Source organism: Hungatella effluvii, from assembly GCF_003201875.1.
Lineage (GTDB): Bacteria > Bacillota > Clostridia > Lachnospirales > Lachnospiraceae > Hungatella > Hungatella effluvii.
Genome location: NZ_QJKD01000007.1, coordinates 250,335 through 308,005, shown reverse-complemented (window position 1 = coordinate 308,005; position 57,671 = coordinate 250,335). Strand labels below are relative to the sequence as shown.

Below are 57,671 nucleotides of genomic sequence, written 5' to 3'. Positions count from 1 at the left end.
TCGGATTCCCATCGTACCGTTAAGCCGTAGGGCTCCAACACCCGCACTAAATCCAAATCACCGCGAACCGCCTCCAGTGATTCGTTTCCGCCCAGAATCCGGTCGGTCAGTTCCGGGAGTACCGTATCATACAGTGTTTTGGCTTCCTCGTCTGAATACTGCCGGTCTCTCACCGGTATCGTAACCGGTATTTCCCGCCCTCCCTCCCCCAACTCCCGAACCATAACCTCATACAGGAGTTCCCCTTCTCCGTGGGACGCCCGCTCCAAGGAAGCTACGGGCACCCATTTGCCTCCCTGAAAAATCAGTAATACTGCATACAGTATGATTCCGGCCGCGGCACAGACCACAGAAAACTTTGGAACCGGAAATTTTACGGATTTCCCCATTGCTACACCTCGATTCTCAGAATTTTACCCGCTAAAGCATACGCTGCCGCGTAAAGCACCAGGCACCCCGTCATGATCCCTCTGCCTGCACCGGTCTGATACATCATATCGAAGAATCCAGGTGAGCTGACATCGACGTACAGCACCAGGAAAAAAGGAATCAGATTCATAATCTTCTGTTCAAATTGTTTGGCCGCCGTCATTGTTGCGATCTCTTCCTGAATCTGTATCTTGTCACGAATCACGCCCGAAGTGTGGTTAATAATCGAGACCAGTTCTCCCCCACTTCGTTTTGCCGCGGCAAATACCTCGGCGAAATTCCTTACATCGTCCAGTCCGCTTCTGTCGCCAAATTCCCTCAACACCTGCTCAACCGGGCGGTTCATGCGAATCTGTCCCTCCATATGGCTGAATTCCAAAGTCATCATACCGGAAGGTCCATACATGACCACCAGTTCCTTCACACTGGCTGAAAATGCATTCTCTACCGAGTATCCGGCGCTCAGAAAGGAAGATAGAATCAGAATCCCTTCTTTAAATTCCAGATTAAGCTTTTTCAAACGCTGTTCTTTTAGATCTCGCTTCTTGATCAGGGGATAACACAGTCCGAACGGACTCAATAGAATAAATACCGCCAGACTCCGGTAAAATACATAGGACACGGCCGCCGCAAAACCGGCTCCTGCCGCGGCATATTGGAACCACTCTCCGGCGGACAGCCGGTACCTGTCATAACACAACACCTGCTGCCCGCAGTTTTTCCGTGTGCTTAAGTGCTCCGGTTTTCTTAAGGCATCCGGAGACAACTGCGTCCGGACCTTTTCGTTCCTCCGTCTTTTCCTCAAACTCATACAGGGAATGAAGCCTGATTTCCCCTTCTTCATAGCAATCCACCTCCACAATTGAAAGCACCCGTCTGCTCCTGTCTCTCAGTCTTCCCAAATGCACAAGAATATCAAGAGCCGAGGCCAGCTGACTGCGGATCGCCGGCAGAGGCAGTTCGGCCCCCATTAACATCATCGTCTCCAGCCTGGACAGCATATCCTTCGGGCTGTTGCCGTGTCCAGTGCTCAAGCTGCCGTCATGCCCCGTATTCATAGCCATAACCATGTCCAGTGCCTCCTTTCCCCGGACCTCCCCCACAATGATTCTGTCCGGATTCATACGGAGCGCCGCGCGAATCAGATCTGCGATCGTGACGGCGCCCTCACCCTCTGCGTTTGGCCCTCTGGCCTCCAGTCTTACCAGATTCGGAACGGCACGGATCTGCAGTTCCGCGGAATCTTCAACCGTAACCAATCGTTCTTCTGCCGGAATGCAGGCGGTAAGCGCATTTAAAAACGTGCTTTTCCCGGAATTCGTTCCTCCACTGATAAAAATGTTATACCCCGCCGTCACCAGTTTCTTTAAAAATACAGCCGCCTCCTCGCTGACCGAGCCAAACCTGATTAATTTCTCCATCGTAATCGGCTCCGGAAACTTTCTGATCGTCACAGCAGGACCATCTAATGCAATGGGCGGCAGGACGATGTGCACACGGGATCCATCCGGCAGTCTGGCATCCGCTACCGGCCGTGAGACATTCACGGTCCGGTTAACCCGGCTGACAATCTGCTGAATCATATCCTCCAGCTGCTCCGTGCTCTCAAAGCCTTTGCTCCACACCTCCACACGCCCCTTCCGTTCGACGAAGATATGATCTGGTCCGTTCACCATAATCTCCGTCACCTCACGGTCATCCACCAGCTCCTGCAGCACTCCCAGCCTGCGGAAGGAATCAAACAGGCTGCTGCGCAGGTCCACCCGCTCTTTTAATGGCAGGTATCTGGCCTGCCCGTATTCCAGAATCCGTTCGTCGATCAGCTCATACAGTTCTTCGTCGCTGGTATGGTTCTGTCCCTCCAGAACCGTCATCAGTTCCTGCCGCAGTTCCTTTCATAATTCCTGATCCATCGCTTATGCCCCCTGTCACCTGACTGCCGTTTTCTCTCGTTCTTTTCCTGTTGTTCCGTTACTACGATTACCTCCCCTTCAACAGCTGCCTCGTATAATCCCCTAGCTCTCCCCACAGCAGCTGCTCCAGATAGCTTTCCTTTCTTCCAAAACTGCTGTGATAAGGAAGCTTAATCTTTTGAATCCGCTCTTTAAGCGCCTCATGCCCCGAACGTACTAAGTACTCTTCGAATTCCTCCACCTTTGCCACAGACATGCAGTCATCCTTCACCGGCATAAAGACCGTACTGCATACTTCCAGCACGGAAGCGGCCTTTTTCCCAAACTGTCCTAAATCCACCACCACGATATCGTAGGCGCTCTCCTTTGCAATCCGCGTCAGCAGATCTGCCATATCCTCGGCCGTAATCTGGCACAAATCCTCCGGATACCGCACCGGCGGTATGTAATCCAAATCCCCCCAGGAGTAGATAACCGAGCTCAGCCGTACCCAGCTGTAATTTCCCTGTCCGTAAAAATACAGCAGGTCGGACAAATCCGCCTTGTGCTCTTCCCCAAACAGCTTTTCCAGTCCGGAGCAGTCTTCTAAGTTTACATAAAGCACCCGTGATTTTCTGGACAGAAGCTGGCCCGCAGTCAGCGCAAAAGAGGTCTTTAAGCAGCGGTTGACAGGGGAGTACACACCGATGATATCACCAACATTCCCAATCGCGGTAAGCGCAGGCTGAATCGTCCCCACACAGTAACATGCCATTACCTCCCGCATGATATTGTCGGTGGCCTGATACTTATAGACGCTCGGATATTGCCCATCGACCGGCACCGTCTCCCCGTCAGCCAGCGTCACCACCCTGGCCGCTCCCAGGCGGTCAATCTCCTCCTTAGGCACAGTACTGTTAATCAGCAGCAATTCAATCTCATGCTCCATGGCATAATTTTTAAGCCTTTCCAGCGTCGTAAACGCCATGACGGTAAAAGGCACCTTCTCCTTCTGGTTTACAAAATCTGCAAACCGGTCGGCATAAAACGGGTCTACGTCGTAGACCGCCATAATCCTGTTTGTCACACCTTTGCTCCTATCCCGGTATCATGATGAAAGCCATGGTCCCAAAGAGCAGACAGACTCCCAGCGGGATTACCGCCTCCGCCCCGTCCCTGGCAAAATCATAATAAACCGTTATTTTTTTTGTATGGTAAATGCGCCTGATATAGGCTGTGAGATGGCTAAAGCGCTCATGAAAGCTGCCTTTCACCATCATCTTCAGAAAAGACCAGAAGGCCCCCATAAGAAATCCCAGGCCGATCGCCGCGGCTCCGGCGGCAAGGCCTGAGTAGCCGCAGATCAGCGCGGCCAGCTTGACATCTCCCGCTCCGATCATGCGGCAGAAAAACAGTGGAAAAAACAGTGCTGTCACCACCAGCATACGCGCCAGAAACAGCCCGCCCTCTTTTAAATAAACCGCCGTCTCCGGAGGCACTCCAGATTCCACCATGGCAAGAAGTATCCCACAGACCATGGAAATGGCTACCCACCAGTTGGGAATCCGGTGCTCCCGCACATCGTAATAGGCGCCAGCGGCCAGCACCAACAGCAAAATCAAATTTTGAGCGATAAAATCCCCCTCTTTCTCTCTTTATATTTTATCAAAACTGGGAATTGTGCCGGAATATCGGCGCTGCTGTCATAAAAAGAATTCTATGACCCTGTGAATCATATCTGCCCTCCGAATGGGGGTAAGAATGTTTCTTAATTATGCACAATCCGAAGCTAAAAGTCAACCTGTTTTCCACAAATATACTGTATACATTTATTTGCTTTACATAACTGCGAAGCCTTGATAGAATGGACTTTTTTTCCATCTCACCCCCCGGCTTTTTCCACTTCATTTTGTTGACGTTCTCTCCCTAAAATGGTAAAATACAATTAGTTTATTTTTTTAAACCAAAGGAGGAGTTTACATGTTGGAAGCCGGCGATTTTAACAAGCTTTTCCGCGACTGCATGCCGCTGTTTATTGCTCTTGGCGACGAGGTCCGACTTTCCATCATCGGGGTGCTTGCCAGCACCGGTCTCTATGATGACCATGAGACGAACATCGCCGCTTTGCTGGAGGGATACCGGCCTGACAGAGCCCACGGCATGAATGTAAAGGAGATTACGGAGCAGACTAATTTATCGCGCCCTGCCATTTCCCATCATTTAAAGATTTTAAAAGACGCCGGGCTGGTGAATGTTCGCCGGGAAGGCACTTCCAACTACTATTATCTGACGATCGCAGACAGTACAAAGGAACTCCGCAGACTGGGGACTTATCTTCAGGAACTGCTTTCTTCTGCCAAAGAGCAGCCTTCGCCAATGAATACAGGCAATTTATGAATATTTTGGTATTTTCCAGATATACTATTTTCTATAGTAGAACTGTTGACTTATTTTAATCTGGAGATGAAATACGATGAAAAGCATGATATTCAGAAAACGGCTGGTCCGTTCCGAGGAAGAAAAAAATTTACGCCGGGAGATCGAGCGTTCCAAAACAGCCATCGATTCGGCAAGAAACCATTTTGAACAGGTAGTCGATCCCACGTTGATCGACTGCTATATCTATGAACTAAACGCGGCACAGCTGCGTTATCAGTTCCTTCTGCGCCGCTTCAAGAGCCGGGAGGTATAAACTTTATCACTGGAGGATAAGTATATGAGCAAGTGGTATGAAAAAGGGGTATTTTATCATATGTATCCCTTAGGGTTAACGGGGGCGCCGAAAGAGAATTCCGGAGCCGACGTTACAGACCGTTTTGAGGAAATGGATCAATGGATTCCTCATATCCGGTCACTTGGCTGTAACGCCATTTACATCGGGCCACTGTTTGAGTCCTCCTCACACGGGTATGACACGCGGGACTACCGCACGGTAGACCGCCGTCTGGGAACCAATGAAAGCTTCAAAAACTTCGTTTCCCTGTGTCATGAATCGGACATCAAAGTGGTGGTTGACGGAGTTTTCAACCACACAGGCCGGGAGTTCTTCGCATTTCTGGACATTGCTGCAAACCGGGAGAGTTCTCCTTACCGTGACTGGTATAAGGGCGTGAACTTCGGCTGGAACAGTCCGCTGGGAGATTCCTTTGGCTATGAGGCCTGGCAGGGTCATTACGAACTGCCCTGTCTGAATCTGTGGAATCCCGATGTAAAACAGTATTTATTTGATACGATCCGGTTCTGGGTCGATACCTTCGATATCGACGGAATCCGCCTTGACTGTGCCAACGTGCTTGACTTTGGCTTCATGAAGGAGCTAAGGAGCCAGACCTCCGCCATGAAGGATGATTTCTGGCTGATGGGCGAGGTGATTCACGGCGATTACAGCAGATGGGTGAATGATGAGATGCTTCATTCCGTCACCAATTATGAGCTGCACAAAAGCATTTATTCCGGACACAACGACCACAATTACTTCGAAATAGCCCATAATGTCAGGCGTCTCGAGGCCATCGGCGGCAGGCTCTACACCTTTGTAGATAACCACGACGAGGACCGGATCGCCAGCAAACTAAACGATCCGGAGCATCTATATCCCGTCTACACACTCCTGTTCACACTTCCCGGAATTCCTTCCATCTATTATGGAGGAGAATGGGGGATTGAAGGCAGGCGGACAAAGACGAGCGATGATGCGCTCCGGCCTCGCATCACCATCGCAGACGAGGAAAAACTTCACTGCGGCCTGACAGATCTTATTGCCAGACTGGGAACCATTCATGATGAGAATCCTGAATTCCACGGGGGACGGTATCAGGAGCTCCTTCTCACCAACAGGCAGTACGCATTTGCACGGTTCCATCAGGGACATGCCGTCATTACTGCGGTAAACAACGACGGAGCCGATGTATCCGTCGCCATACCATGCCCGGTAAGCGGCACCACAGCGGTAAATCTTCTCGACGGGGAGGAATATCCCGTTACAGATCAGAAAATCACGGTAACTCTGCCGGCAAACCGGGGGGTTATTCTAAAGATTACGGAGGGCTAAACTTATGGCAGGAAGCAAAAAGGAAATTGGGACAGGATTTATCACGGAAGTGGACCGTTATCTCTTCAACAACGGCAGACATTATGAGATCTTCGAGAAAATGGGCGCGCATCCAAAAAAATATAAGGGCAAAAACGGCATGTATTTTGCCGTCTGGGCGCCTCACGCGGAGCAGATCGGTGTCGTCGGCGACTTTAACAGCTGGGACCCGGAGGCAAATGCGATGAAACCTCTGGCGGATTCAGGCATCTGGGAGGCATTTGTCCCCGGCATCGCTGCAGGAGAGCTATACAAATACGCCATCACAACAAAGAGCGGCAAAATTTTATTCAAGGCAGATCCCTATGCATTCAGCGCGGAATACCGCCCCGGCACCGCTTCCGTTACCGCCGATCTCTCGGACTTCCAGTGGGGAGACGACGCCTGGATGGATAAACGCGGAAGTACCGATCCTATGAATGCTCCGATGAGCATTTACGAGGTTCACCTCGGATCCTGGCGCAGGAAAAACAGACCGGAAAAAGACGGCTGCTATACATATGTGGAAGCTGCGAGGGAGTTGGCCGATTATGTGACCGACATGGGATACACCCACGTGGAGTTAATGGGAATCGCCGAGCATCCCTACGACGGCTCCTGGGGGTATCAGGTCACCGGCTATTTCGCACCGACCTCCCGCTACGGAACGCCTCAGGAATTCATGTACTTTATCAATTACCTGCACAAAAAAGGAATCGGTGTCATCCTGGACTGGGTTCCGGCCCATTTCCCGCGGGATGCGCACGGCCTCTCTGAATTTGACGGAGAGGCGCTCTATGAATACGCTGATCCCAGAAAAGGGGAGCACCCGGACTGGGGAACCAAGGTATTTGATTACAGCAAGTATGAGGTAGACAATTTCCTCATTGCCAACGCCATTTACTGGGTAGAAAAATACCACGTGGACGGACTTCGTGTGGATGCCGTCGCCTCCATGCTCTATCTGGATTACGGCCGGGAGAACGGCAACTGGATTCCCAACCGTTACGGCAGCAATGAAAACCTGGAAGCCATTGAATTTTTCAAGCATTTAAACAGTGTTATGGCAGACCGCGGAAACGGCGCCATCGTCATCGCGGAAGAGTCCACCGCATGGCCGAAGGTCACCGAAAAACCGGAGGATGAAGGCCTTGGCTTTACCTTTAAGTGGAATATGGGATGGATGCACGATTTCCTGGAGTACATGAAGCTGGACCCGTATTTCCGCAAATACAACCATCACAAGATGACGTTCGGACTCACCTATTTTACCAGTGAAAAATATATCCTGGTGCTGTCCCATGACGAGGTCGTCCATCTGAAGTGCTCCATGATCAACAAGATGCCGGGCCTTTTAGAGGATAAGTTTGCCAACTTAAAAGCGGGCTACACCTTTATGCTGGGACACCCGGGCAAGAAGCTGCTCTTTATGGGGCAGGATTTCGGTCAGTTTCACGAGTGGGATGAAAAGGTGGCGCTGGACTGGTACCTGGCCGACGAGCCGCAGAATGCCGGCTTACAGAGCTATGTGAAGGATTTACTGCAGCTCTACCGCAAATACCCGGCACTCTACGAACTGGATTACGACTGGGATGGTTTCCAGTGGATCAATGCCAACGACGGAGACCGCAGCATCTTCAGTTTCATCCGTTACAGCCGCGACCACAAACGGAGCCTCTTATTTGTCATCAATTTCACTCCGGTAGAACGGCCTGACTACCGTGTGGGCGTGCCGAAGCGCGGAACCTATACCCTGGTGCTGGATAACAGCCACGGCCTCTACAAACGGGGCGACAAGGCCCCTGCGTTCCGTTCCGTGAAAAAGGAGTGCGACGGCCAGGATTATTCCATCGCATATTCGCTTCCCGCATACGGAACCGCAGTTTTTCGTTTTTGATCATATTTTTAGTTTTATGTAAATTGTGTGCAAAATATTCAGAACTTTTTACCGGAATATCTGTACTTTTTATGGAATTTGTAGTAAAATAAAAGAACCAAAACTACTACATAGTTTAGACTCAAGGATGGAAGGAGAGGTTATATATGGCAGCAGAATTGATTGCAACAACAGCAACAAAAAAAGTATATCGTGACGGAGACAAGGCGATTAAGGTTTTCAACGCAGATTTCCCGAAGGCGGAAGTATTAAATGAAGCGCTGATTACCGCGCGTGTAGAAGAAACCGGCGGAATTGACGTACCAAAGGTATTGGAAGTCGGTGTATTTGAAGGTAAGTGGTCCATTACGTTTGACTTCATTGAAGGCAAAACCCTCCAGCAGCTTATGGACGAGAACCCTGACAAGCTTGCAGAGTACATGGAACAGATGGTTGATCTTCATCTGAATATTCTTTCCAAACACTGTCCTCTGTTAAACAAGCTGAAGGATAAGATGTCCAGACAGATTCTTGAGATCGATGAATTAAGTGATATCACACGCTATGACATGCGCACCAAGCTGGACAGCATGCCAAAGCATACCAAGTTATGCCACGGTGATTTTAACCCGACCAATATCGTCGTAAGAGAAGACGGCTCCATGTGTGTTCTCGACTGGGTACATGCGACTCAGGGTAACGCCAGTGCAGATGTTGCCAGAACCTACCTTCTGTTCTGCTTACAGGATCAGAAAAAAGCGGATATGTACATGGATATCTTCTGCAAAAAGACCGGTACTGCAAAGAAGTACGTACAGACATGGCTGCCGATCGTAGCTGCGGCCCAGCTGTCAAAGAAACGTCCCGAAGAGGTTGAATTACTTCAGAAATGGGCGAATGTCTGCGATTATCAGTAGAAAGGAACTCCTCCGGGAATACTACCGGAGGAGTTTTTTATTTCACAGATACGTATGCCCTGTTATGTTACTCAATTCTTTGTCAATCGAAGTTTCTGATAGCGGCTTCTTAAATTTTCTGAATCAATATATTCAATTTTATGTTCTCCTATCAATTCACGTATAGCCTTACCGACTGTTTCGGATATCTTCATCACTGATCGTCCTGTCCGGGCCCGGCAAACTGGTAATCTCCATTTTTTCAGGAGTAATCGTTACCGTAATGGGTCCGCCAATCTGATAGGATTTGTGATAGACCGCATTCGATAAAGCCTCCTCCACCGCCGCATAAGGGTAATTATAAATACGTTCTGCTTCGGCGCGGCCAGGAACCTTTGTAACTTTTTCTTTTATAATATAATTTTGGACATAGCTAAGGGCATCACGCAATTGACGGTCAAGCGGCCCGGAAAATACTTTTTCAGTCATACCGATCCCTGTCGGATCAGGCTTATCAACAACTTCAATACGTGCATAAGGAAAAAACTCATCCGGCCGCTCATAAAAAAACATAAGCCCAACGTTTAATGGCTTGCGCAATTCACTCGGACCACCAACCAAACGCATATCTAAGGCAAGTTCCGTAACAGGACGCTTAAGCGAAGTTTCGTACAAATCGCTTCCTACTGCATAAAGATACTCTGCAATCAGACTGGACTTTAAATCTGCTACATTCGCTTTAAAATTAGCGCGATCATCAAAAGGAACATTATTGGCCAAAAGAAACAGTTCTTTTTCTTCCAGATTATTTGCCTTAATTGTATTGGAAAGTTTACGAATATAATACGCTTTATCAGTCCTGACAACCTTTTCTGCCGGGAATGAGGTTGGGCACTTATATGGACGTGATTCTCCGCCCGGCACCCAAAGAACCAAAATATCCGCACCTTCATAAATAGTCTGCTCAACAATCGGAACATATCGCGGCTCAATCAGATTGCACTTTTGCAGTAATTCTTTGTTAATGCGGTCTATGGAATCCGGAGTAAGCCCGCTGACCGGAAGCTTCGGCATGCCATCTTCTTCCTCTACCCCAATAATAATATATCCGCCGCCCCAGTTATCAATGTCGTTAGCAAATGCTCAGATGGAATGTAGAATTGGTTCCGGATTCCAATTCCTTTTATACTCAACCCGTGCATTTTCAACAACTCTGCGGTTGATCAATTCCGTTATATTAATTGGCAAGGCCATGCTGATTCCCCCTTTAATATTCCTTTATGATACCCCTTTATCATACCCTTTTATTATAAGGAGTATGTATGGAAAATTCAAGGTACTATCTGTTCAATTTTTAACTGCCACCGTCGTCTCTCACCTTCAGCACAAACAGCCTCGCAAGATAATCCCCCTGCCGCACTCCCGCCGTCTTAACACCGCTGGCCTGATCCGACAGAATCAGTCCGTAATTCATAAGTTCATCGCCGTAGCATGTGTATGGAAGCTCCGCCATTCCCTGTTCCCGGATCTCATACTCCCCCTCTTCCAGAAGCCCCGAGAGCCTCATCCTGCAAAATCCTGCATTTACCGGCTGCAGTACTCTGAAGTAAGCCGCCAGCGCCTCCCGTTTGTCGGGAGAAACCACGATCCAGCCAGCCTCGCTGCGTTCATTCTCAAAGGGACTGATCAACCGGTAAAAGCTCCCTTCCGCAATCAGCCTGCGGTTTGCCTTCATAAATGCAGTCTGGTTCTTCATCTGTTCAAGTTCCGCCTCACAGATTGCCGTTACGTCCATCTCATATCCAAAGGTACCGAAATACGCACAGACTGCCCGTGTCTCCATCGGGACACTGCGCTGCGTCTGGTGGTTCGGAGCCGCGGAGACGTGACTTCCCATAGAGCTTAAAGGGTAAACGTAAGAAGTTCCGTACTGAATTTTTATACGCTCCACTCCATCCGTGTCGTCCGAAGTCCATGCCTGCGGCGCATAATAGAGCATTCCGGGGTCGAACCGCGCTCCGCCGCTGGCACACGATTCAAACAGAACGTGAGGGAATTTGCGGATCAGCCGCTCATACAGACGATAGACGCCCAGAATCTGCCGGTGCATGACGGTTCCCTGAAAGGCGGCCTCCCTCCCTGAAGACCACGCCTCGGTGATGCTGCGGTTCATATCCCATTTGATATAGCTTAAATGCCCCCGCCCGATGATGTCCTCCATCAATCCGCCGATATAATCGATCACCTCGTCCTTCGAAAAGTCCAGAACCAGCTGGTGCCGGCCGACACAGCGCGGCCTGTCCTCGCTGCCCAGCACCCAATCCGGATGCGCCTCATACAGGCGGCTGTCCCGATTGACCATCTCCGGCTCAAACCAGAGACCAAAGGAAAGCCCCATGGCCCGTATTTTCTCCGACAGCCCTTCAATGCCGTCCGGCAGTTTCTTCCGGTCCGCATACCAGTCCCCAAGCGAGGAAGTGTCATCGTCACGACGGCCAAACCACCCGTCGTCCAGGACGAACAGCTCCACACCGGCCTCCCTGGCCTTTTCCGCCAGGTTGAGAAGCTTCTCTTCCTTAAACTTCATATATGTGGCTTCCCAGTTATTGATTAAGATAGGGCGCTCCCGGTCTCTCCACCAGCCCCTCGCCAGCCTGGTCCGGAACAGCTGGTGGAACACCTGGCTCATTCCGTTTAAGCCCCTGTCAGAATAGACCAGCACCGCCTCCGGGGTCTGGAAGCTCTCCCCTGCTGCCAGCGGCCAGGAAAATCCCTCCGGATGGATACCAACCATGATTCTCGTTGTCCCCATGGTATCAACCTCGGCACTGGCAAGAAAATTACCGCTGTATACAAGGGAGGCCGCGATGACTTCTCCCGCCGTCTCACCCGCATCCGGCCTCAGCAGAGCCAGAAATGGGTTAAACTGATGGCTGCTGTGGCCTCTCATGCTATGGACCGACTGTATCCCCTGGTGCAGCGGATGGAGGTCGGGATAACGCTCCCGCCCCCAGGCGCCGGCCAGATCAAGCATCTTATAGCGGCTGTCCGGCAAATCGAGGCTCAGACTCATGGCCTGCTCCAGCCTGATTCCCTGACAGCCCTCCAGACATTCAAACCGGGCATTTCTGGCAACAACCGGAAAATCACTGTAAATAGTATAACTCAGCACCAGCCGCACGCGGATCAGGCTGTCCTCTAAATACAGCTCCAGAGAACAGGCTTCCCCGTCATCCTCCACATACGTGGCCGGCAGTCCCTCAAGCGGCTTTTTTCCTGCAAAGATGCGGTGCCCTGCATAGGTAAATCCGGTTATCCGGCTTCCATTTCCGCAGGCAATGCGGTAAGCCGGATAACGCATATCCCCAGTTCCATACACCGGATACTCCAGCCGCACATGCTCCCTGGAAAATGTATTATCGCCCTCAAAAGGACACGGCGCCATATCTCTCACCGCATATTCCAGCATATGGCCATAGTCTTCCCTGTCGCGAATCCTTTTTCCATAGTACAGCTGCCCGACAGAGCGGTCAGGCAGAATTTTCATAATATAACTGATATCCCGGTTATAAAGGTGGAACTCTTCCGTTCTCTCGTGAAAAACAATAGCCATATCCTGTAATCCCCCTCTTTCGTCACTCTATCACAGACAGGCCAGCGCATTTTCCAAATCCGCCTTTAATACGTCTGCGCCTTCCAGTCCGCAGTGAATTCTCAGCACATTCTGATCCGCTCCCAGAAACCGGCACGCCTCCTCATCCTGTCTCGCATGCGGCATACAGACAAGACTCTCAAAACCGCCCCAGGAAACACCGATCTTAAACAGCTTAAGCCGCTTTGCCACTTCCTTCGCCTGCTCTGCGCTGCCTTCTATCTCAAAACTCAATAGTCCCGTATTTCCGCTCTGCTGCCGCTTCATCAGCTCATACTGCGGATGGGACAAAAGTCCCGGATAATAGACTTTTCTCACCTTCGAATGGTTCTCTAAGAACGCCGCTATATCCATGGCCGTCGCCTGATGGCGTTCCACACGTACCTCCATCGTCCGCAGACCGCGTATGATCAGCCATGCCTCCATCGGACCGATGATTCCGCCGAAGAGCTCCCTCTGCTGCCTCAGGCGCGCCATGAGCTCCTCGTCCTTCACGGCGAGAACACCTCCGATAATATCGCTGTGTCCTCCCATATACTTGGAGGTGGTGTGCATCACAATATCAGCCCCCAGCTCCAGCGGCTTCTGGTAAATCGGCGTACAGAAGCTGTTGTCAATATAGACGTAAGCGTGGTGTTTCCTCGCTGTCCCGGACACCGCCTGAATGTCCTGAAGGGACAGTACGACAGAAGAAGGGCTCTCCAGAATAATCAGATCCGTCTGATCCGTGACGGCATTTTCAAATTCCTCCGGCTCATCCCCTTTTACATAGGTGACGCTCATATCCAGGTGTTCCCTGCAGTATTCATTGAGAAATGTCTTTAAGGGTCCATACGCGTTCCGGATACAGACTACGTGGCTCTTTGTTTTACAGACAGTGAGAACTGCCGTGGTAGCCGCCGCCATTCCCGAGGCAAACGCCAGCGCGCCGGTCCCGTGCTCCAGAGCCGCTGCCTTGTCCTCCAGAATCCGCACCGTGGGATTCTGTACCCGCCCATAGCAGTATGTATGTTTGTCCGTCTTGTCACTGTCATAATAATCATCAATGGTCTCAAACACATTGAGTGAATTCATAAAAATCGGAGGAACAACGGCATTATAATAATGCTCATATTCCTCCCCATAATGGGCTGTCACCAGCTTATCACTTTTTAAATACTCCGATTGATCTGTCATCTCATATCCCCTTTTCCAATACCTATATGCTATGTGATAGGTCTGCGCAAGGGAGCACGAATTTCCTTCTTTGCCGCCCCCGCAAGCCTTATCCGATATACCATTACCGCTGTTGTCTGATATCTCTGTAAACTGCCTCTAAAAGCTTCTCATTGATGGACTGAGCCTTCCTTACATTCTTTTCACAGATGGCCTCATAAAGTTCCTCATGGAGCGGTATACTCTCCAGAAACGGATCCTCCATATTTAAAGGGAACTCCCAGAACTTCTCCATCACATTGTTTAAGGACAGAATCAGCTGATACATCACCTGGTTATGGCAAAGCCGGTAGATGGTATAGTGGAATTTCTTGTCCTCCGCCGTCTGCTGCAGGCCCCTCCGGTATTTGCTCATCAGAATATCCTTAATTTCTCCCAGCTCCTTTAACTCCTCGTCGGTGATGGTGTGGATCAGCATCCGCAGAATCTCCCGTTCCAGAATCTTACGCACTTCCAGCGCTTCCAGAAGACGTTCCTTTTCCTGTGTGAAATCAATGACCTGTACACCGTCGGCATCCACCAAACCACCCACATAGGCGCCTTTCCCATTCTGAATCTCCAGAATCCCCCTGGCTTCCAGTGTCTTCATAGCCTCCCTCAGGGAAGTCCTGCTGACCCCCATCATGGCCAGCAGGTTCTCCTGCGAGGGAAGTTTGTCCCCCGGATTCAAATCATGTTCTCTGATATAATCCAGAATAAACCGTATGATCTCGGACTGGAGGGAAGTCCTCTTTATCTTATTAACCATCGTGCTCTCTCTCTTAAAAATAATATTTTTTTAACCATATCATAATAAACAGAGACTGTCAATCAACGCCCTTTGCCTAGTACAGCATTGTGTAAGTTTACTGGAACTTATACAACGCTGTACTAGTTCAAAAGATGGCAGGAAACGTAATGTCCCGCCTCGATTTCCCTAAGCTGCGGTGTCACGCTGCGGCATTGTTCCGTGGCGTATTTACACCGTTTCTCGAATCTGCATCCCTCCTTGCAGTTGATCGGACTTCCTACCTCGCCTTCCAGCGGAATCAGTGTCTTCGAGCGCTCAAATTCCGGATCCGGCACGGGAATTGCCGACAGCAGTGCCTTCGTATACGGGTGCTGCGGATTCCGGTACAGCTCCGCGCTGGATGCCAGCTCCACGATATGTCCCATGTACATGACGCCCACCCGGTCGGATATGTGTTTCACCATGGATAAATCATGGGCGATAAAGAGGTACGTCAGCCCCAATTCCTTCTGGAGGCGCACCAGCAAATTGACCACCTGAGCCTGGATCGACACATCCAGAGCCGATATGGGTTCGTCACAGACGATAAACTTCGGGTCCACGGCCAGCGCCCTGGCAATGCCGATTCTCTGACGCTGTCCGCCGGAGAATTCGTGAGGGAAGCGGTTCGCATGCTCCTTGTTGAGACCTACCAGGCTTAACAGCTCATGCACCCGCTCCATCCGCTCCTTACCCGGATATAAATCATGGTTCTTCATTCCCTCCGCCACGATGTCGCCCACCGTCATTCGCGGGTCTAAGGAGGCATAAGGATCCTGGAAGATGATCTGGGCATTCTTTTTAAACCATTTTATCTCTTCCTTCGTCTTTAACTGGCTCACATCTCTTCCGTCGAACTCAATAGTCCCTGAAGTGGCCGGATACAGCTTTACGACTGTTCGTCCGCAGGTCGTCTTGCCGCATCCCGACTCCCCCACCAGCCCCAGGGTCTCCCCTGCACAGATGTCGAAGGATACGTCATCCACTGCCTTTAAAATCCCCTTTTTCCGCACCTGAAAATACTTCTTCAAATGTTCCACATGGACCATGGGTTTCTGATTATCTTTATCCATTCCTGTCATGATTCAAAAACCCTCCTTATATCATCGTAATCGAACGCCTCCCTGGCCATCGGATGATGGAGCCAGCAGGCTGCCTTGTGGGTATCTGACACCTCCGTATATTCCGGCGGCGCCTGACGGCAGATTTCCATGCAGTACTTGCACCTTGTGGCAAAGCCGCAACCCTTCGGCGGCGAGATGAGATCCGGCGGCGTCCCCGGAATTACCTCCAGCTGCGCCTTGTTCTCTACATTCAGCCTGGGAACCGCGTTCAAAAGTGCATTGGTGTACGGGTGCTGCGGCGCATTGAAAATGTCAAAGACATTACCATATTCCACAATACATCCCGCATACATAACCGCGATCGTGTCCGCCATACCGGCCACGACTCCCAAATCGTGAGTAATCATGATAACCGACGTATTGTTTGCTTTCTGTATCTCCTTCAGCAGGCCGATGATCTGCGCCTGAATCGTGACATCCAACGCTGTAGTCGGTTCATCCGCAATCATCAGCTTCGGATTGCAGGCCAGCGCGATGGCGATTACCACTCTTTGACGCATTCCTCCTGAAAATTCATAGGGATATTGATGCACTCTCTCATCCGGATTGGGAATATCCACCTTTTTAAGCAGCTCCACGGCCCTCTGCATGGCTTCCCGTTTTCCCACCTTCTGATGTTCCACGATGCTCTCCATGATCTGCCGCCCGATCTTCATGGTCGGATCCAGAGATGTCATGGGGTCCTGGAAGATCATGGCCGCATCCTTGCCTCTGTAATCCTGCCACTGTTTTTCCGTAAACCTTAAAATATCCGTGCCTTCAAATAAAATGCTGCTCTCTTTCTTTACCTCTCCCGGAGGCGAGGCGATCAGCCCCATAACCGCCTTGGAAGTCACCGTTTTACCGCTTCCGGACTCCCCGACGATTGCCATGGTCTTTCCGGCGTCCAGCGTAAAATCCACGCCCCGGACCGCCTGTACCTCCCCGGCATATGTATGAAATGAAACCTTTAAATTCTTAACCTCAAGTAATGGTTGACTCATAGGTAATGCCTGCCTTTCCTCTATTATTCACAAACAGTGCTACTGGCGCAGTTTCGGATCAAATGCATCCCTGAGTCCATCGCCCAGCAGGTTAAATGCCAGCATGGTCACAGAGATTGCCAGCGCCGGGAAAATCAGCTCATGAGGATAGTAAGACATCTGCTGCTGGCCCAATGCGGCCATAGCGCCCCAGCTTGTCAGCGGCGGCTGGATTCCCATACCTACGAAGCTTAAAAACGCTTCCGCAAAGATAAACGATGGTATGGAGAAAGTCGTATTGATAATAATCAGGCTCAATGTATTGGGAAGCAGGTGCGTTACGATGATCTGTAGCGGAGGCGTTCCCAGCGCCCGTGCCGCCAGAATGTATTCGCTCTCCTTCAGTTCCAGCACCTGTCCTCTCACGATTCGCGCCAGATTCGTCCAGCTTGTAATACACAGCGCGATCAGCAGGGAGGTCATGCCTTTTCCCAGTACCACGGACATGATAATAACCACCACCATGTACGGCACTCCCACCAGGATTTCCACGATTCTCATCATAATATCATCCACAAGACCGCCGCAGTACCCGCTGATGCCGCCATATAAAACGCCGATAACGAGTGACACGATAGCACCCACGATACCAATCGTTAAGGAGATTCTTCCTCCCATCCAGATTCTCGCGAAAATATCCCGCCCCAGATCGTCCAGTCCGAACCAGTGCTGCAAGGAGGGCGTCTGATTCGTAAATTCAATATTCTGCTCGTCAAACGGGTGGGGATAAATATACGGCCCTATGGCGCACATCACCAGAATTAACAGGAGCACCACCAGGCTCACCATCGCTACTTTATTCTGTTTTAATCTTCGGACCGCGTCCTGCCAGTAGGAGATACTGGGGCGCACCACAGACTCTGATTTCTGTTCATCCACCCCGACACGCCGGAATAGATCCTTTGATACTGTCATTTCATTTCCCTGTTCCATGGCTCTCCTCCTTACTTTCCTTCAATGATGCCCTTACGGACTCTCGGGTCTACGATTGCATATAAAATATCCATCACAACAATCGAAAGAATGAAGATGAAGGAAAAGAATATGGTCGTAGCCAGAACCATCGGGTAATCACGGCCATTGACGCTGTCCACGTAGTAACGGCCCAGACCCGGTATGGAGAAAATTCTCTCGATCACGAAGGACCCTGTCACGATTCCCGCCACCTGCGGCGCCACGATCGAGATAATCGGAGTGATGCTGTTGCGGAGCACGTGGCGTGTAATGATTTTCCAGTTGGACAGCCCCTTGGCCTTGGCCAGCAGGATATAGTCAGAGCTCAGCACATCCAGCACCGAGGACCGCATAAACCGCGAATACGTAGCCAGGCCGCCGATCGATGCCGCCAGCGTCGGCAGCGCCGTATAACGGAAAATGTCGGGAATCTTCATCCCCGGAGACACCCAGCCGACAATCGGAAAATAATCTCCGCCGCCGTATTTCTGGAGCAAAGCGGCAAAAACGAAGCTTGGGATGGATACCCCCACGATCGCGATAAATATCGTAATGAAATCAATCCACGTCCCCCGGTGAAAGGCCGCCAGAATTCCCAGAAGCAGACCGAGAACCAGTCCTAACACCACGGCCTGAATCCCCAGCCTTGCAGAAGCCGGAAAACGGTCCTTAATAATCTGATTCGCAGTAAGGCCCGGAGTCTTATAAGACTCTCCCAGTTCTCCGTGAAGAAGATTCTTCAAATAAATAACATACCGTTCCCCTATCGGCTTATCCAGCCCCCAGCGGGCCTTTAGGTTCTCCACCACAGCCTCGGGAAGCACCTTGGTGTCCGCCTGCATCGGATCGCCTGGTATGACGCTGACCAGGAAGAAGGTTATTGTCAGAATTACCCAGAGTGTAACAATCATATAACCTATCTTCTTCAAAATATACTTTACCATCTTGAACCTCCCATCCTGTTTCTGACTCATGCGTTTCGTCGTAACCCATCTGTCGTAATCCCTTTATTCATACAATGCAGTAATAATTCAACGCACAATGCGGGGCAGTAAATACCTGCCCCGCATTGTCAAAGTCCATGTTCCTGTCTCTTAATCCTATTCTACATATGCACTTTTCAGTTCGATTGCCGGGCCGCCGGCTCCATTAATATAGAAGCCCTTCACGCTGCTCTTTGCCACATTCTTGTCGTATGTAAAGGTAATCGGCGCCAGACCACAGTGTTCCACTGTGATAATCTTCTCTGCCTCTGCAAATTTCTCGCCGCGCACCTTCATATCGGATTCCGTCTTGCACGCCTCCACCAGCTCATCGTACTTCGCATCTGAGAAGAATGCCGGGTTGTTGCCGTCGCCGGTCATATAGCACTGCATAAATGTCATTGGATCATTATAGTCAGCGCCCCAGCCGGTCTGGCATACCTGATACAGCCCCTTGGATACCTGGTTGTTAAAGGATGAGTTGTCGGATGCCGTATCAATCTTAACAATCACGCCAAGCTTTGTCTGCCACTGGTTCTGGTAATACTCTGCCTGAACCTTCGTATCATTATCAGAGTTCTTCTGAAGGAATGTCACTGTAATCTGCTCTCCCTCTTTTCCGAGCTCCTTTAAACCCTCCTCCAGCAGTGCCTTCGGATCCTGAGCCAGAAAATCCTTCATCGGCTCCGGATAGATATCGCGGAACAGTTCTTCGCCGATACTTAAACCGTAAGGAATCATGCCGTAAGCGGCCTGGTCCTTCTTCATAACATTTTTAACGAGAGATTCTCTGTCCAGCGCGATGGAAAATGCCATACGGATTTTCTCATTTGTAAAGATTCCGTTGGGATCTTCATTGTTAAAGCAGATATAGCTGTATCTCGGCTGCGGTCCCTCTAAGAGCTGGACCTCGCCGCCGTCGATTTTAGCCTTTAACGTATCTGCATACTCGCTGCGGACCTTTCTTAAGATATCAAGCTGACCCTGATTAAACATCTGCTCTCTCGTATTCTCGTCCTGCGCCAGCACCATGTTGACGGTTTCCAGCTTTACATTTGCCGCATCCCAGTAATTCGGGTTCTTCTTCAGCACGATCTTGGAACCGCGGACCCACTCTGATGCGTAGAATGGACCTGAACTGCTGAGTTCATCTGCCGTCGCACCGTAGGAAGAGTTCTTCTCGCCCTGTGTCTTGGATTCCGGAACCGGAGTCACATTGGCGAATGTCATCAGCTGTAAGAAATATGGAAGCGGTTCTGTCAGGGTGATTTCCAGCGTCTTGTCATCAACCGCCTTCGCCGCTACATCTTCCTTGCTTCCCTTACCCGTATTGAAATCCTCTCCGCCTTTGATGCAGTAGAAGATTCCCGCGTTGTGACAGTTGACCTCCGGATCAAAAATTCTTCGAATAGAGTTTACATAATCCTGAGCCGTTACGGCCGTACCGTCGGAATACTGATTGTCTCTCAGCTTAAAAGTCCATACCAGTCCGTCATCGGAGGTCTCCCAGCTCTCTGCACCTCCAGGCGTTACTTTTCCGTCCATCAGACGGATCAGCGTCTCCTGAATCTCCAGCACGATTGCATTCTTCTGCTCGTCGTCGGAACGGCCCGGATCCAGCGTATCCGGATCACTGAACATCGGAATGGTCACCACCTGTTCCACTGCACCCGCAGGCGCTTCTTCGGCCTTTGTCCCGTCTCCTGCCTTCGTCTCACTGCCCGCTGCAGTCGTCTGCGCACCTGTCGTATCCGGTGTGGATGTCTTGGAGCTGCCGCACGCGGTTAAGGATGCCGCCATCACTGTTGCCAGACATAAAGCTAACCATCTCTTTTTCATAAAATCCTCTCCTTCTCTTAAACATTTTAAGCAATTCATAAATTGCCAAACCATCTAAAGCTCTTTATATCTCTCACTGCGTATAAATTCATCCAGGGCAACGCTTTCCCCTTCATGAATTCTGGAATATTCAGCCGCCAACGCAATGATATGGCTCTGTATCGACACATCGACGCCGGTTCTTAACTGTCCCTTCGTCTCGCCTTCCTCTACCGCTGCCAGGAAATCGTGGATCAGACGGTTATCGCCTCCCGCGTGGCCGGATAAATCGCCTGCCGTCGCATTGATATCATAAACCTCCGTCTCTTTTCCAAAATTCGTAACCTTCACAATTCCCGTATGTAAATCACCGATGATATCCCCCATAGTACCCATGACCTTGATATCACGGCCTCCTCCGCTGGTAAATGCGCTCATGGTAAAGTTGACCGTCACACCGCCCTCAAATTCCATATTGACCACCTGATGGTCCACCACGTTGTTATCGCAGTGATAAACACAGCGGCCGTAAGGTCCGGTCTTAATCTGGTCATAGATGGCCTCCTCGGTCAGTGTCTGGGAGAGTACGCAGCACGGCCACGCATCGTCACCGGTCAGGTTCTTCTCAACAACATTGCGGATTCCGGTGCCTTTATCCGTAATATAGATCTTTTCCGCATCATACGGACAGTTCTCTTTCGCCGCACAGCCGTCGAGGCAGCGCATGGCACAGCCGTCCGGGGCCATGGATTCCTTAAATAAATAGGTGGAACCATAGGAAGAAACCCGTTCGCACTTCTTTCCCAGAAGCCATACGAAGATATCCATGTCATGGCAGCATTTTGCAAGAATCATCGGGCTCGTCTCCACAGAGTCGCGCCAGTTGCCCCTCACAAAGCTGTGAGCCTGGTGCCAGTATTTGACGTTCTCAAGTCCCTGGACGCTGACCACGTCTCCGATCTGTCCGGATTCGATCACCTCTTTTATCTTCGAATAAAATGGAGTATAACGGAGCACATGCCCCACAGCTACCATACGTCCATATTCGTGGGCCGTTTTCTGCAGAAGAAGACACTCCTCCAGGCTGGGGGAAATAGGCTTTTCGCAGAGAATGTGATATCCCTTCTTAATCGCCTCCACCGCCTGGGTCACGTGCTGTTTGTCCTGTGTCGCTATCACCAGGATATCGGCGAGCTTCGGCTGTTTCAACAAGTCCTCCACCGTTTCAAAACAGTTTTCAGGCGCTACCCCGTACTCTTCCCGGGCCGCCTCCCTCTTTGCGGCAACCGGGTCCGCCACCGCCACTACCTTCATCTCCTCCGGCGCTACAAGCTGATAATGGGCATAGATATCATTTCCCCGGTTGCCCAGGCCTGCAATTGCCGCTGTTACTGGTCTCTTCATATTGATGTCCTCCTTGATATGAGCGCCTGACGGATATTTACAAATCCCACAGGTGCGATACATGCCATCTCCGCTCCTTCTGCCTCTGTACCTGGTACGTAAAAAGGGAAGTAAGAGGATGGCTGATTGACATAATTCATATGGCTTCTTTTCTCCGTCCATCTGAATCCGGCGGGAATCGTAAGTGGCATTCGACCTGTAAGCTATATGCTGTATGCTATATGATAGGTTGAAAACTTAAAAAATTAAAAACGACTTCATCGTTCTCATCTGCTTATATTAAAAATAGCATATTACTCAATATTTGTCAATATATCGATTCTTTTTTAGAACATTTGACTAATCGTCCCCCTATGGAGCCAGTACACAGCGGCTTTTTCACAGCCTGGCCGGAAAAGGGAGAGCGGGCGGCAGGGAGGGAAAGGTGAATGATGCAGAGGTCGGTAGGACTTAGGGCGAAAAGCCGCCGGAGCAGGGGCAAAATCGCGTTTTCAGGACGCAGCGGTAAGTCCCCCTCACATACGTTCGGCGGAATGGTTTGCGGGCACTGAGAGCGAACGCATCAGGCGTTCGGTCGAATTGCCCGGGACCCCTGCGGAGGGGGCTGTTCGCCCTTAGTCCCACCCCTCGGAATCCCTGAACCTTTCCCTCCCTGCCGCCCGTTCTCCCTTTTCCGGCCAGGCTGTGAAAAAATCCGCGTATCCCCCTCCCTTTCACTCCCCCTGAGCCGTATACATCTGAAAATACTCCCCTTCCACACGCATCAACTCCTCATGGGTCCCTTTCTCCACCACTTCTCCCTGTTTGATCACCAGGATCAGATCCGCATTTCTTATGGTCGACAACCGGTGTGCGATCACGAAACACGTCTTCCCCTCCATCAGCTTCCGCATGGCTTCCTGGATCTGGATCTCCGTCCTGGTATCCACGTTGGAGGTCGCCTCGTCGAGAATCAGCATCCTCGCCTCCAGCAGCATAGCACGCGCTATAGTCAGCAGCTGCTTCTGCCCCTTTGATATATTTGTCCCGTCATCTGTCAGGATCGTATCATAGCCATCCGGAAGGCGCTTGATAAACGAGTGGATCCTGGCCGCCTTCGCCGCCGCCACGACCTCCTCCATCGTAGCCCCCTCTTTTCCGTATGCCAGGTTCTCATAGATGCTTCCGTGGAACAGCCACGTATCCTGCAGCACCATGGCGTATGATTTCCTGAGACTCTTTCTCGTCACCTCCCGGATCTCATGGCCATCCACCCGGATTTCACCGGAATTAGGGTCATAAAAACGCATCAGGAGGTTGATCAGCGTCGTTTTCCCCGCGCCCGTAGGGCCCACAATCGCAATAAGCCTGCCCTGATCCGCCTTCAGGGAAAGATCGTGCAAAATAATCCGGTCCTTTTCATATCCGAAATCAACATGGGAAAGCTCGACCTCTCCCCGGACTTCCTCCTCCTCGCTTCCCAGCTCTGCGGCGCCGGGCGCATCTGCCGCCTCCGGGATCTCATCCATCAGCACAAACACCCGCTCCGCCGCGGCCAGCGCAGACTGCAGGTCGCTCATGATGTTGGCAGCCTCATTGATCGGGCCGGAAAACTTTCTTGAATATAGTACGAAAGAAGAAATCTGCCCTACCGTCATGTAGCCGACGAGATAGAGGAGCGCGCCAAATACACTGATTAAGGACAGCGAGAGATTATTGATAAAATTCACCATAGGCCCTACCACACTGCCGTAGTATTCCGCCCTGTAATACGTCTCCACGGCGTCCTTATTCCTCTCCGCAAATTTCCGAATGACATTTTCCTCCTGGCAGTAGGCCTTTAAGGTCTTCTGTCCGGTTACCATCTCTTCCACAAAGCCATTTAAATTCCCCAGACTTGCCGATCTTGCACGGAAGAGCGGACGTGTCTTTCCTGTTATGAACTTTGTAATACAGGCAGACAGCGGCACCGTAAATGCAAATACCAGCACCAGTCTCGGCGATATGACCACCATCATGTAAAGGGCGCCGGCCACCGTGATCACCGTAGTTAAAATCTGTATCAGATCGCTGGACAGCGACTCATTGACCGTGTCGATGTCATAGGAAATACGGCTGATGATATCTCCCGTCTGGTGAAGGTCGTAATACCCCGCGGGCAGAGCCAGCATCTTGTCAAATACGTCCTTTCTCATCCGGTATACCACTTTCCGGCTGATGGTAATCATCAGAACCGAAAGCGCATAGGACAATACCGAAGAAATCACGTAAAATGCCGCCATCCATCCGGCATAATGGAAAACTCTCGAAAATTCCACCTTCCCCATGCCCGGTTCGATAGCGTCAATGGCATAGCCCGAAAGCATGGGCCCTACCAAAGCCAGCAAATTGCTTCCCACCGTCATGATAAAAGCCAGGAGCAGGAGCCATTTATACTGAATCATATAGCGGCCGAGGCGAAGAATCGTGTGCTTTCTCTGAACCAGAGAGCGCCCCTGCGGCTCATTATATGCGGCCTCCAGCCGTTTTTCACTTCTGCTGCGTGCAGCCATGGTCCCGCCCCCTTATATTCCCATCTGGGATTTTCCAATTTCCCGGTAAATTTCACACGTCTCCATCAGCTCCTGATGCGTCCCGTATCCGATCATCTGTCCATCCTCCAGCACCATGATGTGATCCGAGTTCATGATGGAACTGATTCTCTGGGCGATGATCACGCAGGTCGTCTCCGCAAAATGTTCCCTCAGCTCCTTCCGAAGCTCCGCGTCCGTCTTATAATCCAGCGCGCTAGAGGAATCGTCCAGAATCAGAATATCCGGTTTGGCTGCCAGCGCCCGGGCAATCAGAATTCTCTGCTTCTGCCCGCCGCTTAAATTAGCCCCCTTGATATCCAGCTGCGCTGATATACCGCCTTTTTCCTCCACAAACTCACTGGCCCGGCCGTAAAGAACCGCTTCCATGACCGCTTCCTCACTTAGTTCCCTGCCCATATTGATATTTTCCATAATGGTATCTTCAAATATCGTATCATTCTGAAATACAGTTCCGAAACGCGTTCTCAGCTCATGAAGCCCCATGGTGCGCACATCTCTTCCATCAATGCGGACCGCGCCCTGATCGGCATCGTAAAAACGCATCAGCAGGTTCACGATCGTCGTCTTTCCCGCTCCCGTGGCTCCTATAATCCCCAGCGTCTCGCCCCGCTTCAGCCGGAAACTGATGTCCTCCAGGTTATTTTCAACCTTATTATAGGAAAAGGATACGTGATCAAATTCCACGTGGACTGCACCATTCTCCTCGCCAGTCCCCGCCTTTTTCTCCGTTCCTGTCTCGGTCTCCCACGCGGATTCCTCCTCAGCTTCCATCTCCTGAAAAACCAGTTCCTGATCCGCATCCAGCACCTTCACAATACGTGAGGCCGAAGCCGCGGCCTTCGAAATCATGATAAACAGCCTGGAAATGGACATCAGCGCATTCAGAATAATCGTAAAATACGTCATAAACGCCAGTATTTTTCCGACCTCCGAAGTCCCCTGGTTTACCCGGTAGGCTCCAGCCAGAATAACAGCCACAAGACCCAGATTTAAAAGCACATTCATCACGGGATTGGTGATGCTGGTGGTCACGGTAGCCTTTCGCTCCCAGTCGACCACCTCCCGGTTCGCCCGGTCAAAACGCTCCTGCTCATAAGATTCCTTAGACAGCGCCTTAATCACACGGATGCCCGCAATATCTTCCCGGATCAGCCGTACAAACCGATCCACCCGATCCTGCAGAACGGAAAACATGGGAATCGTCTTCCTCGAGACCACCACCACAACAATCGTAAGAAGCGGAAGCACCGCCAGCAGGATACACGCCAAAACCGGATCCAGCGCCATAGTCATGGTAATGCCGCCGATTAAGAGGATAGGCGCCCGTACTCCCAGCCGCTGGACTCTTCCGAGCATCTGATGAACGTTATACGTATCGCTGGTCAGCCTGGATATCAGAGACGGCCTGGTAAAGCGGTCGATTTGAGTGTTGGATAAGCGGCTCACCTTCTCGAATAGATCTCCCCGTATCGTCCGGGTGGCGCTGCTGGCCACCCGGGATGCCATCCGGTTCGCCGCGACGCTGAACACCACCGCCAGAATCGAACAGAAAATCATAAAAAATCCCCACAAAAATATTTCCGGCCTCTGGTTTGCCGGAATCACCGTATCGATCATATAAGCCAGTGTCCACGGAAGAAATAAATCCATCAGCGTACCGGTAAACTTAATCAAAAAGCCGATCGTCATACGCAGATAATACGGTTTTAAATAATACGAAAATATCTTCTTCATACTTCTACCTCGTCCAATGCCTCCATTATACAGGATTCAGCTGAAGCGTGCAAGAATCCGATCACTTTCCTATTGCAGAATAAAGAGTCCGGCGAGCCGGACTCCCGCGCCGGAGCGCGGCTGCATCAGCGGCCATACTTCCTTAGCGCGGAGTGCGCCTCCTGCCCGGAGGGCTTTTTTGTGTAATAGGAGCTCTTTCCTATTACACGAAAAACCGCCGTCCCACGGCCATACCAGCCGCAGGACAACGGTTCTCCTGCACCTCTTCTTACTGTTCGCTTTCCTGCTTCGGCGGGCGGTTCACCGCCAAAGGCAGATTAATTCCCACCGGATTTAAGATAATACCGATGGCATCGCCTGCCAGCACCTGGGAAACCTTCTCCGCCGGTACGATTACCGGCCGCAGCTGCTCTTCCCGGTTAAACTTCTGGAATTCCAGAATGTCTGTAAATGCCGCCTGATAGACATCTCCGTTCTTCATCTTTACCAGCGGGATTCCATTGCCCTCTTTTTGTATGGCAAGAATGAAAGTACCCTTCCGGAAATGCATCTCAATCTCTTCCTGCAGTTCCATGAGCCTGGAATTCATCTCCGGGCCCGGCTGCCTTCTCGCCTCCTGCATATAATAAAGAGCAGTTAAATGCAGCGCCGGATTCTCCACCCAGACCTTGCCCTCCTCGCCGGGCTCGTCTCCTCTCCGTCTGACGAACTCCTCCAGCTGGATGAGCTCCTCTTTCCCGGAATCTGCTACGAAAATAGCGTTCACTCCCATTGTATACAGATTCGTATAGAATAAAAGCAGCTGTTTATTTTCCAGTTTAACGATACTCACCGGGATCTTTTCCCCAGCCAGGCTCTTTGCCTTGGCTTCCGCCTCCTCCGGCTTAAAAAACACCAGAACCTCATCGTCAAATGTCTCCGGATCACACACGACATACGGCAGCTTCGTACATGCAGAAACCACCACATACAGGGCCTTCGTGTCCCTCAAACGCCCCAGCACCGCCTGCTTGTCTGTCTGTGCGCCATTCTTTCCTTCGTTGTCCATGGGTATTTCTCCTTCTCTCTGATTAATCCTATCGTTTCGCTTCGCCTTAATCCGGCTTAAGCCTCATCCTTCTTTGTCATCGCTTCCCGTTCCTTCTTAAGCTCTTCGTACAGAGCGTAAAAAGTCCAGCCGCAGTTCGTCTCCGTGACCACTGCCTTTAACTCAACCTTCGGCACACCAGCCCGGCGCAGTCCCGCGAGCAGCTCGTCGATCCGCCGGTTCGTAAAATTCTTCATTACCAGCATCTCTTCCTCCAGCTCCGGAAGCACAGTTCCCTCTTCCGTCTCCTTCTCGTCAAATCCATCGAAACCAGCCAGATAACCAACCGTCTGCCCGGTCTGTTCCGGTGTAATATTCTTTATCCGGATGCCCATGCGGATCAGAACACCCTTTAATTTTGCCGCTTTCGACGCGTTGCCAGCCTCTTTCTCTCTCTCAGGCTGATAATACAGAACCATCTCTTTCGCCGCCACGCCTCTTCCTCCTGTTCCTAAAGCAGATGTTTTCTTAATTCTTCCCCGCTCAGAGGGCTTAAATACGCAGGCGCTATATCAAATACCGTTTTACAGCCCGCCGCGCCTTCCTTACTCAGACGGTAAGCCGCTCTCGCATACGCCACGATGACGGAGGCCGTGAACTCAGGGTTCGAATCCAGCTTCAGGCTGTACTCGATCACATGGCTGTGCTCATTCTCCCATCCCGTCTTTCCGGTACGTATCACAAAGCCTCCGTGAGGAATTCCCTTATGATCTCTCATGAGCTCTTCCTCACTGATAAACCGGACCGTCGTATCGTAATCGGCGAAATAGTTGGGCATCGTCACGATCTCTTCCTCGATCCGCTTTAAGTCAGCCCCTTCTTCCACTACCACAAAGCACTCTCTCGTATGCTTCTGTCTCGTAGTCAGCTCCGGATTCTCTCCATCTCTCACGGCCCTCAGCGCGGCCTCAACCGGCACCGTATACTGTCTGGCGTCCTTCACGCCTTCTATGCGGCGAATCGCATCAGAATGCCCCTGACTGACTCCCCGGCCCCAGAAGGTATAATCATTGCCCTCCGGCAGAACGGCATTGCCATACAGACGATTCAGGGAAAACATTCCCGGGTCCCAGCCCACAGAGATAATTCCCACGTGGCCGCCCTCCTTCGCCGCCGCGTCCACCGCCTCAAAATGCTCCGGTATCCTGGCATGTGTATCAAAACTGTCAACGACATTAAAACACTTTGCAAACTCCGGCGTCTGAACCGGCAGATCTGTAGCACTCCCGCCGCATAAGATCATCACATCGATCTCATCCTTCATGGACTCCGCCTCCTGGACAGAACAAACCTTCACCCCCGGCGTCAGAATGTTCAAAGACTCTTTATCTCTCCTCGTAAAGACTGCCGCCAATTCCATATCCGGGTTATGCTTAACCGCACACTCCACGCCCTTACCGAGATTCCCATATCCTAATATACCAATTTTGATTGTCATATTCGTACTTCCTCTCCTTGTCATGAACTATCTAAAAGCTATCCCCATTATAACCCGCCTGTCCCACATATGTAAATTGCTTTTTTTCGCTCAACTGGCGATGCCGCGGACGCGGTCCCTTACAAAAAACAAAGCCGCATGGTGTCCAACCGGCACCCCATGCGGCTCCTATCATTCAAATTTCACTTTTCTGCTGCCAATCCCAACTTTAACATCAGGCCAGTGCGGCCTCTTCTTCCGGCATCTCTAATGCGGTCGTCTCATACTTGTCCAGGATTACTCTCTGAATCATGTCACGGGTATTCGAATTAATCGGGTGTGCGATGTCGCGGTATTCTCCGTCTGCCGCCTTGCGGCTCGGCATGGCGATAAACAATCCCTTTTCTCCCTCAATTACTTTGATATCATGGATTACAAATTCATTATCCAGTGTAATTGATACGATGGCCTTCATCTTTCCTTCTTTTTCGATACGTCTTACCCTAACATCTGTAATCTGCATGTCAAAACCCCTTCCCGTCACATTACCTATAATGTGTATCTTTCGTTTTTCTCTACGACAATTTTAATATTGTCCGGTGTACCTATGTAAGTCGTATTGGCGCGGATTGTATCCCGGCTTTCTACTATGCAGTTCTCAATAACCGTGTTGTCCCCAATATACACATCATTTAAAATGATGGAATTCTTAATCACACAGTTATTGCCGATATAGGCTTTTTTAAACAGAACGGAATTCTCAACTACCCCATTGATGATGCTTCCGCTGGATACCAGGCTGTTCTTCACTACTGCGCCAGGATTATACTTTGCCGGCGGCAGATCGTCAATCTTGGAGTATACATCCGGATACTGACGGAAGAAGTAATCTCTGACTTCCGGTTTTAAGAAATCCATGTTTGTTCTGTAGTAGGATTCTACGGAAGCGATATTTCTCCAATAGGAATCCATCTTATACGCATAGATTCTCTTTAAATTCTTATATCTCACCAGAATATCATTGACAAAGTCGTAGCGGTCTTCCATAGCGCAGCGCTCGATCAGCTCAATCAGCTGACGTCTTCTGATCACATAGATGCCGCACGATACGGTATTGGAGGAAGCCACCATAGGTTTCTCCTCAAAATCGGTAATTCTGCCGTCCTCGTTGGTTCCCACCAGGCCGAAACGGGTTACGTCCTCTCCCTCAGGAAGGTCCGTGCAGACTACGGTGATATCGGCCTTTTTCTCAATATGATACTCGAGCACCTTGCCGTAATCCAGTTTATAGATACCATCACCGGCCGAGATGACCACGTACGGTTCATGGCTGTTCTTTAAGAAGGTAAGATTCTGATATAACGCGTCAGCAGTTCCACGGTACCAGTCGCTGCTTTCCGCTGTAATGGTTGGCGTGAATACGAATAAACCGCCCTGTTTTCTTCCGAAATCCCACCATTTGGAAGAACTTAAGTGCAGATGAAGAGACCTGGAATTATACTGGGTCAACACTGCCACGTTCTGAATATGGGAATTCGTCATATTGCTCAGTGCAAAATCTATGCTGCGGTAGCTGCCTGCGATCGGCATGGCTGCAATCGCCCTCTTGTTGGACAATTCCCGCATTCTCTTACTGTTACCGCCTGCTAATACAATTCCTATTGCTCTCATCGCATACCACCTGCCTTTATGATGTAATCTCCGCTTGCCAGTAATCCGTCGGGATAGTCCTCTACGATCGTCTCCCCTACAACGGCGGTGTTCTTTCCAACCTTCACATTATCCGGGATAATAGAGTTCTCACCCACGGTAACCAGGTCAAACTGATATACCTTCGGGTCATACTTGCTCGGTGCGTATTCACCCACGCCGAGTGCGACGTTTGATCCAATCTTGACATTCTCAGCGATGACAGCCTTATCGACTATGGAACCGGCGCCAATCACGCTCTCACGCATGATGATGGAATCCCGGATCACGGCGCCCTTCGCCACGGTAACACCTGCACCGATTACGGAATTATGGACTTCTCCGAATATCTCAGAGCCCTCTCCGATGATGCTTCTCTCAATCACTGCATCCTCCGATACATACTGAGGCGGAATGATATCACTCTTGGTATAAATCTTCCAGTATTCCTCATATAAATTGAACTCAGGAATAATGTCGATTAACTCCATGTTGGCTTCCCAGTAAGAACCTAAAGTACCTACGTCCTTCCAGTATCCATTGTACTCATAAGCAAATATCCTCTGTCCGGCTGCATGGCAGTACGGAATGATATGCTTGCCAAAGTCACATCCCGGTTCCTCTGACATCTTAATCAGGGCTTCTTTCAGTACTTTCCAGCTGAATATGTAAATACCCATGGAGGCCAGGTTACTTCTCGGGTTCGCCGGCTTCTCCTCAAACTCCGTGATACGGTTGTTCTCATCAGTAATTACAATTCCGAAACGGCTGGCTTCCTCAATCGGTACCGGCATGGCAGCAATGGTGATATCTGCATTATTCGCTTTGTGATACTCAAGCATAACCTCATAATCCATCTTATAAATGTGGTCTCCTGAGAGGATTAACACATAGTCCGGGTTATACGTCTCCATAAACTCCAGATTCTGGTAGATCGCATTGGCTGTACCGGTATACCAGTCGCTGCCTTTGCTCTTCTCATAAGGCGGGAGAACGGTTACTCCACCCACATTACGGTCCAAATCCCACGGAATACCGATCCCGATATGGGTGTTCAAACGTAACGGCTGATACTGTGTCAAAACTCCGACTGTATCAACTCCTGAATTGATGCAGTTGCTGAGCGGGAAATCGATAATACGGTATTTCCCGCCAAACGATACTGCTGGTTTGGCTACCTTCTGTGTCAGCACACCTAATCGGCTACCCTGTCCGCCTGCCAAAAGCATGGCAATCATTTCTTTTTTAATCACGTTATCACCTCTTGCTGTTAGAATTTTATTGTACTAGCATTATACCACACATTTTGAAAATAGTGAACAAATATTTGAAATATTATTATACTTTTTTGTGCATTTTCCGACATTTTTCTATTATTATGGTTTTCTTTTACATTTCATGGCAGATATAGCGTTTTTACACAGTCTCCCCCTTGAATCGCAGACCAAAATACAGTATAATCTTAATAAGTATGCGATCATATCAAAAGGAGAAATTATTATGGATTTAGTGACAGTAAGGCAAATATATAAGGACAGGGAGCAGTATTTAAACAAAGAGATTTCCATCGGCGGCTGGGTCAGAAGCCTTAGAGATTCCAAGGCTTTCGGCTTTATCGTCTTAAGCGACGGAACCTACTTCGAGACACTGCAGGTGGTCTACCACGACACCATGGAAAACTTTTCAGAAATATCCAAACTGAGCGTTGGAACCGCTCTGATTATAAAAGGTACCCTGGTTGCTACACCGGAAGCCAAGCAGCCATTCGAGATTCAGGCGACAGAAATCGTCGTCGAAGGCGCTTCTTCGCCAGATTACCCTTTACAGAAAAAACGACACAGTTTTGAGTATTTGAGGACAATTTCCCATCTGCGTCCCCGCACCAATACCTTCCAGGCGGTATTTCGTGTCCGCTCCTTAATCGCCTATGCGATCCACCAGTTCTTCCAGGAGCGTGATTTTGTGTATGTACACACCCCGCTCATCACGGGAAGCGACTGTGAAGGCGCCGGCGAGATGTTCCAGGTGACGACGCTTGACTTAAACGACATTCCGAAGACCGACGAAGGAAAAGTGGATTTCAGCCAGGACTTCTTCTGCAAACCGACCAACTTAACCGTAAGCGGCCAGTTAAACGCAGAGACGTATGCCATGGCCTTCCGCAATGTCTATACCTTCGGACCTACCTTCCGTGCGGAGAATTCCAACACGACCCGCCACGCCGCCGAGTTCTGGATGATCGAACCGGAGATGGCATTCGCCGATTTAAATGACGATATGGAGCTGGCAGAGTCCATGTTAAAATACGTGATCCGCTACGTACTGGAGCATGCTCCGGAAGAGATGAGCTTCTTCAGCCAGTTCGTGGATAAGGGCCTTTTAGACCGTCTTCACAACGTATTAAATTCCGAATTCGCCCATGTTACTTACACCGAGGCCGTAGAGCTTCTGGAGAAGCACAACGACGAGTTCGACTACAAGGTATTCTGGGGCTGCGATCTGCAGACCGAGCACGAGCGCTATTTAACAGAGCAGCTCTTCAAAAAACCTGTCTTCGTAACCGACTATCCGAAGGAAATCAAGGCCTTCTACATGAAGATGAATCTGGATAACAAGACCGTGGCCGCAGTTGACTGCCTCGTTCCGGGGATCGGCGAGATCATCGGCGGAAGCCAGAGAGAGGACGATTACGACAAACTCACGGCCCGCATGGACGAGTTGGGGTTAAAGAAAGAAGATTACCAGTTCTATCTCGATTTAAGAAAATACGGTTCCACCCGCCATGCAGGCTTCGGTCTGGGATTCGAACGCTGTGTTATGTATTTAACCGGCATGTCCAATATCCGCGACGTCGTTCCGTTCCCAAGAACCGTAAACAACTGTGAACTCTAGAATTCTACCACAAATTCCCTACCATCCCGGTAGGGAATTTATGGTATCTTTAATGGTAAAGCCGTGTGAGAAAAACGGCACCGGACACAACTGAGGAACTATGAGGTGATGACTATGAAATTCGTACATATAGCAGACGTTCACTGGGGCATGAGCCCGGACAGCGATAAGCCCTGGAGTAAGGAACGCTCCCAGGATATCAAAGATACCTTCGCGAAAGCCGTCGCACAGGCGGGACAGCTGGAAGCCGACTGCCTGTTTATTTCCGGCGATTTATTCCACCGCCAGCCGCTGGCAAGGGATTTGAAAGAAGTTAATTATCTGTTTTCTACGATACCCGGTGTTCACGTCGTCATCATCGCAGGCAATCACGACCGCATCCGGACTAATTCCGCACTCTTAAGCTTTACCTGGGCGCCCAACGTGACTTACTTAATGGATGAGGAACTCCAATGCGTCTATTTTGAGGAGATCAACACGGAGGTCTATGGCTTCTCCTATCATACCACGGATATTCCGGAGAACCGCCTGGATCATCTGAAGGTTCCTAACAACGGCAGAATCCACGTTCTACTGGGTCACGGCGGCGATGCCAATCATATCCCCTTCGACAAGGGCGCCATGGGCGCGCTGGATTTCTCCTATATTGCCATGGGACATATCCACAAACCGGAGGTATTGATCGAGAACCGCATGGCATTTTCCGGATCGCCGGAGCCTCTCGATAAGACGGAGGCCGGCCAGCACGGCATGTTTATGGGCGAAATCAACGAGGTAACCCGCATGGTGACCTCCTTAAAATTTGTTCCCCTGGCAAGGATTCAGTATATCTCCCTTGCGGTCAATGTGACGACGGCCACCACCAATACGGAGCTGGCCATGAAGATTACCCAGGAGATTCAGAACCGGGGGCCGGAAAATATATTCCGGTTCCGCATCCGGGGCATGCGTGATCCCGACATTTCCTTCGATTTGGACATGCTGTCCACACGGTTTAAGATCATGGAAATCATTGATGAGTCCGAGCCGCAGTACGATTTCTCGGCGCTGTTCGCGGAGCATCCCAGCGATATGATCGGCTTCTATATACAGGCCCTTCAGAAACCGGAGATGAGCCAGGTGGAAAAGAAGGCGCTGTATTACGGAATCAACGCGCTGCTGCGCACCACGGATGAAAGGAGCTGACCGAATGAAAATTCTGGATATCTATATTAACGGTTTTGGAAAATTTCACGGGCGGAACCTTTCCTTCGAGGACGGCTTAAACATCGTCTACGGCAAGAATGAAGCCGGTAAATCCACCATTCACACCTTTATCAGGGGCATGCTGTTCGGCATCGAGAAACAGCGCGGACGGGCCTCCAGAAACGATCTCTACTCCAAATTCGAGCCATGGGAAAACAGCGGCACCTACGAGGGGCAGCTGAGGCTGGAGCACAAGGATCACATTTACCGCATTGAGCGGACGTTTCAGAAGAATAAGAAGGAATTTAAAGTCGTGGACGAGACGGCGGGACGTGAGATTGAACCGACGAAGGCATTTCTCGACGACCTGTTAAGCGGATTGAGCGAGACGGCGTACAACAACACGGTCAGCATCGGCCAGTTAAAAAGCGCAACCGATGAGGGCATGGTGTCTGAACTTAAGAATTACATTGCCAATCTTAACACCACCGGCAATATTGCGCTCAATATTACGAAGGCGACCTCATTTTTGAAGAGCCAGCACAAGGAGCTGGAATCTCAGATGGTTCCGGAGGCGGCCCGCACCTACACCTCTCTGCTCAGCGAGATCCGCAACACCGAGAAGGAGATCGCATCTCCCGAATATGAGAATCAGATTCAGGCCTACCAGCGCATGCGCGTGGAGGTAAAGGATACGCTGGAAGTGAAGCAGAAGGAAAAGGAAGAGCTGATCCAGAAGGTGGCCAGAGGCAAGCAGGTTCTGGCCAACAACCAGTTCACCGATCAGGATTCCATCACGGCCTACTCCATCAAGACACAGGGCACCTTTGACGAGTACACAGAGGCGAAGGAGGTCTGCGGCAAAAAGTCGAAGAAGATCCTTTCGGTGCTCTCTCTCGTCATCGCCACCCTGCTGCTGTGCAGCGCCGGCGCCGTCTATTACCTGGGCGGTGACAACTATGTGACTGCCGTTTACGGGATCGACTCCTTGGTCTGCATCGCCGCGGCGGTGGGCGCGGCCATTATCTTCTATCTGATTGGCCTCATCCTGTATCTGCGGCTGCGGCACAGGCAGAAGGACATGGAGTTAAGCGCCAAGGTCCTGCAGGAGATCTTCTCCAGGCATTTAGGCGACACTGCCATCTCCATGGACGCCATGCGGGCATTTCAGGCGAGAATGGCTGAATTTACACGGCTGAGTTCTGCCATTGCCAAGTCGGAAACCGCCATTGAACAGAAGGCCGCCGAGATCACGGAGCTGCAGGGCCGGCAGGAGAACTGCGGGGAAGTTATTGAGAAACAGCAGAAGACCCAGTGGGAGTTAGAGAAGAAGCTGGAACATCTGTCCGCCTGCAAGACTCAGGCCGAAGGCCTGAAGCACATTCTGGCTGAAAATGACAGAATCCGCGAGGAACTGTCCGCCATCGACCTGGCTCTGGAGACCATGACGACGCTTTCCTCCTCGATCCGCGATTCCTTTGGCCTCTATTTAAATAAGACCGCCTCAGATCTGATCGCAGGAATCACGGGAGGCATCTATACCAGCTTAAGCGTGGATGAGAACCTGAATGTTTTCTTAAACACAAAAACCAAACTGGTTCCATTAGAACAGGTCAGCAGCGGAACGATGGACCAGGTATATCTGGCCCTGAGACTCGCAGCCGCCAAGCTGATTATCGGGGACCACGGGGAGATGCCGCTGATCTTCGACGACAGCTTTGTTCTCTATGATGACGACAGGTTAAAGACCGCGCTGAAATGGCTTGTGAAGGCCTGTGAAGGACAGATTATTATCTTTACGTGCCATCAGAGAGAGGCACAGATGCTGACGGCGAATTTGATTCCTTATCATTTGGTGGAGATTTGATTTTAAGATATGATTACGCCGCGGGGCAGCCGGTAATCCGGCTGCCCCGCGGCTTTTCTTTATGACTTTGCAATGTCCAGAGCGGTATCCAGCGCCGTCTTCTCCGGAATTCTTATTTGAATAGAAGGAAATTCTTTCTTAAGGAGATCCGTCAGTTCAGGAGCTATAATTTTGTTCTTTAACAGAACACTGCCCCAGAGCCAGAGTTCTACCGGCGCCTCTTTGCGGTATCTGTTTAAATCTGCTTTATAATAGACATCCTTTACCAGGGCAAACAGTTCATCCCGGCATTCCCGCAGTATTTTCAGGCCTGTCTCATCTCCCAGCTCATAAGCCTTTTCTGCCAGCGGGGCGTAGGAGGCGATCTGCGTCTTTTCCATTAACATGTCGTTGACAAAGGTATTGATCTCATCCAGCGTTTTCAGGCCGCTCTGGGCTTCGAAAAGTTCGTACAGAATGGGGCAGCTGGTTCTGCCGTCGATGTGGTTGGCCGCCTCTCTTATGACCTTCATTCCCATATTATGGCCGCTCCCCTCATCGCTCAGCACGTGGCCCCAGCCGCCGCAGCGGGTGATCGCTCCGGACTCTCCCCTGGCATATGCGATTGAACCGGTGCCGCAGACCAGCACGATTGCCGGCCCGGTCGACACATGCAAAAATACCTCACAGTCGTTATATACCAGAATACTTTCCGGCCGAAACCCCATTTCCAGGAAGGACCTGCGGCACTCTTCTTCCTGTCTTGGAGAATCGATTCCACTGGCCGCCACGCAGATTTTTACGCAGTCCTCCGCTTTGATCTGTGCCTCCTCCAGAATCGGCAGAATAAAGCTTCGATACTTTTCATTGCACCGCTCATATCCATCTGTATTCATGGTACCTCCGGCTCCGTAGAATTCCCCCGCCCGGCCATCCTCATACTCTATTTTCATGCGGGCAACGGTTCCGCCTATATCTAATCCGGCATAATATCTCATAACTTCCTCCTAGATTACGCTTTTGTGTTTAATACCCCATAGAAATCAGGAAATTTAGGCTTATCACAGTCTATATTTCTGCGTTCTGACCCGAATACGCTCATTACCTGAAAAGCCGGGAGTGTCTCAAATATGCTGAGATATGGATTCTGATTTCCTGACAGCTTAAGTACATGGCTTCCTTCTTCCCAGTCTAATACCGTAATAATCAAGTTTATACAGCCTTTTTCTCTGGTGTAGTGATCCAGGGCAGCCATCCGTTCCACATTCTTTTCGCTGGCAGGAAGGTAGAGATGACACATTCCCGGAGCAATCGTGTTATTGACGCCATGCAGGTATTCCTCAAATTCATAGGCCACCGCCGGTATGTAAAGAGTCTCCAGAAGCTTAAGCGCTCCTTCCTGCGCCGCATAATAGCCGGCGTCCTCCGACAGAATGGTAACGTGTGGGATAACAGCAAGTAAGTCAGCCTGATTCCGGCAGAATTCTATACTCTTTTCTATATTTGAGGGCGCTGCATCTATGGCCTGGTTCAGTTCCTCCAGAAAACGGTCAGAATCCCCATGGTCTCCCAGGTTCCAGGCTCTGCCCAGAGCCAGGCCCAGAAAATAGAGGGTTAAAACCGTGGCTGTCATTCCTTTCGTCTTCGGGCCCACCGTCTCCTCCCCGCAGGCGATAAACTGGTGAATGTCACCTTCCTTTGCCACCGGAGACTGTTCATCGGCAGTTACCGCCAGAATGCGAAAGCCGCGTGCCTTCCATTTCTTTACTGCATCTATGGTGGATGTACTCTTCCCGGACTGAGATACAGCGATCAGCAGCGTCTCTTCCGGATTTAAGAGCCTTAAGAGGCCGTCCAAACGGGTCGGCACCACTGCAGCAGCCTCCAGTCCCAGCATCTTTTCATATAAATCTGCCGCAGCCATAGATGCGATATAGGAACTACCGGAGCCGAGAATCACGATCCGTTTTGCCGGCTGCTGTAGTTTTTCAACTGCTCCCTGAAAAAGGGACTCTCTGCCATCCGTTATTTTTCGCCATACTTCAGGCTGTTCTTTTATATATTCCAACATTCTTCTTGCCATATTGACTCTCCTTTTTTTATTTCCTCTCCTCTTTAAAACGCCGAAAAGCGTTTGACTGTCTGGTGTTCTAATGCTATGATTCTAGTATCATGATCCTGCAGAAGGGAGCTTTACCGTGAACCAGTACATGCCGAAATATCTAAAAACCAAAAACCGTATGATGATTTTTGATTTGTTCCGCAATCAGAACATTATGAGCCGCGCGGAACTGGTTCGCATCACTGGAATCAGCTTTCCCACTGTCTTAAAGATAGTCGACAAGCTTCTGGAGCTGGGAATTCTCATCGAGCTGGAAGAGACGACTCAGAGTCCCGGCGCCGGGCGGCGCGGCCATCTTCTTCGTTTTAATCCGCGGGCATACTACGCCATCGGACTCGAATTTGAAGGGCAGATCGTACATATGGGTCTGGTCGATATGCTGGGAACCTGCCAGTACTGCCGGTCAATCCATCTTCCGGTCCAGAACCACACGCTGGAGCTCTCAAAGCTGACGAGAGAGATCAGCAAGCTGATGGCACTGGCCGCGGGCGAGCAGATTCCCGTGCTGGGTATCGGAATCGGTTTTCCCGCTATGGTGAATCCACAGACAAACAGCATTATTCATATGTCCTATATGAACATCGACCACGAAGTAACGTTTGCAGAAGCATTTCCGGAGTTTACGGATGCTCTCCCTGTTCCGTTTTTCCTGGACAACGACGTGAACTTCGCCTGTCTCGGCGAGGCATTTTTACGCCGCAGATGTCCGGAATATCAGAACCTTGTTTATTTTACTCTGGGTACCGGATGTGGTGTCAGCTATATGATGAATGGGGAACTGTGGTACGGCGCCACCCATAAGTCCGGAGAGATCGGCAACATGCCTGTCACTTCTTTCCAGATACCGGGGGCGGAGGTCCCGGAACCCAAGCCATTTGAACAGCTGATCAATCTGGAGGCCATCTACCAGCGTTTTCAGATTAATTTGCAGCAGAATCCCGGTTTTCCGGAAACTATGAGGGATGAAATTATCAATTATCTCTGCCCTTACCTGAGCTATACACTGACCAACCTGACGTATTTGCTCGATATCCAGCACTGTGTCCTGACAGGGATCATTCCACTGGCGCTGGGAGACCCCCTGCTGCAGAGAATACAGGAGGCCATCCGCACCACCCTGGTGCACAATACCCTTCAGATCGAACCGTCGATCAGCCGCGACACCGGCATTATCGGCGCCGCAGTCACTGTCTTTAATAAACGCCTGGAGGTTCTTTTCGAGGAATAGAGCAGAATCCTTCTATATCCGCTTATAGGCCTCGGCCAGTATAAACCATGTCACATGAGGAATCCATTGTTCCGCCCAACGCCAGTTGTCCTTTACACTGCCGCCTGGTTCCCGGATAAATGCGATTCCTTCTTCATTGTCCTCCGCACTCGTAATACCATTGCAGATGCCGCCGGGACAGTTCATGAAATCATACCTGTCGTTAAAGAAGTACTGGATGTTATTTCGTCCATACCCCTCCATCATACAGGAGTCAAACGGGTTTAATCCCATAATCCAGTTGATCTGCTGATCGGCAAAGAGCTCCAGCGCACCTTTTAATTCCGTATCCCGGGTTACCGCAAGAAGCGCTCTGGCCGCTGCCGAAAGTGAGGCAATTCTCGCATTTTCGCCCTGCCACCACGGCTCCACCGCAGTATGATGAGGGAAGAAAAACTGTATCCTTTCTATTCCCTTCTCGTCTTTATACAGAAATCTCGGATAACCGAACGGGTTGTTCGCTGATGCAGATACAAAAAGCATGTGGCGCATAAGCATCTCTGCCATCTTTATCGCATTATTCGACTTTTCCTCATCCATTTCGACGGCTGCATACTCGATCAGCGCCATAACGGGCAGTCCCTCATCGGCCGCATGGTAATACGGTTCGCCATCTCTCACAGTTAAATAAGCCTTCTGATCCTCTTCCATCACCATCCGTTTATAGATTCGTTCCGCCATGGCTCCGGCTTCCATCAGATATTCGTACTCTTCACTCGCCCGAAACAGCTCCGTCAAAGCCAAAAGAGAACAGTATTCATCAATCAGATTCCAGGCTCCGTCATTAGTATATTGCTCATTGTTCTCATATAAGTAGTGCCATGCGTCCTTGGCCGCCAGCAGATACTCATCTCTTGTATAATCGGTGCCCGGATAGTAATGCCTTGAGGCCGCTGCCAGAGCGGCTATAGCCGTTCCGCCGCCGGAACGCAGACTGACCTCATAATTGGTGTCATTCACCACCTCTTCATCCGCTGTCGCCGCCTTTTCACTGAACTGGGAACTGGAGGCGTGATACTCAAAACCGATCTTACGGTTTCCCCGAACATGGGCCAGGGCATTGGCGCGGCTGATGGAACGGAAGAATCCGCCGGAAGGCGCACGCAGACGCATCAGAAAATCGGCGCCAAAGCTCCCTTCGTCCAGCATTCTGCGCTTCAGCATGGTATACTGCTCATTTCCGGACGCTGTCAGTTCCTCGGCCGCCTTAAAAAAGGTATATGCGCTGAATGACGCCTGCTGCGGATTATGTACGGATCCATGGGATAAATGGGACAGATGGATGCCGTAATCCCCCGTAGCGTCATACCAGCCGCCGTGGGCGTCCACCCGCCCCGCCCTCTCTCCGTCGAAACTGAGACTGCGGTCTTCATGGAGCCACTCCCCGCTGGAACGCTGTGCCTTAAAGTAATAGCAGGCTGCATTAATCAGCCTCATCGTGACGAGCGACTGCCGGATTTCAAAACTCTCACTTACCACCGTGCCGGATGACGTCTCCAGACAGATGCAAAAGACGCCCTCGCCCTTCCAATCCGAAAAATCCAGAGTCCAATAGTAGCCGGTATTCCACTGCGCGACTTCCCCGCACTCCGCCGGAACGCCCTCGAACACGGTTTTCCCGCCTTCCCGGCGCACGCAGAAATGAACCGGCTGATCCTCTCTCTTTCCCTGATATACCGCGGTCTTTCTGCCGCCGGCATCATACCCCAAATGATTAACAAGCACTTCCATAAAATCGATCCTCCAAATTTACTTCCGCCTGCGGCGGGATGTTTTACTGATACGCCGACAGGTCAGCCTTTCACCGCCCCCGCCGTAAGACCTTTGATAACCTGCTCCTGGGATATTACATAAAGAATGAGCAGCGGCACGATTGTCACGATGATCGCTGCCATCATACTTCCGTAATCGGTTCCGAACATATTGCTGACCATGGATAGAATCACGCAGACCGGCTGCTTGGAACGCTGTGACAAATAGACCATGGATGTCAGCAAGTCGTTATAAGACCAGATGAATACCATGATTCCGACTGTCGAGAACATCGGTTTGGACAGCGGCATGGTAATACGGGAAAAGACATAGATGGGTGTAGCGCCGTCCATAATGGCGGCCTCATCCAGTTCATCAGGCAGCGAACGCATAAATCCGGTCAGCAATGTGATGGAAAAGCAGAGATTTCCCGCAATCTGAGGGATAATGGCCGCCGCATGAGTTCCTCTGATCGGAAGCTTGCTGATCGTTACAAAGTTGGGAATCATGGTTGCAAAGGAGGGAACCAGGAGGCAGGCAATAAGTACTGCATCCGCGTATCTCGTCCATTGAAAACGGAATCTTCCCAGCGCAAACGCCGCTAATCCGGCCACAAGCACCACTCCGACTACCACGGAACCGGAAATAATAAAGCTGTTCAGAAACGCTCTGGACATGCTTAAATCCGGATAACTCATGATTGTCTTGTAATTGTTGAACTGAATGGCGGAAGGCAGTGCCACGCCATTTTTTACGATCTCTTCTGACGTCTTAAAGGAGTTGACGAATACCCACAGCAGAGGGATGATTGTCGTCAGCGCCCAGGAAAGCAAAATCACGTATTTTAAAACAGCTGCTGCCAGCTCTTTTCCGCGCCCTTTTCTGTCGTCATTCATTTTCCTCACCTCCCGAAAGCAGCTTTCTGAGTACGCTGGTCACCGCCACGCCAAGCACGATCATGACAATCGCAATGGAGCTGGCATAGCCTCCGTTCCCGCGCGCAAACGCCTTCTGATACATATAGGTGCTGAGCAGCTGGCTGGAATCCAGTGGTCCTCCATTGGTGACCATGAAAATGATATCGAACACTTTAAAGCAGCCGGAAATTACCAGAACAATCGATGAGGTGAGCACGCTTCTCAGCATGGGAATGGTTATGTAGGCGGCCTTCTGCAAGGGCCTTATTCCATCGAGCATAGCCGATTCATATATATCAGCGGGAATGTTGGCAATTCCCGTTAAGAATATGACGAAATAGAAGCCCACATACTGCCACACAACCGGAATCAGGGCTAAGTATATCGATGACTTCTCATTGATCCATACCTGTTTCTCTCCGCCAAACAAAACAACGAAATAGTTGAGCAGACCGTATTCATATTTATAAATCAGGGTAAACATAAGGCCGATCGCCGTAGCTGAAATAACGATAGGGAAAAAATAAATCGTGCGGAAGAACTTAAAACAGTGCCTGATTCCATCGACCATGATCGCCAGGATAAGGGCAAATCCGATCTGGAAAATAAGTACTCCTGCCATCAGAATCACAGTGTTGCGAAGAGCCACCCGAATCACGGGATCGGCAATTAATTCCTTATAATTATCGAGGCCAATAAAGGTCTGTTCCGTGGAAAAATTATACCATGCAGTGAAGCTGTAAAAGATGGTTTTTCCCAGCGGATATATCATGAAACACAGCAGCAGCACCACGGCAGGAATCAAGAATATGATTGCTGTCCTTTGTCTTTTCGCCTTCATGAAGCATTTCCCCTCTCTTTTCTGTCAGGGCGGCAAAAGCTCTCACTTCTGCCGCCGCAATCCCTCTTTCCTGTTATCTGTTTACTGCTTCCTGAATTTTTCTTGCTTCTGCCAGGAGATCCAGGCTGCTCTTCTTGCCTTCTACCAGATACGGGGTGCCGTCGTCTGCGATTGCCATCCAGGCCTCGCGGCTTACCTGGGAATCGATTGCCGTATCGGTATAGGTTGCTTTGTTTAACATAAGAACCGCGCTCTTCATCAGTTCAGAGGCGCCCTCCGGTGCCGGGCACTCTACCGCTGAGCTTCCGCCTACTGCGATAAAACGCTGCATGATCTCCGGTGAAGTCAGGTATTTTAAGAGCTTTAAGGACTCTTCACTGCGTTCTGACGCTTCCTTGCTTAAAAACCATCCGGAGCCAAAACCGGCAAGCGCACAGCTTTCTCCGCCCTTTCCTCCAGGAAGAGCCGGCATGGAAATCAGCCGCATATCCGGATTGTCCTCCAGGGCGCTGACACACCAGGAGCCGTTAAACATCATGGCTGCCTTGCCTTCCTTAAACATCAGACGGATGTCGTCTTCTGAAATAGTCATGGTATCCTTCGGAAATGCTTCCTTCTGATACAGGTCAGCGATACAGTCGAGCGCCGGGGCCCAGCTGTCATCAAAGTAATTCTTATGGCCTTCCGCTCCCGCCTGGGCTAAAATAGCCAGCTCCAGAACGTAGGAAGGTTTCGCCATGGAGGCTGCAAACGCCGGAATTCCATTCTGGGCAAACACCTCGACCGCTTTCATAATATTATCGTACGATGTCGGCTCTTCGAGGCTGTACTGGTCAAACAGTTTTTTATTATAGAAGAGTCCTTCATAATAGCCGAGATAAGGAAGACTGTACTGCTTGCCATCGTATTTCTGACCGTCCAGTGCGGACTGCTTGAAATTCTTAGACCAGTCCTGGTCTGCTTCCATAGATGGTCCAAGATCCACAAAAAGTCCGGAGTCCACCAGAGGCTTTCCATCCGCCCCCGTATAGAACAGACATAGATCCGCAGGAGTGCGGGCAGCGATATCCGCCTGCATCTTTGTACGGAACACATCGTTCGCTCCCGCGGTAGGCGCAGACTCATCTACAATCTCAATGCCCGGGTTGGCCTGCATATATTCGTCGATCACTTCCGACCACACCGGAGCCCACTGATCGGATCCGGTAAAGAACGTGAATACACGGATCTTCTCTTTTGCGCCGGATTCTGCCTTCTTTCCGGAGTCCTGGCCTGCATCGGCCTGTTTCGTGCTCTCATTTCCCCCCTGGGTTGCTGTTGGTGACTGGCCACAGCCTGCAAGGGATGAGATAATCATCGCTGAACCTGCGAGTAAAGCTAACATCTTTTTTGTTTTTTTCATGATTCCTCTCCTTCTGATTCATATCATTTTATTTTTTAAGCAGTTTAACTGCTAAAAAGACAGACTCTCCTGTTTCCCTCTGCTCCAGACTGCAAAGAACAGAGTTGCCGCTCCTATGGTAATTGCTGAGCAGGCCATCATGGAACCAGCCCCCCACAGCTCGAAGGCCGCGCCTCCGATATATCCAAAAATCAGTTTGCTGAATACGGTACTCATGGTGGCGTTCAGCACCTGGCCGCTGGCCCGTAAATCCGGCGGAACTCTTCTGTTAATGTAATTCAGCAGGCAGTATGTAATTCCGGTATAGCTGAAGCCGTGGAGCAGATTCGTAACGATAATTAACACCGGATCCGTCAGATAATAGAGAAGCGTCCACCGGACGCAGGTCAGGACGCCTGCCAGAATCAAGACCTTTGCGACTCCCATCTTTTTGACCAGACGGTGCATAAACATGAGGCACGGCGCCTCGGCTGCCGAACAGGCAAACATCATCCAGCCAACCAGCCTGCTGTTACCCCCAATTTGAACAAAATGGAGTGAGTAAAAGCTGTAAAAAAAACTGTTGCCGAGTCCATAAATCAAGTTGAAAGCGATCAAAACCACGAGGGTGCGGTTGGATAATATCTCCCGGACCGAGGATTTCTTTTTTTCGTTTCTAAACCCTTTCACCGGCGGTATCGTCAGGGAAAAGAGCAGGCACAGCCCCATGGCTGCCGCCACGATCCAGAATATGGCTGAATACTCATCCCTTAAGAAGTAACCAATCAAGACCACAGTCATCGCGTATCCAATGGTTCCTCCCATACGGATCCAGCCATAATCCCATTTGCTGTTCACCAAGGATTCCAGTGTGATATTATCGTTAAGCGGTACAATCGGCACGAAGCACGCTCCAAAGACTGCTACAAGCAGTACCACCGGCCAGTAGCTTCTCGTGAGATAAAAGCCCAGGGCCGAAAGGATTGAGGCCAGATAGAGAACACAGACCACCCGGTTCTTTACCCTTGCACGGTCACTTAAGATTCCCCACAGAGTCTGTGCCGCCAGAAGTGCAACCGTAGAGATCGAGATGATACTCCCAATCTGCGTCGCAGTAAATCCGATCTGTGCCAGATACAGGTTTAGATACGTATTGTAGATGGCCTGCCCTGAAAAATACACCAGATATACGCAAAACAGCCCTGTCGGAAAACTTCCATCCTTACTTTCTCGTCCCATTGTGCAACCCCGATTTAATTTCTTAACTTTGTTTAGTTATTTTTGATGAACTCAGTATATCATAGCCTTTATCCAAAATCAAGTTGGTTATTATAGTTATTTTATATAATATTTTACTTGTTATTTTGTGCATTTTGTGCACAAATCCAGATCATTTCCGATTATAATACGATTTTTGCAGATAGGAGGTCTGAAGCCATTTTATTCGCTGGGAAGTTCTCAATTACTAAATATAATTAAATATTTATCTGTAATATTGTAATTACATATTGACAATATAATCATTTATCCATACAATGGTGATAAACCATTGAGAAAAGGAGATTTGCTATGATTAACTTTGACGAGGCGGTAATCCGGGAAAATTATCAATTTATTTATGCTCAGAGAGACCGGATTGAAGCCATTGCAGACCAGATCTGCGCAGATGAATTCGATCTGCTGTTCTTTACCTCTTCCGGAGGCTCCATGGCTATGATGCAGCCATTCCAGCACTATATTAACCATTACTCGCCGATTCCGACTGACGCCATGCTTTCCGCTGACCTGGTTCTTACCGGCTGCAACCGTATTACCAGCCATTCGATAGCATTTCTCACCTCCAAGTCCGGGGACACGCCGGATACACTGAAGGCGGCCCAGTACCTGAAAGAACGAGGTGTCCGTCTGGTCTCCGTCATCGGAATCCCCGATTCACCTCTGGAGGCGATATCCGACTATTCCTTTATCTATAAGGACGGAAGACCCCAGGAGCTTGTCTTTTATCTGTTAATCGGTAAAATTCTCGAGATAAAAGGCTATTTTCCTGATTATAAAAGTTTTGCAGACGAACTGGGCAGCCTGGGCAGCGCTCTGGCTCAGGTTCGCATTCAGGCCGATGAAGCCTGTATCAGCTATGCGAAAAAATACTGCCGGGAACCCTATAACATCTGGATCGGCTCCGGAGACTTATGGCCCACAGCCTACTCCTATTCCATGTGTGTCCTGGAGGAATCCCAGTGGATACGGACGAAATCCGTCAGTTCACCAGAATTCTTCCATGGCACCCTGGAGCTTTTGGAGGACGATGTATGTGTAACCCTGCTCCTGACAGAAGGGGTGACAAGGCCTCTCGACGAAAAGGTAAAAGCATTTGCCCAAAAGCACACGAATAAACTGACCTGCTTTGACTGCCGTGATTATGCACTTCCGGGAATCAGCGATCGTTACCGCCCGCTTCTTTCCCCCATGATTATGGCCGCGGTTCTGCAGCGAATCAGCAAGAATATTGAGGTAATCACAGACCATTCCCTGGACATCCGCCGTTATTACAGAAAGGGTGAATACTCATGAGACTTTTGGGGCTCGGTGACAATGTCATCGACTACTATACAAATACCGGCGCCATATATCCGGGTGGAAACGCTTTAAATGCTGCAGTCCACGCCTCCATACTCGGTGCGGAAGCTGCCTACATGGGCAATCTGGCCGATGACGCCATGTCTGAAGTCATAGTCGATGCGCTGAACCGTTTTCATGTGGACTTCTCAAGATGCAAAAAAGTCCCAGGAACCATCACCAAATGCTGCCGCTACCGCGTCACAAACGGGGAACGCACCTATCTGGGCATCACGGCCGGAGATCAATGGTCCGGACCGCTGCGGCTTCAGCAAGACGATATGGAATACTTAAGATCATTTTCTCTGATTCACAGTTCCTGTAATGCAAAAATGGAAGAAGAGATGTCCCGGCTCAGCGGTCTTCCAGCTTTATTCACCTACGATTTTGGTGAAAAGGAAAAATACAGAACTGATTTCTATTACGATAAGGTCTGCTGTGGGCTGGACCTGGCCCTGTTTTCATGCCCTCCAATGGAGGAATCGGAGATACGATCATTCTGTGAACCGCTCCACAAAAGAAACACAGGACTCGTCCTGATCACCATGGGAAGCTCCGGTCAGTGCGTATCTGACGGGACTTCTCTGGTATACGGAAAGGCGGAATATATCGATCCGGTTGACACGATGGGGGCCGGGGACTCCTTTCTCACCGCCTTTGTCATCGCTCTGTATGAACAGGGCTGGACAAAAGGCTGTATTCCTGCCCCCGCCACGATCAGGCTGGCTCTGGAAAAGGCCACCGCCTACTCCACTGCGAACTGTATGAAAAAGGGAAGTTTCGGTTATGTAACGTATGCCGGCAGCCCATTGTAAAAGATGGCTTTTCCTGTTATACTAGTACAGCATTGCGTAAGTTTCGATGAATTATGTGCTTGATATTTACGCCAGGGGCGCGCCCGCAAAGCGACGGCGTAGTGGACCCTACGTCTAGCTTCGTGGGCGTGGTCCTGGCATGAATAGCGAGTGCAGAATTCACCGGAACTTGCGCAATGCTGTACTAGACGGAAATGTAATGTTTTACAGGATCTGTGGGGTGAAAAATTGGACTATATTAAGATTAACAAATACAGCTCTGTTCCGCTTTACGAACAGATACGTCAATGCATCATAGAGGCGATACAGAAGGGAATCCTAAAGCCCGGCCAGAAGCTTCCTACGGAGGAAGGCATCTGCAAGGCCTGCGGAGTTTCCAGGCCCGTTGTGCGCCAGGCCTATAACGAACTGGTAAACAGCGGAAGAATTGAACGAAAACGTGGCTGCGGCTCCTTTGTGAAGGGTCCGGATAACCGCGGAATCTTTATGAATCAGCTTATGAGCTTCGATGAGGAGATGAAACTGATCGGTAAGGTTCCCTCCACCCGACTCCTGAGCATGGAAAAAATACAGTTTGATGAAGATCTGTATCAAAAATTGGAACTCGCGCCGTCTGATGTATGCCTGAGACTGGAAAGACTCCGCTATTCGGATGGAATCCCCTTTGTCTATACGGTCAATTACCTCTCTTTAAATCGCTTTCCAAAGCTGGACCGCTTCGACTTTTCAAATGCCTCTCTGTATCAGACTTTAAAGACGCAGTATGATGTGCTGCCAGTCCATTCCAGACGGTCCATTACGGCCCGCAGCGCTTCGCCCCGGCTGGCTGCCTCCCTGGAGGTTCCGGAAGGTACCGCGCTGCTGGTGATTGAAAATATCGTCTATGACCAGTATGACTGCCCCATAGAGCTGAGTATAGAATCAATCTCAGGGGAAACGCACCAGTTTAGTTTTGACGTGTTTCGTAATTCGTAATTGATCGGCAGGGATGGCTGTGGCCGAAAAGGACTTGAAAAACGGAGTGCCTGACAGCCGGATAACCCGGCGTAAATAAAAAACTGCTATACTGGAATGACCGTAACGGGATAACCCATGGCCTTTCTCAGAAAGCAGTTTTTTCATATTATATATTATTTTCTCCCGCATTCGCTAATCCGCATCTATATCCGCGCTCACTCCTCATTCCGCTCTCATTCCCCTTGCGCAAGCCACCATTCCAATCACAATCCCAGCCACCGCCGGGCTGATCCATTCCAGATTCAGGCTGTGCAAAGGCAGTATATTTAACACGCGTCCCAGAGGCGTTATGCCGATTTGATACAGAGACATTGCGATGCTCGTCACTCCGGTCAGGGCAATGGAGCAGACGTAAACCGGCCGCCACCGTTTCCCGTCACGAAAGAGAAATGAGAGGAGAATCAATACGATAGCCGCTGGGTAGATCGCATTTAGCACCGGGACGGATATCTCCAGGATCCGGTTAAGCCCGGCATTGGCGATAATCAGGCTGACTGCGGCGAAGAGAAAGGCCCATGCCCGATATCCGATTCGTGGCAGAATCGTGCAGAAATACCGGCTGCAGCAGCTGATCAGTCCGATACAGGTATTCAGGCAGGCGATAAAGAAAATGGCTGCCAGCATAATCAGGCCCGCCTTCCCAAACAGAAAGCGCACCATCTGATTCAGAGTCTGCGCACCATTCTCAGAATAACCGAATGTGCCTCCCGTAACCGCGCCGATGTGAGCCAGCGCAGCGTACACCAGAAGCAGGATGCCTCCGGCAATCAATCCGGCCCTGATCGTTTCTTTTATGATGGAACTCTCTGACTTCACCCCCAGAGCGCTGATATTGAGGGAGATAATAATTCCAAAATTCAGTGCCGCGATCGTATCCATCGTCAGATATCCTTCCAAAAATCCCTTTACAAACGGATGATTCTGATAAGTCTCAGATGTTCCGCCGTAACCGGATGCCGGCTTTAAGATGCAGCCAATGAACAGAATCGCAATCAGGGTCAGAAGACACGGGGTCAGTACTTTTCCCAGCCTGTCCGTCAGTTTATCGGGCTTTAAGGCCACCAGGAACGCGATGGTGAAGAACAGGCACGAATACAGCAACTGAGCTGTTCCCGCAGGGATACGGCCGTCCAGAAACGGTATTACAGCCATCTCAAACGACGTACTGGCGGTTCGCGGGATCGCCAGGCACGGACCGATCGATAAATAGATCAGGAGCGTAAAGACAGCGGCAAATACCGGATGAACCCGCCCCGCCAGGCTGGTAAGGCCGCCGGCCTTCGCCACTGCTATTACGCCGAGAATCGGAAAGCCGATGGCGGTCACGGCAAATCCCACCATGGCGGTCCAGGTATTCGCCCCGGCCATAGCGCCCAAAAAGGGCGGAAAAATAAGATTTCCCGCCCCAAAAAACATGGAGAATAATGTCAGCCCTACCAGACATAAGTTACGTTTTGACAGTCTTTCCATCGATCTCCTACCTGTCACCCGCGCGGTATCGGTCAAGGAGACGGTTGATTCTCGATGTCGGATTCAGGAGCTCGCTTAAAGAAGCGTCGTGATTCAGATTATCGATAATCAGCGCAATATACTTACTCATGTCTACATTAATATAATACGGTCTGGACAGCAGATCCGGTGTCTGATATACCAGGTTCGTTGTCAGGATTCTGTCAATAATTCCATTCTCGTAGTATTCATCAAACTTGGCAAGGCCATTGGTGAATAAACCGAAGGTCGAGCAGATGAAGACTTTTCTCGCCTTACGGCGTTTCAGTTCCTTCGCCACGTCCTGCATGCTCTCTCCGGAAGATATCATATCGTCCACGATAATCACATCTTTTCCTTCCACGCTGCTTCCCAGGAACTCGTGAGCCACGATCGGATTGCGGCCACCCACAATCTGTGTATAGTCACGGCGCTTATAGAACATCCCCATATCAAGTCCCAGCACGTTGGCAAAGTATACAGCGCGGCCCATGCCGCCCTCGTCCGGGCTGATCACCATCATATGGTCACTGTCGATCTGCAGTTCCTTCTCTTCTCTCAGAAGATACTTGATAAACTGGTAAATCGGCTGAACCGTCTCAAATCCCTTTAACGGAATCGCGTTCTGCACTCTCGGGTCGTGAGCGTCAAAGGTGATGATATTCTCAACGCCCATATTGGTCAGTTCCTGAAGGGCCAGCGCACAGTCCAGAGACTCTCTGCTGGATCTCTTGTGCTGTCTGCTCTCATATAAAAACGGCATGATCACATTGATACGGCGGGCTTTACCGGCTGCAGCCGCGATAATTCGCTTTAAATCCTGGAAATGGTCATCAGGGGACATGTGGTTCGTCATCCCGCAAAGGGAATAGGTCAGGCTGTAATTGCATACATCCACCATGATGTATAAATCGTCTCCGCGAACCGACTCGGAAAGCGTTCCCTTCGCCTCTCCGGTACCGAAACGCGGTGTGCTGGCCCCAATGATATAGGACTCTCTCTGATATCCGGAAAATGCAATCGTAGACTTGTGCTCGCTCTCCCGCTCCCGTCTCCAGTCCACCAGATAATCGTTCACTTTGGCTCCCAGCTCCGTACAGCTCTTAAGCGGAATTAATCCCAGCGGGCCCACCGGAATCGTCTCAATCGTCTTCTCTTCGTATAACATTTCTTCTCCTCCAACGTATCCATTTGTCTTACAACGGTTCTTTTATATCATTATGCGCCGAAATAGTCAAGTTAATCAGCGCGTTTTGCTTTCTTTCGCAGGCGAATATCGTCGCCGTAGAGCGGAATAATGGTATATTTGCTGATCAGGCGGGAGGTCACACGCTCCGTGTAGCGGTCCCTCAGCTCATTCAGCGGATGATTCGTGGAAATAATCGTAGACTTCGATGAATTCAGCCGCTCATTGATGCAGTAAAACAGCTGTGACGAGGTGAAGCTGTTGTTCAGCTCCGTCCCCAGGTCATCGATGATGAGCAGATCGCAGTCCAGAATGTACTGGTACATGCCCTTCATCTCTTCCTCCGCCTGATACTCAAAGCGGTTCTTCGAAAATACCTCGAACAGGTCATTGGCCGACAAGTAGATGACCGAGTAGTATCGGTCGATCAGCTCTCTGGCGATGCAGTTGGTCAAAAATGTCTTTCCAACCCCCGTAGGACCAGTAAATAGCATATTGCCATGCTCTGTCGTGAAACTGTCCACAAACCGGTGGCATGTATCCACCACCTGCTTCATATACTGTCTCACCGTTCTTCCCAGGACGGGAAGCACCGACGAATCATCAAAATATTCAAAAGAAAAGGTAGAAAAATTCTCAAGTGTTACAATCTCTTCAATGTTGGACTGGGCGTATAAGTATTTCATCTCGGCCTGCCGGAAGCAGTGGCATTTCCTGCCCTCCGAGTAGCCTGTATCCATACAGTCCGTGCACTTGTAATGCATCTCCATATAGTCAGGCGGAAATCCGTAGGCACGAAGCAGAACACCCTTCTGCTCCCTCAAATCCGCTATTTCCGCCCTCAGTTCCTTTAATGCCCCCTGGTCGCCGTCCAGCAGCCTCCTGGCGCTCTTTACCGCGCAGGAGCTTATGGAGTCGTCCAGTTCTTTTATGGCTGGTATCTTATTATATACTTCTGCTATTCTGGATTCCTGTTCATGGCGGTTTAACAGCTGCTGCTGCTGATATGTACGCATGATGGCATCAAACTGAGAATTGCTGAGCGACATGGCTCCCTCCTTACTTTTCTGTTAACTGCTGCAGCACCAGCGCATCGTAGTCGATCTCTCTCTGGGGAAAGTTCTGAAACTGGTTGGTGCTTCGTCCGCGGCCATTGCCGCCTCCCCTGTAATCCTGGGAGCCGCTTCCATTACTGCTTCCCTTTCCCTTCGCGCGCTCCGCATGCTGTTCATCCAGCCGCCGGATATCCTCCAGAGAGCGCACACCGGCCTTTTTCCAGCCCGAAAGGATCTTGTCCGCATATTTGAAGCTGGGCGAGTGTGTGGCCGCCAGAGTGCGGTTACAGGCCTCCAGAACGAGTTCCCTGGTAAATCCGTAGGTCTTGAACCAACGGTCAATCATCTCACGCTCTGAATCGCCCGGCTTTCTGTCGTTCAAACCGAACGCCTTCATCACCGCGAAGGAGTCCCTGGTAAATGACGACGCGTACGCCTTGGCGTCCTCCACGGTCTTAAGCCCGGACTCGTGCCAGTTGATCGCCACAGTCTCGATATAGCGGATACTGGTGTGCCCGCCCTGTACGCAGTACTCCACCACGTATTCCAGGAGCTCGGCAGTCATGTGCAGGCCGTCATAGAGATAGGCAAACACCTCACACTCCCGCTGGGTAAAGACTTTGTTCATATATTTCTGGGCGATATAGAGAAGCTGGGAAAAATCCTCATCTCCCGCCAGGCCGCTGATCTGTTCCGGAGAATAGACAGGCCGCGGCTCCGCCTTTTTGGCCGGAGCCGGTTCCGGTGCCTTCGGAGCCATCGGTCCCTTCTCCGGCGTATCCGCTTCCACACACGTAACGGTGCCGGCCGCATTCCCTTTTACCGGGCCGTCCACATACCCGTAAGAAGAACTCACTCCTGCATACGCCTCCGTAAACACTCCGTTTAAAGGAGACGCCACATTTTCCACAATTACGCCCCCTGCACAGGCCATCTCGCCAGCAGCCGGACACTTATCCACAGACGGGCCATTGGCAGAAACTTTATCCACAGATTCCTCCAGGACCCCTGCCTTTTTCCAGTAAGCCAGCGCACGTGCCACATCCGATTCCGTGTGGTTGACTGCATCCGCAATCATAGAGACCGTCACCGCTTCGCCCTCATGGCGGAGCAGGAAAAGGTACTCCTTGATATATTCTCCATTGGCCGAAGCCATATATGTATCAATAAACTCGTTGGGAACCAACGTCGCATTAACTCTAAAACTGCTTTTAAAATCCACCGCCATAACCTCACTTTTCGTCCTGCACTGCGCTTTTGAACTGTCTCACCAAGTGCTCATAGTATACCATTCCCACTAAGCTCGTGGGATACCTCACTAAGTGGTCAGGTATGACTCGCACTAAGTTCGTGGACTACCTCACTAAGTGCTCATAGTATACCATAAGTCACTTTAAAAAGAAATAGGGGGAGTTATCCACCAAAGTAATTGTGGATAATGTGGATAATGTGGAAAGCAAGTATACATAATCTTAAAAATTATGGGGAATTGTGTCGAATCCCTGATAAATTCGTTCTTTCTAAAATTGTGAGTCAATAATTTATGTTAATTAAAAAATCCACATAGCTTCTTTACATAAAATGTTGAAAACTATGTGGATAATGTGGATAACTACTTCCCTAACAGCTTTTCTCCCACTTTTACAATGTCTCCGGCCCCCATAGTTATCAACAAATCACCGTGTATACAGTTTTCCAAAATAAATGTTTCTATTTCGTCAAAGGACGGAATATAATGGGCTTTTACCCCTTTTGCCTCGATTCTGTCGACAATATCTTTGGAACTGATGCCTAAATTGTCGGTTTCGCGGGCCGCGTAGATATCTGCGAGGATTACTTCGTCAGCCATGGACAGGGCCTCTGCAAATTCGTCAAGAAACGCCCTGGTACGCGTGTAGGTGTGGGGCTGGAATACGACCCACAGCTTCTGGTGCGGATAATTAAGCGCAGTCGCCAGGGATGCGCTGATTTCCTGCGGATGATGGGCGTAATCATCAATAATAGTGACGCCTCCCAGCTCTCCCTTCTTCTCAAAGCGGCGGTTTGTGCCGGTGAAATTCCACAGTCCCTTCCTGATCATCTCCAGAGATATCCCCAGTTCCGTACACACAGCCACGGCAGCCAGGGAGTTATACACATTGTGCTCACCGGGAACACCCAAGGCCACGGTATCCACAATTTCCCCGTCCACACTCAGGTCAAAGACCGGCCTCGCCAGTTCGTCGAAACGAATATGCTCTGCACGGTACTTACTGCCCTCTTCTTTTCCAAATGTAATGATACGGCAGGATAACCCCTTCGTAATCTTTCTATAATCCGTTATATCGCTGTTGATGACCAGAAGGCCGTCATTCGGCAGCTTCTCGGCAAACAGGCGGAAGGAATGGCGGATATCGTCCAAATCCTTGAAGAAATCGAGATGGTCTGCCTCCACGTTTAAAATCACCTCAATGGTCGGGAAAAAGGACAGGAAGCTGTTGGTATATTCACAGGCTTCCGTCACGAAAAGCTCCGGTCCACCCACCCGAATGTTGCCTCCAATGGAATTTAAGATGCCGCCTACGGAGATCGTGGGATCCGCATCAGCAGCCAGAAGAATCTCTGTAATCATGGATGTGGTCGTAGTCTTCCCGTGAGTTCCGGAAACAGCAACCGCATTCTCGTAATTTTTCATCATCTGACCCAGCAGCTCCGCGCGGCTCAGCATGGGAAGCCCTTTATCTCTGGCTGCGGCAAATTCCGGATTGTCTGGATGAACGGCCGCCGTGTAGACAACTACGTCGATCCCGTCAACAATATTATCCGCACTCTGTCCACAGGCAATTCTGGCGCCCTTTGCAGCTAAATGATCCGTAAGCTCCGATTCATGAGAGTCGGACCCAGAAACAGTAAATCCCTCGTCGATAAGTATTTCGGCCAGACCGCTCATGCTGATGCCGCCGATCCCTATAAAATGTATATTCTCTGGTTTATGAAAATCAATCTGATACATCGTTTCTTCCATCCTTACTATGTTTTTAATTTTATTCCACTTACTTTTACTGCTTTTCTGTGGTAAAGTCAACTCTTTCTTATTTATTATATCGAAAAAGCGGCAGAAAAGCTACGTTTTCGAGGGGATAAACGAAAAAATACCCGCAGTCTCTGTTGTCTGCGGGTATTTTTAAGAATATTTTTATGTTATGTACTGTCCTACTTTTTCGTTTCCTCTCCGTAATTCCCATAGTACTTGCCATAATACTTACCGTAGTAATTTCCATAGTAGGAATCGCGGTCTAAGTCCACCTTGTTTAAGACCACACCCAGAATGCGGCATTCGCCCTTTTCCAGCTGTTCCTTTACGTGCTGAACCATCTTATAGCTGATTGCGCCGCTCTCAACGACGATAATGGTGCCATCCACATGTCTGGCAATCAGAGCCGCGTCAATAACGCTGCCCAGCGGCGGAGCATCGATGATTACGTAGTCGTACTCCTCCCGCGCCTTCTGGATCAGATCTGCAAATAAATCGCCGCTTAAAAGCTCTGTCGGATTCGGTGAAACCGGACCGGCAAAGATCATATCCATGTTGTTAATATCCGTGTTGCAGATTACATCGTCAATAGTCTTCTGTCCGGATAAATAATGGGTCAGGCCGAACTTATTGCCCTCCGCCTTATAACGGCCCACAAGCACGGATTTACGAATGTCAGCGTCGATAAACAGGACGCGGTTGTCCGCTTCCGCGAAAGAAACCGCCAGCTGGAACGAAAGAGATGATTTTCCTTCGTTGGGTGTCGAGCTGGTCAGTGTAATAACTCTTGTGTCATGACCGGAAAACAGGATGTTGGTACGCAGCGTTTTAAACGCCTCGTTTGCCCTGAAATCCAGCTTATCGTGTTTACGCAATAAAACCTTCTGCATCCCGCTTACCTCCCGCTCTTCTTCCGTTTGGATTTCTTCTTTTTCGCGCCTGTCTCGCCCTCAAATACCGGGATCGTAGCCAGTGTATTGAGTCCTAAGTACTTCTCTACATCTTCAGGCGTCTTAATCGCATCGTTCATCACAAACAGCACGAGTATAACCGCTCCTGCCAGGAACACACCTGCCAGACCGCCGATCATGGTATTCTTCGTAATGCTTGGTTTTGTCTTCTGTGTTGGCAGATACGCCTCCTCTACAATGTTCGGCGGCGCGGAATCCATAATTTCAGCCATACGGGCAGATGCTACCGATGCGAACTCATCGGCTATGGATTTGGCCATGTAGGGGTCTGTGTCCTCCACCGAGATGGTGAGGATACGGGTATCGGTAGGATTGTCCACCTTAATTTTTTTCACTAACTGTTCATGGCTTAAATTTAAGTCCAGGTTTGTAATAACCTGCGCCGTAACGGGCCGGCTGGTCACCAGGACCTTGTAATCCTTAGTCAGCTGGGTTCCCAGCTGTAAATCCGTCAGGGAGGTCAGCGTAGTCGTCTTATTCACGATATAGAGCATCGTAGAGGACGTATAGACAGGCTTCATTACCATCGCAGTAAAAAGTCCGAAGCCGACGGCACCCACAATGCCGGTCAGAAGGATAATCCACAGTTTCCGTTTGATTACGTAAAATAGTTCCTTCAAATCAATTTCAATCTCGTCATCCTGATTGGTTCCCATAATTTTCTCCTAAATCAAAATAATTTATCCTCCAGTACCGCCATCGGA

General features: G+C 50.2%; 50 protein-coding genes (2 of these 50 cut by a window edge). 12 read left to right on the top strand and 38 right to left on the bottom strand.

The window, feature by feature from the left end; all coding sequences use genetic code 11:
• The 5 genes from DFR60_RS15530 to DFR60_RS15510 all read right to left on the bottom strand — a co-directional run.
• Positions 1-389, bottom strand: partial view of an immunoglobulin-like domain-containing protein gene (locus DFR60_RS15530; RefSeq protein ID WP_110323700.1) — the 5' portion only. Its footprint begins 847 nt before the window's first position; the window shows 389 of its 1,236 coding nt (coding positions 1-389); it begins with the start codon at positions 387-389; the stop codon falls past the left edge of the window.
• A gap of 2 nt (positions 390-391) precedes the next feature.
• Positions 392-1,129 (bottom strand): type II secretion system F family protein, encoded by a 738-nt coding sequence (locus DFR60_RS15525; RefSeq protein ID WP_110323699.1) that lies wholly within the window; start codon positions 1,127-1,129, stop codon positions 392-394.
• Positions 1,119-2,303: a TadA family conjugal transfer-associated ATPase gene (locus DFR60_RS15520; RefSeq protein WP_110323698.1), complete on the bottom strand. Its 1,185-nt coding sequence runs from the start codon at positions 2,301-2,303 to the stop codon at positions 1,119-1,121. The genes DFR60_RS15525 and DFR60_RS15520 overlap by 11 nt, the downstream gene beginning before the upstream one ends.
• Before the next feature lie 106 nt (positions 2,304-2,409).
• A complete protein-coding gene (locus tag DFR60_RS15515; protein ID WP_110323739.1) occupies positions 2,410-3,393 on the bottom strand; it encodes a P-loop NTPase family protein in 984 nt (327 codons plus the stop codon).
• 25 nt (positions 3,394-3,418) lie between these two features.
• Positions 3,419-3,943: a prepilin peptidase gene (locus DFR60_RS15510; RefSeq protein ID WP_110323697.1), complete on the bottom strand. Its 525-nt coding sequence runs from the start codon at positions 3,941-3,943 to the stop codon at positions 3,419-3,421.
• Positions 3,944-4,301: 358 nt separating this feature from the next.
• Between DFR60_RS15510 and DFR60_RS15500 the strand changes: the two genes are divergently transcribed.
• From DFR60_RS15500 to DFR60_RS15480, 5 genes are all read left to right on the top strand, one after another.
• Positions 4,302-4,718, top strand: a complete 417-nt coding sequence (locus DFR60_RS15500) for an ArsR/SmtB family transcription factor (RefSeq protein ID WP_110323695.1) — start codon at positions 4,302-4,304, stop codon at positions 4,716-4,718.
• A gap of 76 nt (positions 4,719-4,794) precedes the next feature.
• Complete coding sequence (locus DFR60_RS15495) at positions 4,795-5,013, top strand: YaaL family protein (RefSeq protein ID WP_110323694.1); 219 nt, start codon at positions 4,795-4,797, stop codon at positions 5,011-5,013.
• Between the two features lie 24 nt (positions 5,014-5,037).
• On the top strand, positions 5,038-6,372 hold the full coding sequence (locus DFR60_RS15490; RefSeq protein WP_110323693.1) for an alpha-amylase family glycosyl hydrolase: 1,335 nt from the start codon (positions 5,038-5,040) through the stop codon (positions 6,370-6,372).
• A 4-nt stretch (positions 6,373-6,376) separates the two neighbouring features.
• Positions 6,377-8,287: a 1,4-alpha-glucan branching protein GlgB gene (gene glgB / locus DFR60_RS15485; RefSeq protein WP_110323692.1), complete on the top strand. Its 1,911-nt coding sequence runs from the start codon at positions 6,377-6,379 to the stop codon at positions 8,285-8,287.
• 146 nt (positions 8,288-8,433) lie between these two features.
• The gene (locus DFR60_RS15480; RefSeq protein WP_002605696.1) at positions 8,434-9,183 is read left to right on the top strand and encodes a phosphotransferase family protein; all 750 of its coding nucleotides are present in this window, start codon (positions 8,434-8,436) and stop codon (positions 9,181-9,183) included.
• A 168-nt stretch (positions 9,184-9,351) separates the two neighbouring features.
• Here the strand turns inward: DFR60_RS15480 and DFR60_RS15475 are convergent, their stop codons facing one another.
• The 18 genes from DFR60_RS15475 to DFR60_RS15390 form a co-directional block, all read right to left on the bottom strand.
• Positions 9,352-10,260: an AlbA family DNA-binding domain-containing protein gene (locus tag DFR60_RS15475; protein WP_243005088.1), complete on the bottom strand. Its 909-nt coding sequence runs from the start codon at positions 10,258-10,260 to the stop codon at positions 9,352-9,354.
• A 256-nt stretch (positions 10,261-10,516) separates the two neighbouring features.
• Complete coding sequence (locus tag DFR60_RS15470) at positions 10,517-12,775, bottom strand: alpha-galactosidase (protein WP_110323691.1); 2,259 nt, start codon at positions 12,773-12,775, stop codon at positions 10,517-10,519.
• A 30-nt stretch (positions 12,776-12,805) separates the two neighbouring features.
• Positions 12,806-13,990, bottom strand: coding sequence for a trans-sulfuration enzyme family protein (locus tag DFR60_RS15465; protein WP_110323690.1), 1,185 nt, complete (start codon positions 13,988-13,990; stop codon positions 12,806-12,808).
• A gap of 103 nt (positions 13,991-14,093) precedes the next feature.
• On the bottom strand, positions 14,094-14,777 hold the full coding sequence (locus DFR60_RS15460; RefSeq protein ID WP_110323689.1) for a FadR/GntR family transcriptional regulator: 684 nt from the start codon (positions 14,775-14,777) through the stop codon (positions 14,094-14,096).
• A gap of 122 nt (positions 14,778-14,899) precedes the next feature.
• Positions 14,900-15,880 carry an ABC transporter ATP-binding protein gene (locus tag DFR60_RS15455; RefSeq protein ID WP_110323688.1) on the bottom strand — a complete coding sequence of 327 codons (981 nt, stop codon included), beginning with the start codon at positions 15,878-15,880 and terminating at the stop codon, positions 14,900-14,902.
• Positions 15,877-16,905 (bottom strand): ABC transporter ATP-binding protein, encoded by a 1,029-nt coding sequence (locus DFR60_RS15450; protein ID WP_002605702.1) that lies wholly within the window; start codon positions 16,903-16,905, stop codon positions 15,877-15,879. The genes DFR60_RS15455 and DFR60_RS15450 overlap by 4 nt, the downstream gene beginning before the upstream one ends.
• Before the next feature lie 39 nt (positions 16,906-16,944).
• Entirely contained in the window at positions 16,945-17,877 is a 933-nt protein-coding gene (locus tag DFR60_RS15445; protein ID WP_110323687.1) for an ABC transporter permease, read from the bottom strand.
• 11 nt (positions 17,878-17,888) lie between these two features.
• Positions 17,889-18,842 carry an ABC transporter permease gene (locus DFR60_RS15440; RefSeq protein WP_022031703.1) on the bottom strand — a complete coding sequence of 318 codons (954 nt, stop codon included), beginning with the start codon at positions 18,840-18,842 and terminating at the stop codon, positions 17,889-17,891.
• Positions 18,843-18,998: 156 nt separating this feature from the next.
• The gene (locus DFR60_RS15435) at positions 18,999-20,720 is read right to left on the bottom strand and encodes a peptide ABC transporter substrate-binding protein (protein WP_110323686.1); all 1,722 of its coding nucleotides are present in this window, start codon (positions 20,718-20,720) and stop codon (positions 18,999-19,001) included.
• 54 nt (positions 20,721-20,774) lie between these two features.
• Positions 20,775-22,103 (bottom strand): Gfo/Idh/MocA family protein, encoded by a 1,329-nt coding sequence (locus tag DFR60_RS15430; protein WP_110323685.1) that lies wholly within the window; start codon positions 22,101-22,103, stop codon positions 20,775-20,777.
• A gap of 713 nt (positions 22,104-22,816) precedes the next feature.
• Positions 22,817-24,634 (bottom strand): ABC transporter ATP-binding protein, encoded by a 1,818-nt coding sequence (locus DFR60_RS15425; RefSeq protein WP_110323684.1) that lies wholly within the window; start codon positions 24,632-24,634, stop codon positions 22,817-22,819.
• A gap of 12 nt (positions 24,635-24,646) precedes the next feature.
• Entirely contained in the window at positions 24,647-26,410 is a 1,764-nt protein-coding gene (locus DFR60_RS15420) for an ABC transporter ATP-binding protein (protein WP_110323683.1), read from the bottom strand.
• A gap of 268 nt (positions 26,411-26,678) precedes the next feature.
• Positions 26,679-27,458: an SseB family protein gene (locus DFR60_RS15415; protein ID WP_110323682.1), complete on the bottom strand. Its 780-nt coding sequence runs from the start codon at positions 27,456-27,458 to the stop codon at positions 26,679-26,681.
• Positions 27,459-27,514: 56 nt separating this feature from the next.
• Positions 27,515-27,931 carry a DUF3783 domain-containing protein gene (locus DFR60_RS15410; protein ID WP_110323681.1) on the bottom strand — a complete coding sequence of 139 codons (417 nt, stop codon included), beginning with the start codon at positions 27,929-27,931 and terminating at the stop codon, positions 27,515-27,517.
• 17 nt (positions 27,932-27,948) lie between these two features.
• Positions 27,949-28,935, bottom strand: coding sequence for a diaminopimelate dehydrogenase (locus tag DFR60_RS15405; protein WP_110323680.1), 987 nt, complete (start codon positions 28,933-28,935; stop codon positions 27,949-27,951).
• 214 nt (positions 28,936-29,149) lie between these two features.
• A complete protein-coding gene (gene spoVG, locus DFR60_RS15400) occupies positions 29,150-29,437 on the bottom strand; it encodes a septation regulator SpoVG (protein WP_002605625.1) in 288 nt (95 codons plus the stop codon).
• Between the two features lie 26 nt (positions 29,438-29,463).
• Positions 29,464-30,585: a glucose-1-phosphate adenylyltransferase subunit GlgD gene (glgD, locus tag DFR60_RS15395; protein ID WP_002605624.1), complete on the bottom strand. Its 1,122-nt coding sequence runs from the start codon at positions 30,583-30,585 to the stop codon at positions 29,464-29,466.
• Positions 30,582-31,856 (bottom strand): glucose-1-phosphate adenylyltransferase, encoded by a 1,275-nt coding sequence (locus DFR60_RS15390; RefSeq protein WP_110323679.1) that lies wholly within the window; start codon positions 31,854-31,856, stop codon positions 30,582-30,584. Before DFR60_RS15390 ends, glgD begins: the two co-directional genes overlap by 4 nt.
• Positions 31,857-32,103: 247 nt before the next feature.
• On the opposite strand from DFR60_RS15390, the gene asnS reads away from it, so the two are divergent.
• The 3 genes from asnS to DFR60_RS15375 all read left to right on the top strand — a co-directional run bounded on the left by asnS (position 32,104) and on the right by DFR60_RS15375 (position 36,547).
• Positions 32,104-33,495: an asparagine--tRNA ligase gene (gene asnS, locus DFR60_RS15385; RefSeq protein WP_110323678.1), complete on the top strand. Its 1,392-nt coding sequence runs from the start codon at positions 32,104-32,106 to the stop codon at positions 33,493-33,495.
• Positions 33,496-33,609: 114 nt separating this feature from the next.
• Complete coding sequence (locus tag DFR60_RS15380) at positions 33,610-34,680, top strand: metallophosphoesterase family protein (RefSeq protein ID WP_110323677.1); 1,071 nt, start codon at positions 33,610-33,612, stop codon at positions 34,678-34,680.
• A 4-nt stretch (positions 34,681-34,684) separates the two neighbouring features.
• A complete protein-coding gene (locus tag DFR60_RS15375; RefSeq protein WP_110323676.1) occupies positions 34,685-36,547 on the top strand; it encodes an ATP-binding protein in 1,863 nt (620 codons plus the stop codon).
• Positions 36,548-36,606: 59 nt separating this feature from the next.
• On the opposite strand, the gene DFR60_RS15370 is transcribed toward DFR60_RS15375, so the two are convergent.
• Positions 36,607-37,524 carry a BadF/BadG/BcrA/BcrD ATPase family protein gene (locus tag DFR60_RS15370; RefSeq protein ID WP_110323675.1) on the bottom strand — a complete coding sequence of 306 codons (918 nt, stop codon included), beginning with the start codon at positions 37,522-37,524 and terminating at the stop codon, positions 36,607-36,609.
• A gap of 14 nt (positions 37,525-37,538) precedes the next feature.
• A complete protein-coding gene (locus tag DFR60_RS15365) occupies positions 37,539-38,609 on the bottom strand; it encodes an SIS domain-containing protein (protein WP_110323674.1) in 1,071 nt (356 codons plus the stop codon).
• Between the two features lie 115 nt (positions 38,610-38,724).
• On the opposite strand from DFR60_RS15365, the gene DFR60_RS15360 reads away from it, so the two are divergent.
• Positions 38,725-39,876 (top strand): ROK family protein, encoded by a 1,152-nt coding sequence (locus DFR60_RS15360; RefSeq protein ID WP_110323673.1) that lies wholly within the window; start codon positions 38,725-38,727, stop codon positions 39,874-39,876.
• A 12-nt stretch (positions 39,877-39,888) separates the two neighbouring features.
• On the opposite strand, the gene DFR60_RS15355 is transcribed toward DFR60_RS15360, so the two are convergent.
• The 5 genes from DFR60_RS15355 to DFR60_RS15335 form a co-directional block, all read right to left on the bottom strand.
• Complete coding sequence (locus DFR60_RS15355) at positions 39,889-41,646, bottom strand: glycoside hydrolase family 9 protein (protein ID WP_110323672.1); 1,758 nt, start codon at positions 41,644-41,646, stop codon at positions 39,889-39,891.
• A gap of 62 nt (positions 41,647-41,708) precedes the next feature.
• Positions 41,709-42,563, bottom strand: a complete 855-nt coding sequence (locus DFR60_RS15350) for a carbohydrate ABC transporter permease (protein ID WP_110323671.1) — start codon at positions 42,561-42,563, stop codon at positions 41,709-41,711.
• On the bottom strand, positions 42,556-43,425 hold the full coding sequence (locus tag DFR60_RS15345; RefSeq protein WP_002605614.1) for a carbohydrate ABC transporter permease: 870 nt from the start codon (positions 43,423-43,425) through the stop codon (positions 42,556-42,558). Before DFR60_RS15345 ends, DFR60_RS15350 begins: the two co-directional genes overlap by 8 nt.
• 73 nt (positions 43,426-43,498) lie before the next feature.
• Positions 43,499-44,827 carry an ABC transporter substrate-binding protein gene (locus DFR60_RS15340; RefSeq protein ID WP_110323670.1) on the bottom strand — a complete coding sequence of 443 codons (1,329 nt, stop codon included), beginning with the start codon at positions 44,825-44,827 and terminating at the stop codon, positions 43,499-43,501.
• A gap of 51 nt (positions 44,828-44,878) precedes the next feature.
• Positions 44,879-46,045 carry an MFS transporter gene (locus DFR60_RS15335; protein WP_110323669.1) on the bottom strand — a complete coding sequence of 389 codons (1,167 nt, stop codon included), beginning with the start codon at positions 46,043-46,045 and terminating at the stop codon, positions 44,879-44,881.
• 330 nt (positions 46,046-46,375) lie between these two features.
• Between DFR60_RS15335 and DFR60_RS15330 the strand changes: the two genes are divergently transcribed.
• The 3 genes from DFR60_RS15330 (at position 46,376) to DFR60_RS15320 (ending at position 49,212) form a co-directional block, all read left to right on the top strand.
• On the top strand, positions 46,376-47,377 hold the full coding sequence (locus DFR60_RS15330; RefSeq protein WP_110323668.1) for an SIS domain-containing protein: 1,002 nt from the start codon (positions 46,376-46,378) through the stop codon (positions 47,375-47,377).
• Positions 47,374-48,237, top strand: a complete 864-nt coding sequence (locus DFR60_RS15325; RefSeq protein WP_110323667.1) for a PfkB family carbohydrate kinase — start codon at positions 47,374-47,376, stop codon at positions 48,235-48,237. Before DFR60_RS15330 ends, DFR60_RS15325 begins: the two co-directional genes overlap by 4 nt.
• Positions 48,238-48,465: 228 nt before the next feature.
• Positions 48,466-49,212 (top strand): GntR family transcriptional regulator, encoded by a 747-nt coding sequence (locus DFR60_RS15320; protein ID WP_167437609.1) that lies wholly within the window; start codon positions 48,466-48,468, stop codon positions 49,210-49,212.
• A 204-nt stretch (positions 49,213-49,416) separates the two neighbouring features.
• On the opposite strand, the gene brnQ is transcribed toward DFR60_RS15320, so the two are convergent.
• The 8 genes from brnQ to DFR60_RS15280 all read right to left on the bottom strand — a co-directional run.
• Positions 49,417-50,724, bottom strand: coding sequence for a branched-chain amino acid transport system II carrier protein (brnQ, locus tag DFR60_RS15315; protein ID WP_110323665.1), 1,308 nt, complete (start codon positions 50,722-50,724; stop codon positions 49,417-49,419).
• A 7-nt stretch (positions 50,725-50,731) separates the two neighbouring features.
• Positions 50,732-51,910 (bottom strand): ribose-phosphate pyrophosphokinase, encoded by a 1,179-nt coding sequence (locus DFR60_RS15310; RefSeq protein WP_110323664.1) that lies wholly within the window; start codon positions 51,908-51,910, stop codon positions 50,732-50,734.
• A 71-nt stretch (positions 51,911-51,981) separates the two neighbouring features.
• Positions 51,982-52,977 (bottom strand): ATP-binding protein, encoded by a 996-nt coding sequence (locus DFR60_RS15305; protein ID WP_110323663.1) that lies wholly within the window; start codon positions 52,975-52,977, stop codon positions 51,982-51,984.
• A 10-nt stretch (positions 52,978-52,987) separates the two neighbouring features.
• The gene (locus tag DFR60_RS15300) at positions 52,988-54,211 is read right to left on the bottom strand and encodes a DnaD domain protein (protein ID WP_110323662.1); all 1,224 of its coding nucleotides are present in this window, start codon (positions 54,209-54,211) and stop codon (positions 52,988-52,990) included.
• A 384-nt stretch (positions 54,212-54,595) separates the two neighbouring features.
• The gene (gene murC, locus DFR60_RS15295; RefSeq protein WP_110323661.1) at positions 54,596-55,975 is read right to left on the bottom strand and encodes a UDP-N-acetylmuramate--L-alanine ligase; all 1,380 of its coding nucleotides are present in this window, start codon (positions 55,973-55,975) and stop codon (positions 54,596-54,598) included.
• Between the two features lie 200 nt (positions 55,976-56,175).
• Positions 56,176-56,886, bottom strand: coding sequence for a CpsD/CapB family tyrosine-protein kinase (locus DFR60_RS15290; RefSeq protein ID WP_110323660.1), 711 nt, complete (start codon positions 56,884-56,886; stop codon positions 56,176-56,178).
• A 5-nt stretch (positions 56,887-56,891) separates the two neighbouring features.
• Positions 56,892-57,623 (bottom strand): YveK family protein, encoded by a 732-nt coding sequence (locus DFR60_RS15285; protein WP_110323659.1) that lies wholly within the window; start codon positions 57,621-57,623, stop codon positions 56,892-56,894.
• Between the two features lie 14 nt (positions 57,624-57,637).
• Positions 57,638-57,671, bottom strand: partial view of a CpsB/CapC family capsule biosynthesis tyrosine phosphatase gene (locus tag DFR60_RS15280; RefSeq protein ID WP_110323658.1) — the 3' end only. Its footprint extends 695 nt past the window's final position; the window shows 34 of its 729 coding nt (coding positions 696-729); its start codon lies off the right edge, out of view — the gene reads right to left on this strand; the stop codon is at positions 57,638-57,640.

Excerpts from the sequence above, each read along its gene's own strand:
- DFR60_RS15520 (WP_110323698.1), bottom strand. The coding sequence starts at position 2,303 with ATGACGGTTCTGGAGGGACAGAACCATACCAGCGACGAAGAACTGTAT.
- DFR60_RS15515 (WP_110323739.1), bottom strand. The coding sequence starts at position 3,393 with ATGGCGGTCTACGACGTAGACCCGTTTTATGCCGACCGGTTTGCAGAT.
- DFR60_RS15500 (WP_110323695.1), top strand. The coding sequence starts at position 4,302 with ATGTTGGAAGCCGGCGATTTTAACAAGCTTTTCCGCGACTGCATGCCG.
- DFR60_RS15495 (WP_110323694.1), top strand. The coding sequence starts at position 4,795 with ATGAAAAGCATGATATTCAGAAAACGGCTGGTCCGTTCCGAGGAAGAA.
- DFR60_RS15490 (WP_110323693.1), top strand. The coding sequence starts at position 5,038 with ATGAGCAAGTGGTATGAAAAAGGGGTATTTTATCATATGTATCCCTTA.
- glgB (WP_110323692.1), top strand. The coding sequence starts at position 6,377 with ATGGCAGGAAGCAAAAAGGAAATTGGGACAGGATTTATCACGGAAGTG.
- DFR60_RS15480 (WP_002605696.1), top strand. The coding sequence starts at position 8,434 with ATGGCAGCAGAATTGATTGCAACAACAGCAACAAAAAAAGTATATCGT.
- DFR60_RS15470 (WP_110323691.1), bottom strand. The coding sequence starts at position 12,775 with ATGGCTATTGTTTTTCACGAGAGAACGGAAGAGTTCCACCTTTATAAC.
- DFR60_RS15465 (WP_110323690.1), bottom strand. The coding sequence starts at position 13,990 with ATGACAGATCAATCGGAGTATTTAAAAAGTGATAAGCTGGTGACAGCC.
- DFR60_RS15460 (WP_110323689.1), bottom strand. The coding sequence starts at position 14,777 with ATGGTTAATAAGATAAAGAGGACTTCCCTCCAGTCCGAGATCATACGG.
- DFR60_RS15455 (WP_110323688.1), bottom strand. The coding sequence starts at position 15,880 with ATGACAGGAATGGATAAAGATAATCAGAAACCCATGGTCCATGTGGAA.
- DFR60_RS15450 (WP_002605702.1), bottom strand. The coding sequence starts at position 16,905 with ATGAGTCAACCATTACTTGAGGTTAAGAATTTAAAGGTTTCATTTCAT.
- DFR60_RS15445 (WP_110323687.1), bottom strand. The coding sequence starts at position 17,877 with ATGGAACAGGGAAATGAAATGACAGTATCAAAGGATCTATTCCGGCGT.
- DFR60_RS15440 (WP_022031703.1), bottom strand. The coding sequence starts at position 18,842 with ATGGTAAAGTATATTTTGAAGAAGATAGGTTATATGATTGTTACACTC.
- DFR60_RS15435 (WP_110323686.1), bottom strand. The coding sequence starts at position 20,720 with ATGAAAAAGAGATGGTTAGCTTTATGTCTGGCAACAGTGATGGCGGCA.
- DFR60_RS15430 (WP_110323685.1), bottom strand. The coding sequence starts at position 22,103 with ATGAAGAGACCAGTAACAGCGGCAATTGCAGGCCTGGGCAACCGGGGA.
- DFR60_RS15425 (WP_110323684.1), bottom strand. The coding sequence starts at position 24,634 with ATGGCTGCACGCAGCAGAAGTGAAAAACGGCTGGAGGCCGCATATAAT.
- DFR60_RS15420 (WP_110323683.1), bottom strand. The coding sequence starts at position 26,410 with ATGAAGAAGATATTTTCGTATTATTTAAAACCGTATTATCTGCGTATG.
- DFR60_RS15415 (WP_110323682.1), bottom strand. The coding sequence starts at position 27,458 with ATGGACAACGAAGGAAAGAATGGCGCACAGACAGACAAGCAGGCGGTG.
- DFR60_RS15405 (WP_110323680.1), bottom strand. The coding sequence starts at position 28,935 with ATGACAATCAAAATTGGTATATTAGGATATGGGAATCTCGGTAAGGGC.
- spoVG (WP_002605625.1), bottom strand. The coding sequence starts at position 29,437 with ATGCAGATTACAGATGTTAGGGTAAGACGTATCGAAAAAGAAGGAAAG.
- glgD (WP_002605624.1), bottom strand. The coding sequence starts at position 30,585 with ATGAGAGCAATAGGAATTGTATTAGCAGGCGGTAACAGTAAGAGAATG.
- asnS (WP_110323678.1), top strand. The coding sequence starts at position 32,104 with ATGGATTTAGTGACAGTAAGGCAAATATATAAGGACAGGGAGCAGTAT.
- DFR60_RS15380 (WP_110323677.1), top strand. The coding sequence starts at position 33,610 with ATGAAATTCGTACATATAGCAGACGTTCACTGGGGCATGAGCCCGGAC.
- DFR60_RS15375 (WP_110323676.1), top strand. The coding sequence starts at position 34,685 with ATGAAAATTCTGGATATCTATATTAACGGTTTTGGAAAATTTCACGGG.
- DFR60_RS15370 (WP_110323675.1), bottom strand. The coding sequence starts at position 37,524 with ATGAGATATTATGCCGGATTAGATATAGGCGGAACCGTTGCCCGCATG.
- DFR60_RS15365 (WP_110323674.1), bottom strand. The coding sequence starts at position 38,609 with ATGGCAAGAAGAATGTTGGAATATATAAAAGAACAGCCTGAAGTATGG.
- DFR60_RS15355 (WP_110323672.1), bottom strand. The coding sequence starts at position 41,646 with ATGGAAGTGCTTGTTAATCATTTGGGGTATGATGCCGGCGGCAGAAAG.
- DFR60_RS15350 (WP_110323671.1), bottom strand. The coding sequence starts at position 42,563 with ATGAATGACGACAGAAAAGGGCGCGGAAAAGAGCTGGCAGCAGCTGTT.
- DFR60_RS15345 (WP_002605614.1), bottom strand. The coding sequence starts at position 43,425 with ATGAAGGCGAAAAGACAAAGGACAGCAATCATATTCTTGATTCCTGCC.
- DFR60_RS15340 (WP_110323670.1), bottom strand. The coding sequence starts at position 44,827 with ATGAAAAAAACAAAAAAGATGTTAGCTTTACTCGCAGGTTCAGCGATG.
- DFR60_RS15335 (WP_110323669.1), bottom strand. The coding sequence starts at position 46,045 with ATGGGACGAGAAAGTAAGGATGGAAGTTTTCCGACAGGGCTGTTTTGC.
- DFR60_RS15330 (WP_110323668.1), top strand. The coding sequence starts at position 46,376 with ATGATTAACTTTGACGAGGCGGTAATCCGGGAAAATTATCAATTTATT.
- DFR60_RS15325 (WP_110323667.1), top strand. The coding sequence starts at position 47,374 with ATGAGACTTTTGGGGCTCGGTGACAATGTCATCGACTACTATACAAAT.
- brnQ (WP_110323665.1), bottom strand. The coding sequence starts at position 50,724 with ATGGAAAGACTGTCAAAACGTAACTTATGTCTGGTAGGGCTGACATTA.
- DFR60_RS15310 (WP_110323664.1), bottom strand. The coding sequence starts at position 51,910 with ATGTTATACGAAGAGAAGACGATTGAGACGATTCCGGTGGGCCCGCTG.
- DFR60_RS15305 (WP_110323663.1), bottom strand. The coding sequence starts at position 52,977 with ATGTCGCTCAGCAATTCTCAGTTTGATGCCATCATGCGTACATATCAG.
- DFR60_RS15300 (WP_110323662.1), bottom strand. The coding sequence starts at position 54,211 with ATGGCGGTGGATTTTAAAAGCAGTTTTAGAGTTAATGCGACGTTGGTT.
- murC (WP_110323661.1), bottom strand. The coding sequence starts at position 55,975 with ATGTATCAGATTGATTTTCATAAACCAGAGAATATACATTTTATAGGG.
- DFR60_RS15290 (WP_110323660.1), bottom strand. The coding sequence starts at position 56,886 with ATGCAGAAGGTTTTATTGCGTAAACACGATAAGCTGGATTTCAGGGCA.
- DFR60_RS15285 (WP_110323659.1), bottom strand. The coding sequence starts at position 57,623 with ATGGGAACCAATCAGGATGACGAGATTGAAATTGATTTGAAGGAACTA.